Source organism: Zunongwangia sp. HRR-M8, from assembly GCF_027594405.1.
In the GTDB taxonomy this organism is placed as follows: Bacteria; Bacteroidota; Bacteroidia; order Flavobacteriales; family Flavobacteriaceae; genus Zunongwangia.
The window spans coordinates 3,795,432-3,853,102 of the sequence record NZ_CP115161.1 but is presented as its reverse complement, the minus strand read 5'-3'; the positions used below and the strand labels follow the sequence as shown (position 1 = coordinate 3,853,102).

At 35.8% G+C, this 57,671-nt stretch carries 42 protein-coding genes and 1 tRNA gene (2 of these 43 cut by a window edge); 31 read left to right on the top strand and 12 right to left on the bottom strand.

Translation table 11 applies throughout. The annotated features are described in order from the left end of the window. Positions 1-839, top strand: partial view of a TonB-dependent receptor gene (locus PBT89_RS16740; protein ID WP_270062837.1) — the end only. It extends 2,020 nt beyond the left edge of the window; the window shows 839 of its 2,859 coding nt (coding positions 2,021-2,859); the start codon falls outside the window, past its left edge; it ends in the stop codon at positions 837-839. 281 nt (positions 840-1,120) lie between these two features. Here the strand turns inward: PBT89_RS16740 and PBT89_RS16735 are convergent, their stop codons facing one another. Genes PBT89_RS16735 through PBT89_RS16725 form a run of 3 tightly spaced genes read right to left on the bottom strand, consistent with a single transcriptional unit; the run spans position 1,121 to position 5,313 of the window. Next, on the bottom strand, positions 1,121-2,065 hold the full coding sequence (locus tag PBT89_RS16735; RefSeq protein ID WP_270062836.1) for an N-acetylmuramoyl-L-alanine amidase: 945 nt from the start codon (positions 2,063-2,065) through the stop codon (positions 1,121-1,123). 45 nt (positions 2,066-2,110) lie between these two features. Beyond that, positions 2,111-4,030, bottom strand: a complete 1,920-nt coding sequence (gene nagB / locus PBT89_RS16730; protein WP_270062835.1) for a glucosamine-6-phosphate deaminase — start codon at positions 4,028-4,030, stop codon at positions 2,111-2,113. Positions 4,031-4,041: 11 nt separating this feature from the next. Beyond that, positions 4,042-5,313, bottom strand: coding sequence for an ROK family transcriptional regulator (locus tag PBT89_RS16725; protein ID WP_270059780.1), 1,272 nt, complete (start codon positions 5,311-5,313; stop codon positions 4,042-4,044). A 313-nt stretch (positions 5,314-5,626) separates the two neighbouring features. Here PBT89_RS16725 and PBT89_RS16720 point away from each other — a divergent pair, with 313 nt between their 5' ends. The 3 genes from PBT89_RS16720 (at position 5,627) to dusB (ending at position 12,308) form a co-directional block, all read left to right on the top strand. Next, positions 5,627-8,575 (top strand): glycoside hydrolase family 3 N-terminal domain-containing protein, encoded by a 2,949-nt coding sequence (locus PBT89_RS16720; protein WP_270062834.1) that lies wholly within the window; start codon positions 5,627-5,629, stop codon positions 8,573-8,575. An 87-nt stretch (positions 8,576-8,662) separates the two neighbouring features. Continuing rightward, positions 8,663-11,098, top strand: a complete 2,436-nt coding sequence (locus PBT89_RS16715; protein WP_270062833.1) for an outer membrane beta-barrel protein — start codon at positions 8,663-8,665, stop codon at positions 11,096-11,098. Between the two features lie 217 nt (positions 11,099-11,315). After that, a complete protein-coding gene (gene dusB / locus PBT89_RS16710) occupies positions 11,316-12,308 on the top strand; it encodes a tRNA dihydrouridine synthase DusB (protein ID WP_270062832.1) in 993 nt (330 codons plus the stop codon). A 158-nt stretch (positions 12,309-12,466) separates the two neighbouring features. Here the strand turns inward: dusB and PBT89_RS16705 are convergent, their stop codons facing one another. Next, positions 12,467-13,663 carry an ABC transporter permease gene (locus tag PBT89_RS16705; protein ID WP_270062831.1) on the bottom strand — a complete coding sequence of 399 codons (1,197 nt, stop codon included), beginning with the start codon at positions 13,661-13,663 and terminating at the stop codon, positions 12,467-12,469. Between the two features lie 2 nt (positions 13,664-13,665). Beyond that, positions 13,666-14,058: a 30S ribosome-binding factor RbfA gene (gene rbfA / locus PBT89_RS16700; RefSeq protein ID WP_270062830.1), complete on the bottom strand. Its 393-nt coding sequence runs from the start codon at positions 14,056-14,058 to the stop codon at positions 13,666-13,668. 200 nt (positions 14,059-14,258) lie between these two features. On the opposite strand from rbfA, the gene mce reads away from it, so the two are divergent. The 14 genes from mce (at position 14,259) to PBT89_RS16630 (ending at position 25,365) form a co-directional block, all read left to right on the top strand. Then, complete coding sequence (gene mce, locus PBT89_RS16695; protein ID WP_270062829.1) at positions 14,259-14,660, top strand: methylmalonyl-CoA epimerase; 402 nt, start codon at positions 14,259-14,261, stop codon at positions 14,658-14,660. A gap of 124 nt (positions 14,661-14,784) precedes the next feature. Then, a tRNA-Ile gene (locus tag PBT89_RS16690) sits at positions 14,785-14,861 on the top strand. A gap of 210 nt (positions 14,862-15,071) precedes the next feature. Beyond that, positions 15,072-16,430 carry an HAD family hydrolase gene (locus PBT89_RS16685; protein ID WP_270062828.1) on the top strand — a complete coding sequence of 453 codons (1,359 nt, stop codon included), beginning with the start codon at positions 15,072-15,074 and terminating at the stop codon, positions 16,428-16,430. Between the two features lie 713 nt (positions 16,431-17,143). After that, positions 17,144-17,824, top strand: a complete 681-nt coding sequence (locus PBT89_RS16680) for a hypothetical protein (RefSeq protein WP_270062827.1) — start codon at positions 17,144-17,146, stop codon at positions 17,822-17,824. 379 nt (positions 17,825-18,203) lie between these two features. Beyond that, the gene (locus PBT89_RS16675) at positions 18,204-18,494 is read left to right on the top strand and encodes a helix-turn-helix transcriptional regulator (RefSeq protein WP_270062826.1); all 291 of its coding nucleotides are present in this window, start codon (positions 18,204-18,206) and stop codon (positions 18,492-18,494) included. 30 nt (positions 18,495-18,524) lie between these two features. Next, entirely contained in the window at positions 18,525-19,730 is a 1,206-nt protein-coding gene (locus tag PBT89_RS16670; RefSeq protein ID WP_443089603.1) for a primase-helicase family protein, read from the top strand. Positions 19,731-20,003: 273 nt separating this feature from the next. Further along, positions 20,004-20,873, top strand: a complete 870-nt coding sequence (locus PBT89_RS16665) for a toprim domain-containing protein (protein WP_270062825.1) — start codon at positions 20,004-20,006, stop codon at positions 20,871-20,873. Beyond that, entirely contained in the window at positions 20,851-21,099 is a 249-nt protein-coding gene (locus PBT89_RS16660; RefSeq protein WP_270062824.1) for a hypothetical protein, read from the top strand. The genes PBT89_RS16665 and PBT89_RS16660 overlap by 23 nt, the downstream gene beginning before the upstream one ends. Continuing rightward, positions 21,096-21,392: a mobilization protein MbpA gene (mbpA, locus tag PBT89_RS16655; protein WP_270062823.1), complete on the top strand. Its 297-nt coding sequence runs from the start codon at positions 21,096-21,098 to the stop codon at positions 21,390-21,392. The genes PBT89_RS16660 and mbpA overlap by 4 nt, the downstream gene beginning before the upstream one ends. Further along, on the top strand, positions 21,389-22,261 hold the full coding sequence (locus PBT89_RS16650) for a relaxase/mobilization nuclease domain-containing protein (RefSeq protein ID WP_270062822.1): 873 nt from the start codon (positions 21,389-21,391) through the stop codon (positions 22,259-22,261). The genes mbpA and PBT89_RS16650 overlap by 4 nt, the downstream gene beginning before the upstream one ends. 15 nt (positions 22,262-22,276) lie before the next feature. After that, positions 22,277-22,741, top strand: coding sequence for a DUF6730 family protein (locus PBT89_RS16645; RefSeq protein WP_270062821.1), 465 nt, complete (start codon positions 22,277-22,279; stop codon positions 22,739-22,741). A gap of 719 nt (positions 22,742-23,460) precedes the next feature. Then, positions 23,461-23,829 carry a DUF7793 family protein gene (locus tag PBT89_RS16640; protein WP_270062820.1) on the top strand — a complete coding sequence of 123 codons (369 nt, stop codon included), beginning with the start codon at positions 23,461-23,463 and terminating at the stop codon, positions 23,827-23,829. A 22-nt stretch (positions 23,830-23,851) separates the two neighbouring features. Further along, positions 23,852-24,772 carry a helix-turn-helix domain-containing protein gene (locus PBT89_RS16635; protein ID WP_270062819.1) on the top strand — a complete coding sequence of 307 codons (921 nt, stop codon included), beginning with the start codon at positions 23,852-23,854 and terminating at the stop codon, positions 24,770-24,772. A 299-nt stretch (positions 24,773-25,071) separates the two neighbouring features. Continuing rightward, complete coding sequence (locus PBT89_RS16630) at positions 25,072-25,365, top strand: DUF6520 family protein (RefSeq protein WP_270062818.1); 294 nt, start codon at positions 25,072-25,074, stop codon at positions 25,363-25,365. 176 nt (positions 25,366-25,541) lie between these two features. On the opposite strand, the gene PBT89_RS16625 is transcribed toward PBT89_RS16630, so the two are convergent. The 3 genes from PBT89_RS16625 to PBT89_RS16615 are packed head-to-tail and all read right to left on the bottom strand — an operon-like array spanning position 25,542 to position 32,795. Next, positions 25,542-28,367 (bottom strand): M16 family metallopeptidase, encoded by a 2,826-nt coding sequence (locus PBT89_RS16625; RefSeq protein WP_270062817.1) that lies wholly within the window; start codon positions 28,365-28,367, stop codon positions 25,542-25,544. Between the two features lie 25 nt (positions 28,368-28,392). Further along, positions 28,393-29,796, bottom strand: a complete 1,404-nt coding sequence (locus PBT89_RS16620; RefSeq protein ID WP_270062816.1) for a RagB/SusD family nutrient uptake outer membrane protein — start codon at positions 29,794-29,796, stop codon at positions 28,393-28,395. 11 nt (positions 29,797-29,807) lie between these two features. After that, complete coding sequence (locus PBT89_RS16615; RefSeq protein WP_270062815.1) at positions 29,808-32,795, bottom strand: SusC/RagA family TonB-linked outer membrane protein; 2,988 nt, start codon at positions 32,793-32,795, stop codon at positions 29,808-29,810. A gap of 675 nt (positions 32,796-33,470) precedes the next feature. Here PBT89_RS16615 and PBT89_RS16610 point away from each other — a divergent pair. The 10 genes from PBT89_RS16610 to PBT89_RS16565 all read left to right on the top strand — a co-directional run bounded on the left by PBT89_RS16610 (position 33,471) and on the right by PBT89_RS16565 (position 45,825). Next, the gene (locus tag PBT89_RS16610) at positions 33,471-33,749 is read left to right on the top strand and encodes an XRE family transcriptional regulator (RefSeq protein WP_270062814.1); all 279 of its coding nucleotides are present in this window, start codon (positions 33,471-33,473) and stop codon (positions 33,747-33,749) included. 230 nt (positions 33,750-33,979) lie between these two features. Further along, positions 33,980-34,138, top strand: a complete 159-nt coding sequence (locus PBT89_RS16605; RefSeq protein WP_270062813.1) for a hypothetical protein — start codon at positions 33,980-33,982, stop codon at positions 34,136-34,138. Between the two features lie 1,144 nt (positions 34,139-35,282). Further along, complete coding sequence (locus tag PBT89_RS16600; protein WP_270062812.1) at positions 35,283-35,507, top strand: helix-turn-helix domain-containing protein; 225 nt, start codon at positions 35,283-35,285, stop codon at positions 35,505-35,507. Beyond that, positions 35,500-37,929: an ATP-binding protein gene (locus tag PBT89_RS16595; RefSeq protein WP_270062811.1), complete on the top strand. Its 2,430-nt coding sequence runs from the start codon at positions 35,500-35,502 to the stop codon at positions 37,927-37,929. Before PBT89_RS16600 ends, PBT89_RS16595 begins: the two co-directional genes overlap by 8 nt. A 6-nt stretch (positions 37,930-37,935) precedes the next feature. Further along, on the top strand, positions 37,936-38,604 hold the full coding sequence (locus PBT89_RS16590) for a hypothetical protein (RefSeq protein ID WP_270062810.1): 669 nt from the start codon (positions 37,936-37,938) through the stop codon (positions 38,602-38,604). Continuing rightward, complete coding sequence (locus PBT89_RS16585; RefSeq protein WP_270062809.1) at positions 38,585-39,238, top strand: HNH endonuclease; 654 nt, start codon at positions 38,585-38,587, stop codon at positions 39,236-39,238. The genes PBT89_RS16590 and PBT89_RS16585 overlap by 20 nt, the downstream gene beginning before the upstream one ends. Beyond that, the gene (locus tag PBT89_RS16580) at positions 39,231-40,814 is read left to right on the top strand and encodes an Eco57I restriction-modification methylase domain-containing protein (RefSeq protein WP_270062808.1); all 1,584 of its coding nucleotides are present in this window, start codon (positions 39,231-39,233) and stop codon (positions 40,812-40,814) included. Before PBT89_RS16585 ends, PBT89_RS16580 begins: the two co-directional genes overlap by 8 nt. 284 nt (positions 40,815-41,098) lie before the next feature. After that, entirely contained in the window at positions 41,099-42,112 is a 1,014-nt protein-coding gene (locus PBT89_RS16575) for a putative phage abortive infection protein (protein ID WP_270062807.1), read from the top strand. Positions 42,113-42,424: 312 nt separating this feature from the next. Further along, positions 42,425-44,644 (top strand): DNA cytosine methyltransferase, encoded by a 2,220-nt coding sequence (locus tag PBT89_RS16570; RefSeq protein ID WP_270062806.1) that lies wholly within the window; start codon positions 42,425-42,427, stop codon positions 44,642-44,644. After that, positions 44,641-45,825: an MvaI/BcnI family restriction endonuclease gene (locus PBT89_RS16565; protein ID WP_270062805.1), complete on the top strand. Its 1,185-nt coding sequence runs from the start codon at positions 44,641-44,643 to the stop codon at positions 45,823-45,825. Before PBT89_RS16570 ends, PBT89_RS16565 begins: the two co-directional genes overlap by 4 nt. A gap of 40 nt (positions 45,826-45,865) precedes the next feature. Here the strand turns inward: PBT89_RS16565 and PBT89_RS16560 are convergent, their stop codons facing one another. Continuing rightward, entirely contained in the window at positions 45,866-46,549 is a 684-nt protein-coding gene (locus PBT89_RS16560) for a hypothetical protein (protein ID WP_270062804.1), read from the bottom strand. A 288-nt stretch (positions 46,550-46,837) separates the two neighbouring features. Here PBT89_RS16560 and PBT89_RS16555 point away from each other — a divergent pair, with 288 nt between their 5' ends. From PBT89_RS16555 to PBT89_RS16545, 3 genes are all read left to right on the top strand, one after another. Beyond that, entirely contained in the window at positions 46,838-48,034 is a 1,197-nt protein-coding gene (locus PBT89_RS16555) for an MvaI/BcnI family restriction endonuclease (protein WP_270062803.1), read from the top strand. Between the two features lie 59 nt (positions 48,035-48,093). Beyond that, positions 48,094-48,435, top strand: a complete 342-nt coding sequence (locus PBT89_RS16550; protein WP_270062802.1) for a cyclic-phosphate processing receiver domain-containing protein — start codon at positions 48,094-48,096, stop codon at positions 48,433-48,435. Positions 48,436-48,990: 555 nt separating this feature from the next. Further along, positions 48,991-50,613 (top strand): reverse transcriptase domain-containing protein, encoded by a 1,623-nt coding sequence (locus PBT89_RS16545; protein ID WP_270062801.1) that lies wholly within the window; start codon positions 48,991-48,993, stop codon positions 50,611-50,613. Positions 50,614-50,779: 166 nt separating this feature from the next. Here the strand turns inward: PBT89_RS16545 and PBT89_RS16540 are convergent, their stop codons facing one another. From PBT89_RS16540 to PBT89_RS16530, 3 genes are all read right to left on the bottom strand, one after another. After that, the gene (locus tag PBT89_RS16540) at positions 50,780-51,976 is read right to left on the bottom strand and encodes an IS256 family transposase (RefSeq protein ID WP_270061650.1); all 1,197 of its coding nucleotides are present in this window, start codon (positions 51,974-51,976) and stop codon (positions 50,780-50,782) included. A 76-nt stretch (positions 51,977-52,052) separates the two neighbouring features. Then, a complete protein-coding gene (locus PBT89_RS16535) occupies positions 52,053-56,564 on the bottom strand; it encodes a sacsin N-terminal ATP-binding-like domain-containing protein (RefSeq protein ID WP_270062800.1) in 4,512 nt (1,503 codons plus the stop codon). A 1,095-nt stretch (positions 56,565-57,659) separates the two neighbouring features. Next, positions 57,660-57,671 carry the 3' portion of a LytR/AlgR family response regulator transcription factor gene (locus PBT89_RS16530; protein WP_270062799.1) on the bottom strand. It continues 705 nt past the right edge of the window, so 12 of the gene's 717 nt are visible here — the last part of the coding sequence; the start codon falls outside the window, past its right edge — the gene reads right to left on this strand; its stop codon occupies positions 57,660-57,662.

Sequence of the window (57,671 nt, the reverse complement as noted above, 5' to 3'; positions counted from 1 at the left end):
CTTCTACTGTTTTTGACGATTTTGGAGATCCGGTACAAGTAGGAACTTTTTCTAATGATAGTAGAGCGGCAAAATTGTTGGGGATTCCAGATTTAAAAGAAGAAACTTCTAAAAGTGCTAGCGTAGGGGTAACGGCTAAAATCCCAGAAGCGAATTTAACTATTACAGCTGACGCTTATTTTGTAGCGATAGACGATCGTGTGGTTTACACAGGCCGTTTTAGTGATGATGATCCAGATTCTGAAATTAGTCAGATTCTTAGAAGTGCAAATGCGGAATCTGCTGCATTTTTTGCCAATGCGATTGATACCGAATCCAAAGGATTGGATGTGGTAATCACACAAAATACATTTTTTAATAACGGTTGGAAACTGAAAAACGATTTGGCCGGTACTTTTACGCAAACCAATAGAGTTGGCGATATCCATGCTTCCCCTTTATTACAAGGAAAACTGGATACGTATTTTTCTGAAGACAATCGTATTTATTTGGAAGAAGCCGTGCCTAGAACCAAGATCAATCTTACTAATGTACTAACTGTAAACAATTTTAATTTCTTCCTTCGTAATGTATATTTTGGTGAGGTAACCCAACCTTCAAACACACCAGCGAATCAAGAAATTTATTCCGGAAAAGTAGTAACCGATCTTTCGGTAGGTTATAATTTTTCAGAATCGGTTAATTTAACAATCGGAGCTAATAATCTGTTTGATTTATATCCAGATAAAAATAGAGTAGAAGATAACAGAAGTAGCGGACGGTTCGACTGGCCAAGAAATGCCCAATTTGGCATTGGCGGGCGCTATTTGTTTGCCAGATTACATCTAAATTTAGATTAATAAACCCTATTATCTTTTTACGATAATTTAAAACAAAAACCTCACAGTTTTTAGAATTGTGAGGTTTTCGTTTTTTATAAAGTTGCCGAAAAGCGTTCAGTGATCAGCGCTCAGTCTTTATCAAAATTCAGATCAATTATAGGTTTAAAGTTGTAACCTTTCAGCTAAAAAATCATTCAAAATTCAACATTTTCTATACAAAATAATTTAATACTGATTCTTAGCTCTTAATTCTATTCTCTATATGCTAACAGCGAAGCGATCTAAATTCTCCAATCTACCTAAAGCGATTTTCGATATAAATTATAAAGAATTTTAATTTCTTCAGCATTTAAAATTCCGTCTAAATGGTCTTTTTCCTGAAGAAAATGAATCTGAAAGCTTTTAATTGCCGCATCAAGATCGTCAATATTATACCCAATAATTCTCAAAGCTTCAGCAATATCAAAATTAGCCGGAATCACATTTGGAAATATGTAGCGATCTAATAATGCGATGCGCTGTTTAAAAATAGGATCAATATTGTCTATTTTTAGCGGATTTTCTTTGAAAAATTCATTTTCAAATTGAATATTTTCGATAGCTTCTTCATCATACCATATTCCGTAGCCTTCTTCAGCTAAACGTTCCCAGGGAAAATCGGCGCTAGGATCCACTTTTCTTCCGGGAGCAATATCTAAATGACCAATAAAGTTTTCCGCAGGAATTTTATAATCTTCTTTTAATTGCTTTAACACGTCAAGCAAACTTGAAATTTGGGCTTCAGAAAATGGTTCTTTGCCATTATTATCGAGTTCGATGCCTATCGAAGAGGAATTAAGATCGGTAGTGTGTCCCCACTGGCCAATACCACCATGCCAGGCACGATAGTAATTGTTGAGCATATGGAAAACTTCTCCGTCATCACCAATTACATAATGAGAACTTACCTGAGTTTTTGGAATGGTAAACGTATTTAGTGTTTGAGTTGTAGAATCCTGCGCAGTATGATGGATCACTACAAAGTTTGGGCGTCGAAGATTAAAATTAGTAGTTCCCACTGGATACTCACCATAATTGAGTGCGGAGTCGTTCTGGGTTTCTTCAAGCGGGAACTTACTTAATTCTTTTGCATAGGCTTTCGCCTTTTTTGTATAAACTTTATTGGTAGTTCGGTAAGGGTTTGAAGAACATGAGATCATCAAACCCAAACCCACTAAAATCAAAAATTTTCTATAATAGTACATGGTCACAATTTCTAACCAAAATACATAATATTGGTTAGAAAAGAACTAGAATTTCCATCTAACAAAGGCTTCTATAGCTTCATAATTTGCTAAACCAAGATTATGATATTCGAGTGCAGTTTCGCTGTTACGTTCTTCGGCACGTACCCAGAATTCGCGCTCGTCATCCCCAGGGAATACCGGAGTATCTTTTTGTGACTGGTGTTTAAATATAGCTTCACGTTTTCTAGCCACTTCTTGTGGAGAAAGTGGTACAGCCATTTCGATATCGTGCATATCAAACTCCTGCCATGCACCACGATACATCCATAACCAGCAGTCTTTAGTCCATTCTTCAGTTTCTCTAAGTCTGTTCATAGCTTCAATGATAATATTGAAACAAACTACATGTGTACCGTGTGGATCGGCAAAATCACCGGCTGCAAAAATTTGATGCGGTTTTACTTTTTGAAGTAAATCCATCGTTATTTGCACATCTTCTTCAGTTACCGGACTTTTTACTTTCTTACCAGTTTCGTAAAACGGCAAAGCCATAAAATGGATCTTCTCGTCTTTTAAACCGGCATAACGAGCACCTGCTATTGCTTCTGTCTTGCGAATAAACCCTTTTACATCCATGATCTCACGGAGGTCAATGTCATTTGGACGCTTTTCAGCAATAAATTTATTGAAGTTATTATAAATCTCTTCTAGCTTGCTAGTATCTTCACCAATGCTTTTATTAAAATCGATGGCAAATTCTACATAACGTAATACATCGGTATCCCAAACAGCGGTATTTCCTGAAGTTTGATAAGCCACGTGCACATCGTGTCCCTGGTCTACCAATCTTATAAAAGTACCTCCCATAGAAATTACATCGTCATCTGGGTGTGGGCTAAATATTATCGAACGTTTTTTAGCAGGCTCGGCACGTTCTGGACGCTGAGTATCATCTGCGTTTGGTTTTCCACCAGGCCATCCGGTAATGGTATGTTGTAATTGGTTAAATACGTCGATATTTATGTTGTAAGCTGGCCCTTTTTCTGTAGCTAGCTGCGCCATACCGTGGCTGTTGTAATCCTCGTCGGTTAATTTTAAGATTGGCTTATTAACCGCATTAGATAACCAAATCACAGCTTTTTTAATTTGATCTTTATCCCAGCTGCAGTCTTTTACTAGCCAAGGGGTATCGAATCTTGTTAATTCTGAAGCAGCATCTTCATCTAAAATAAATTCAACATGATCATTTAATTGAAGGTAGGTTGCTGGTACGCTTCCAGAAATTTCACCTTCAACAGCCTTTTTAATAATTGAAGCTTTCTTTTTGCTCCACGCCATTAAAATAATTTCGCGAGCTTTAAAGATAGTACCAATTCCCATGGTTATGGCTTTGGTAGGCACGTTTTCTTTACCACCAAAGTCACGAGAGGCATCGCGTCTTGTTAGATCGTCCAGCGTTACTAAACGTGTACCGCTGTTAGGCGCAGATCCTGGCTCGTTAAAACCAATATGCCCTGTTCTACCAATACCTAAAATCTGAAGATCTAAACCACCAACTTCGGTAATCTTTTTTTCATATTGTAAACAAAATGCAGCGATATCTTCTTTATCTAGAGTCCCATCTGGAATATTGATATTTTCTCTTGGAATATCAATATGATTAAACAGATTCTCGTCCATAAACTTTACGTAGCTCTGGTTTTCATCTGGCTGCATAGGGTAATATTCGTCCAGATTAAAAGTGATAACGTTTTTGAAGCTAAGCCCATCTTCCTTGTGAAGGCGAATAAGCTCTTCATATACTTTTACAGGAGTAGCTCCAGTAGCAAGACCTAAAACAGCTTTTTTACCTTCTTCCTGTTTTTTCTTGATGATCTTAGCAATACGCTTTGCAACTTTTACAGATGCTGTTTCCTCGTCTTGATATACTTTAACGGGGAGCTTCTCAAAACGTGTTTCTTCTAAGAGATTTAATCTGGCCATGGGTATTTATTTTAACTTAAATGTGATTTTATAATTGAAATCTGATTTTTGAAAATACTATCCATTACAGCGATAGTGCCACCGTAAAGGCTAGAATTATTTCCCAGATTCGATAATTCTATATTTGTTTTTTCTTTCAGCTGCATCATGCAATAAATATTCATGGATTGCTGAATGGGTGTTGTTATAAATTGTTTTGCTTTGGCGATTTTTCCTTCAAGAACAATTAATTCAGGATTAAAAATTTGAATAAGAATAGCGATTCCTTTTCCTAAACTCATTCCTATTTCAGAAAGTGAATTTATAGCGAATTGATCCCCCTTATTAGCCGCTTCTACAATAGTATCGGGCTCTAATTTTTCTAAAGCTTGTGGAGAAAGACTATTTAAAACTGAAGTTTGCCCTTGCTGAAGTCCTTCTTTTACTTTTCTAACCAATGCTAAACCCGAGGCTTCTGTTTCTAAACATCCCCTTTTTCCGCAGTGGCATAACATACCGTCTTCGACCATTGGGATATGCCCAAATTCACCGGCAAAACCCGAAACTCCAGAATGGATTTTTCCGCCCATAATAATTCCTAGTCCAACACCCCAATCCATAGAAATTACGAGTACATTTTCTTTGTCTTTGGCTAAACCAAAATGAAATTCAGCTAAAGAAGCACTTTTTGCGTCGTTAAGAATCGCAACTGGTTTTTTAAATCTAGTTTCGAATTTATCGCGAAGGGATGCAGGATCTTGTTCGGTTAAATAATACGTGTAATTTTTTCCTTCTTCTGAAGAAACTAATCCTGGCATACTTATACCTACCCCCATTATTTTAGCATCATCTACCTCTGATACTTTTAAAAATTCTTCTGAGAAATCGTAAAGTAGATCTACAATATTAGAGTTTGGAGAGATTTGTGTTTCTAAAGTCTCCTCTTTAACAATACTGTGGTTATTATCGATAAGAGCCAATTTTATTTTAAATCGCTCGATATGAATACTCAATACAAAAAAGGAATGTTCTTTTAATCCGTAAAGATCGGGTTTACGACCACCTTCAGATTTTCCTCTCCCTTTTTTAATTACCATGCCATCTTCTAGCAGTTGGTTAACAAGGGCCATAGAAGTTGGGAGACTTATGCCAAATTTTGAGCAAATTTCTGCATTAGATGTATCACCGTTTAGAAACATATGTTTTATGATTCTGGTCTTTTGATGTACTTTTTTTCGCTCAACATTGCTCATATCTTTGATAAGAGCTTCTTCAATTAGAAAATCCTTTAAATGTAGACTCATATTCGTCAAAAAATGTCAGGTCTTTATGCCTTTCGTTAAAAATTTAATTCTTCTTGCAAGAAACTAAATTTCTGAAAAATAAAAGTATATAAAAAATCTAGTTTAGAAAAGACTTAATGTAAAATTTTAATTAAGATGTTTTGTTTTATTAAATTTTGTAGATTTAAATGAAATAATTCAGGTTATTTATTATAAATAATATCCTTTTACAATGCATCTTTTTTATATGCGTTGTTATTTTTCATACTAATGTGGCTTATTGCTTATATCTTAGACAAAAAGAAAATTTATATCAAAGTTTAAACCTAACCCTATGCGATTATTTTCTATAAAAAAGTTTCTACTCACCTCTATCATTTTCTGCGGAATTCAACTGAATTCTTATGCACAGCAACAACCTGAATTTTTAGAATATACCAATAGTAAATGGGTAGATTCTGTAATGCAGGAATTATCACCCAATGAAAGAATTGCGCAACTTATCATGGTAGCCGCCTATTCTAATCGAGATTCGAAACATAAAGAAGAAATTTTAAAACTGGTTAAAGAACAGAAGATCGGCGGACTCATTTTCTTCCAAGGTACAGCGAAAAAGCAAGTGCAGCTGATGAACGATTATCAATTAGTTTCTGAAGTTCCGCTTTTAGGAGCTATAGATGCTGAATGGGGATTGGGAATGCGTTTGGATAATACCATTAGTTTCCCGTATCAAATGGCTTTGGGTGCGATTCAGGATGATACGTTATTGTATAAAATGGGAGAAGAAGTAGCACGGCAGGTAAAACGTACAGGTTTACACATGAATTTAGCTCCGGTAGTCGATGTTAATAACAACCCGAATAATCCGGTGATCAATTACCGAAGCTTTGGTGAAAATAAAGAAAAAGTAGCTGAAAAAGGGATTGCGTACATGAAGGGTATGCAGAACCAAAAAATCTTAACCACTGCCAAGCATTTTCCGGGACATGGCGATACCGATACCGATTCGCATAAAGCTTTACCGCAAATAAATCATCCTTTTACAAGATTAGATACTTTAGAAATGTATCCTTTTAAAGAATTAATCGATGCAGGGATTGGTGGCGTAATGGTGGCACATTTAAACATTCCGGCGCTGGATAGTAGCGGAGTTCCTTCTACTTTATCTAAAAAGATTATTAGCGGAATTTTAAAAGAGAAACTCGGTTTCAAAGGTTTGATCGTAACCGATGCTATGAATATGAAAGGCGTTACTACCGGAAATGAGCCTGGTGTTGTCGATAAAAAAGCCATTATTGCCGGCAACGATTTATTAGAATTTACCGAAGATGTTCCCAAAGCTATTGCTGAAGTTCGAAAAGCGATACATCAGGGAATTATTTCTCAAAACGATATTGATGAAAAATGCCGAAAAGTGCTGGCGGTAAAACAATGGGTTGGTTTAAATAAATACGAGCCATTAAAAACGGCGAATATCGATAAAGAGTTGAATAACTCGTACGCCAACTATCTTCAGCAGAAATTGGTTGAAAAATCGCTAACGGTGTTGAAGAATGACAAGGAAATGATTCCACTTCGGCGTTTAGATACTTTAAAAATTGCGAGTATTTCAATAGGAGCAGCGAAGCAAACCACTTTTCAGGAAAATTTAGGCTGGTATACTAAAATCGATCATTTTCAATTAAAAAATAACGCGACCGCCGGTCAGATTTCCGCAGTAAAAAAGAAATTGAAAAAGTATAACGTGGTCATTGCAGGACTTCACGATCATAGTCGGTTTCCGCGAAATGTAATTCGATATTCCGATCAGGTTTTAAAATTTATTGCTGAAATTGCCCAAAAAGAACATACTATTTTTAGTGTTTTCAAAAATCCATATTCGTTAAATAAGATCAGTAAAATTGAAGAAGCTTCCGTCTTAATTGAAGCCTATCAAGATTCTGAATTAACACAACAAAAGGCAGCACAACTAATTTTTGGCGGATTTAAAGCTGATGGGCAACTACCGGTAAGTGTGGGTGAAAAATTTAAAGCCGGCGATGGTTTAGAAACTTCAGAAAAAATCAGATTTTCGTACACGACACCCGAAGATGCCGGTATGATTGCAGATTTTCTTCAGCATAAGATCGATTCTTTAATGCAACAGGCAATGGGTGCGAAGGCGATTCCCGGGGGTGTGGTTTTAGTGGCTAAGGATGAAAAAATTGTTTTTCAAAAAGCTTATGGATTACATAAATATAGCGATACGGTAAAAGTAAAATTATCAGATTTATATGATCTTGCTTCAGTAACTAAAATTTCTTCTGCTTTACCGGCATTAATGAAATTGCACGACCAAGGGAAATTTAGTTTAGAAAATGGGATCGATGATTATCTGCCGTACTTTAAAAATTCGAATAAAGAAGGTATCCCTTTTCGGCAAATCTTAGCTCATCAGGCAAGATTTAAACCCTGGATTGCCTATTGGCAAAATACGCTACGGAAGAATGGAAGCTATAAATGGAATACGTTTAAAAAGGATTCTTCAGCACGATTTCCGATAAAAGTTAGTGATGATATGTGGCTTCATCTTAATTACGAGAAGAAAATTTATAAAGCCATTAAAAAGTCACCGCTAGAGGAAAAAGCTGAATATAAATATTCTGGGCTTGCTTTTTATTTGCTTCCGCAGATCGTGGAAAATTTGAGTAATGAAGATTATAGAACGTATTTAAACAAAAATTTTTATTCGAAATTAGGAGCGACAACTTTAGGATATCGACCTTTAGAAGAATTTGAAATTTCAAGAATTGTTCCTACAGAAAATGATTTCAATTTTAGACATGAAGCTATCCAGGGGAGTGTTCACGATGAAGGTGCTATTATGATGGGAGGAGTTTCTGCCAACGCCGGATTATTTTCGAATGCTAATGATCTGGCAAAACTAATGCAAATGTATCTTAATATGGGAAAATATGGAGGAGAGCGTTATATTGAAGAATCTACTTTTAAAGAATGGACAAAAACGCAATTTCCAGAGAATAATAACCGTCGTGCGATCGCTTTTGATAAGCCAAATTTAGAATATACAGGGCCGGGAAATAATACTGCTAAAGATGCCAGTACAGCTAGTTTTGGGCATACCGGCTTCACCGGGACAATGGTTTGGATGGATCCTTCTGAAAATCTACTTTTTGTATTTCTATCAAACCGAGTTTTACCCAGCCGCGAAAACCGCAGATTATACACTTTAAATACGCGTACGCAAATACAACAAGTGCTATATGATGCTATAATTGATTAGGTTATTTTTAAAGAATTCTTTTAGTAATTAGATAATTAGGAGTAAAAATATATATTTGTTATTGATCTTCAATTTAAAAGAATTTGAATGAACAAACTACTACACTACCTATCTCTTACGCTTATCTTATTTATGTCTAACCGTTTATTGTCTCAGCACGAAGTTAGGGGGCATTTGATAGACGGCAATAAAGAACCTATAAGTTTTGCTAATGTTATTTTAATGAATGCTGAAGATTCTACCACTGTAGTTAAAGGGGTTGTTTCTGAAGATGATGGACGTTTTTCTATCAAAGAAATTTCTGATAACACCTATCTTCTTAAAGTTAGTTTTTTAGGTTATGCTGAATACTTAAAGCAGATCGAAGTTGCTGGCGATACCAATCTCGGTAAAATTATAATGCAAGAATCTAGTGACGATCTAGGTGAAGTTACCGTAACTGCCAGAAAGCCAAAAATTGAAAGGAAAATAGACCGAATTTCTTTTAATGTAGAAAATTCATCACTTTCCGGTTTAACCACTTATGATATTTTAAAACGAACGCCCGGAGTAATTGTTAGTCAGGGACAATTATTGGTGAAAAACAGGCCAGCTACCGTGTACATAAACGACAGGAAAGTTTACTTAACAACCTCAGAGTTAGAACAACTTTTATCGGGTTTAAGCGGTGAGAGTGTAAAATCTGTTGAGGTGATTACAACGCCACCAGCCAAATATGATGCCGAAGGTGGTGGTGCTATTTTGAATATTGTAATGTCTAAAAACCCTTCGATTGGTTATAAGGGAAGTTTAAATGCTTCTAATACCATTGCTGTTGTTCCCAAATATAACATTGGTACTAGCCAATATTACAAGAGTAATAATGTAAATGCGTTTGCCAGTTACAACTTCAACGCAAAAAATATATATAAAAACGACGAAAGTAATGTCACCTATTTTGAACCGAACGGTACTGAAAATTCTACCTGGCTTGGCGATTTTGAGCGTGATACTAAAAACTATGCGCATAGCTTAAATACGATCTTAGATTTTGCACTTTCAGAAAAAAGTAAATTGAGCTTAAGCGCCAATTTGTTATTTACCCCAAAAAACGATTCCGATTTAAACGGAAGAACAGATATTTATGATCCTTCAGATAATTTAAATTCTTTATTTACAACCGATAGCCGATTAGAAAATGAATCTAAAAATCTATTATTCAATGCAGATTATTCCACGAGTCTGGGCGACAACGGCGCAGCATTATCGGCACAGGCTAATTACATTCGGTATGACGATGATCAGGATCAGGATCTAAGCACAACTTATTTTGACGGTATAGGTAATGAAATTAGAAATAATATGATTTTCACTCAGGCCTTTCAAAATACAGATATTTATACCGGGCAGGTAGATATTACGGCGAACATGGGAAATCTGCCCATAGAAACCGGATTAAAATATTCTGGAATAACTTCTAATAGTGGATTAGATTTTTATGATGGTGCTGAAAATGTTTTTAATACAGAATTATCTGATGCTTTAGATTACGAAGAGAATATCTATGCCGCTTATTTTAGTACTTCTAAAGATTTGGAAAAATGGAGTTTTAAGGCTGGTTTACGCGGAGAACACACTGATATTGCAGGGATTTCTGAACAAAACGGACTTGTAAACGACCAGGATTATTTTCAGTTATTTCCAACTTTTTATGCAATGCGGAGTTTGGGAGAAGAAAATTCGATTAGCCTGGAATATAACCGCAGAATCGAGCGTCCAAGATTTCAAAGTTTAAATCCATTTCAATATTACATAAACGAAAATAATGTAAAAGAAGGAAATCCATCTTTAGTACCAGGAATTTCAAACAAAATCAATTTTAATTATTCTTATAAAAGCTTTTTATTCTTCGATTTATATTGGGATCGCGTAGATAATTCACCTTCAGTTTTGGCATTTCAGGATAACCAAAATCAAATTCTAAGGACTTTAAACGATAATTTAGATTATACTCAGCAATTCAGCTTAGATATCACTTATGCCAATTACATAACCAACTGGTACTATCTTTACGGATACGTTTCAGCATTTTATATGGAGAATCAGTTTTATGCACTAGAAAGCGCTGCTGAAACTTACAAGATCGACACTTTTAGTACGTTTTTAAACATAGCGAACTATTTCTATTTTGGTAGCGATGGTACTTTCAGCGGAAATATAAACACGTATTTTCTTCCTAATATTCTGGCTGGATCTTACAAATACGAAGATCCTCAGTTTGGTTTAGATATCGGTTTGCGAAAAAGTTTTATGAACAAGAAAATTTCAGTGGCTATAAACGCTGAAGATCTTTTTAGAACCATGAATATCCCATTACAAAGTCAGTATTTAAATCAAGATAACGGATTTTATGCAATTTCAGAAACAAGAAGAGTTACCTTCAGTGTACGTTACAACTTCGGAAATTTCAGATTAAATGATAATAGCCGCGCGATTAATGCAGATGAAGAAACCAGACTTAAGGAAAGAAATGTTTTAGATTAGTTTTTTTAGTGGAAGATCATTAAAAATTACTGCTGAAATTATCGATTTTTGACTATTGTTTTTTCTGAAGTAATCGCTGTAAGAATTACGATTTAGGTTGCTTAATAGAAAAAAAATCGGGGATAGTCTTTAAACGCTTGAAAAAAAGGTAGTTTAATTGAATTTTAAATACTTCAATCTTATTTACTAATTTTGCACTTTCTAAAAATAAAAGACTGTGGCGAAAATAGGAGATATAGATGTAGGAGAGTTTCCATTGTTGTTAGCACCAATGGAAGATGTGAGTGATCCACCTTTTAGAGCTTTGTGTAAAGAAGAGGGAGCTGATGTGGTGTATACCGAATTTATCTCTTCTGAAGGCTTAATACGTGATGCAGCCAAAAGCACCATGAAGCTAGATATTTACGAGAAAGAGCGGCCTGTTGGTATTCAGATTTTTGGTGCGAATCTAGAGAGTATGCTACAATCGGTTGAGATTGTAGAAAAATCGGGCCCAGATATTATAGATATTAATTTTGGATGCCCGGTAAAGAAAGTGGTGTCTAAGGGTGCCGGTGCCGGGATTTTAAAAGATGTAGATCTAATGGTTTCTCTAACCGAAGCTATGGTTAAGCACACCAATTTGCCTGTAACGGTTAAGACGCGTTTAGGTTGGGATCACGATTCGATTAAAATTCTAGAAGTAGCAGAACGTTTACAAGATGTTGGCTGCAAAGCAATTTCTATCCACGGTCGTACCAGAGCGCAAATGTATAAAGGTGAAGCCGATTGGAAACCGATTGCTGAGGTTAAGAATAATACACGTATGCATATTCCGGTTTTTGGAAATGGAGATGTTGATACCCCTGAAAGAGCTATGGAAATGCGTGATAAATATGGCTTAGATGGGGCGATGATTGGTAGGGCAAGCATTGGTTATCCATGGTTTTTTAGAGAAGTAAAGCATTATTTTAAAACCGGAGAACATTTAGCGCCACCAACATTGCAGGAGCGTGTAGAAGCTGCGAGAAGACACCTACAGATGTCTATAGATTGGAAAGGAGAGAAGCTTGGTGTTTTTGAAACGAGAAGGCATTATACTAACTATTTTAAGGGAATTCCTCATTTTAAGGAATATCGTATGAAAATGGTTACCAGCGATGACTCTGTTGATGTTTTTAAAGCTTTTGATGAAGTAGAGAGAGATTTTGCGGGCTATGAGTTTGGCTAGTATTAAAAATTTAGATCTCCGCTGATAGATTAGAATTTAGAGAATAGAAGATAGACCGGGGAAGATTAATATTGTATAATTTACTGGTCTTTTTTTGCTGAAAGCTAAAAGATTAAAGCGGTGGTTTTTCTTCTAAATGTTAAGCTTTATATTATTAACTATTCCTTTAGTGCTTTTTTGCTTCTACTCGCAGCCAAAAAAGAAGCAAATAATCCTAAAATTCCTATCGTAAGAATAACTGTCAAAATATTACTAATCTCGATACTCACAGGGTAAGGAAGGCTTGGAGTGATCATTACCAAATCAAATTGCATTTGCAGGTAGATAAGAATAAGAGAAAACAAAAGTCCGATTCCACCACCAATAGTGCACATCAACATGCCTTGCGTAAAGAAGATATTCTTTATTTGTTTAGGAGTTGCACCCAAACTTTGCAGTGTTTTTATATTATTTTTTTTATCTAAGATCACCATGATAATCGATCCCACAACGTTGAAAAGCGCGATAATTAGGACTAGGGTGAAAATTAAATAGACCGCCAAATTCTCGGTGTTCAGCATTTTATAAAGTACTTCATTTAATTGAGCACGAGTCTTAATTTCAACATTATCGCCAAAAAACTTCAGAATATTCTCTTTTAGAATTTCTTCATCAGCTTCCGCAGACATTTTAATTTCTATGGCACTATATGTATTTTCATCTAAGTTTAGGAGACTTTGGGCAAAACTAATATTAGAAAAAACGTATTTTCCGTTGAGGTCTGAATTGATATTGTAGATCCCACTTACGATAACATTTTTTTGGTTGAATGCATCAGTAGGGTTAGTAATTTGTCCTTTCCCCGGTTTGGGAACTATCAATCGCATTAAGTGATTATAATTAAATATTCCGGGATTTAATTTTCTGGAAATATCTGCGCCAATCACCACCTGAGGCTCGGAAGAAGTAAACCAAGTACCATCTACCGAACTATCGATTTGTGTGACCTGTTGGTAACGCTCATCCACACCTTTTATAAATGCCCAGGCTGTCTTTTCCTGATATTCTAAAATAACCCGCTCTTCAATTGTTTTTGTGTAATTGGCTATACCTTCAATCTTATCAAAATCTGCTTCTTTTGTTTTAGAAAAAGCAATCGTTTTTCCTTTTTTTGGAATAACTTTTAAGTCAGGATCAAATTCATTAGAGAAAGCAAGACTAAATTCCCGTAAGCCAGAAAATCCAGATAAAACAATAAATAGAGAAAAAGCACCAGCAAAAACACCAATAGCTGCAATAATGGTGATTATATTAATTGCATTATTGCTGCTTTTAGAAAACAGGTAACGCTTGGCGATGTATAAGGGGAATCTCAAGTTTACGACTTTTTCCTACGCTCCAAAAGATCTGGATTGTTAATTGGGTCTTCCTCGCCTTGTAGTGATTTGTCTATATTTTCAATATATTCTAAAGAGTCGTCTATAAAAAAGCTCAAATCTGGCATTTTGCGTAACTGATTTTTGGTACGCATCGCCATCTCGTGCTTTATCTTATACTTTACTTCGTTTAATTCTTTTAGAATCTCCTCGGCATGTTTTTGCGGAAAAACACTAAGGTATGCTTTGGCTATACTAAGATCTGTTGTTACTTTAACTTTAGAAACAGAAATTAAAATTCCATTAATTCCGGCATCTCTTAAAAAATTATTTACAATTTCGGCCAGATCCTTTTGCAGTACGCCTCCTATTTTTTTCTGTCTATTTGTTTCCATGTTGCAAAAATAGTACTTTAAACTTAGCTGTAGATTTATTGAAGATAAGAATAATTATTTTAGTTGAATCTTTGCTCGATAATTGAGATTGCATGTGCTTATGGATGTCTCAGTATAAAAAGTAATTTATTAATTAAATTCCTCATTGAGTTGCTCTTAGTAAGCTTACTGAAATTAGGATGGATTTTAAATAATTTATAATGAAAAAGATTGAACATATAGGTATTGCCGTTAGTGATCTAGAAGCGGCCAATAAAACTTATGAAGCTTTAATGGGAAGGCAAAATTATAAAACTGAAGCGGTTTTAGCTGAGGGCGTAAATACTTCGTTTTTTGAAATTGGAGAAAGTAAGATCGAATTACTAGCAGCAACTTCAGCCGATAGTGCGATTGCAAAATCTATTTTGAAAAGAGGGGAAGGCATGCATCATATTGCTTTTGCGGTAGATGATATCCAATCTGAGATACTTAGGCTAAAAAATAAAGGTTTTCGACTTTTAAATGAAGAACCGAAAAAGGGCGCGGATAATAAGTTGATAGCTTTTATGCATCCCAAAGATACCAACGGAGTTTTAATCGAGCTTTGCCAAGAAATACAGTAAATTTTTAAGGGAAGTGCTTTATCTTCAAAGGATTGAATGTTAGGTATCCACTAATTTTAAAAAATGTTTGGCACATAACAGAGATTTATCTAAATTTGCGCACCCATAAGTAAAATTATGGACTGGTCCTATAGCTCAGCTGGTTAGAGCACTTGACTCATAATCAAGGGGTCCCTGGTTCGAGCCCAGGTGGGACCACCAACAAAATCAGGCCTTACAGAGATGTAGGGCTTTTTTATTTCTTCTTGGGTACAACATATGTACAACATTTAAGAAGGCTTTTCTTTTTTAGAGGGGCCAACAACATTTTTTAAAAGGATTGGGTAAATATTTCCAAACTTTGGCATTTTCTTTTTACTAACATTACATTAATGTATATTGTTCGAGTTTTATTTTTAAACAATTCTTCATATGGCTAATAAAAGCAGGGTAAATTTTGTTGTTACTGATTTAGATGATACTATCTGGGATTGGTTAAAAATGTGGTATTCTTCTTTTGAGCCTTATCTAAAAAGAATTTCCTTGGAATATGGTATTGACATAGAAGAATTAACTGATGACTTTAAAAAAGTTCACCAAAGATATAGAACTTCGGAATCCTCTTTTATTTATAAGGATTTAGAGACACTTAGCAAGGAAAATAAAGCCACGTTTGAATTAGCCAAAGCTGGGGGTAAAAGTATTCTTCATGAATATTATTCATTAAAAAAAAATAATTTAGAATTATATACAAATGTTCTGGAGACCCTGCAGAAGATAAAACAAGAAGGAGCGATGGTTATTGGTTTTACCGAATCAAATGCATTTTTCACTAAATATAGGATAAAACATTTGCAGCTAGATGGTTTGTTCGATTGTATTTATGCTCCTATTGATATGGAGGTTCCGGAAACAGTTTATCGCCACTATTCTGAGGAGTCCTGGGAACCAAAGAAAACAGAGTTTCGATATTTAGCAAAAAACACTAGGAAACCAGCTCCTGAGATTCTGGAAATTATAATTAGGGATTTCAAAGCTTCCAAAGAGAACACTATATACATAGGTGATAAGCTAGACAAAGATATATCTATGGCGAAAGATGCAGGTATTACTTGTGTTTATGCAAAATACGGACATAAAATTGAATCAGAACAGTACGAACTTCTTAAGAAAGTTACCCATTGGACTAAAGAAGATGTGGAGCGGGAAATTGAATTTAAGGCGAGTCATCAAACAATGCCTATAGCGGATTATACTCTGGAAAAATCCTTTAAGGAATTAGAAGGATATTTTACTTTTTATCAGTTTCCTCAAACTAAATTTATAGAGCCAAGTTATGATAATATTATTCAAGTATGGGCAAAAACTATAGATGTTCAACAACATTTTAATGATATTGCCTTAAGAATACGTAATATTACTCTTACTGTTTTTACGTTCTTAATTGGAGCTATTGGTTTTACTACAAAAGATCACCTATATATTACTATTTCAGACAATGCTGTTTCTTACACAGCATTGATTGCTGCATTAGGAATAATAATTATTGCAGCTTTTTTTTATATGGACCGATACTGGTATCATAATTTGCTAGTAGGTGCTGTTAACCAAGGTTTAGAGATTGAAAAAAAATGGGGTAATATTTTTCCTGAAATGAGACTTACTAATTCTATTGGGAATTCCAGCCCTCACACTTTTGTACTATGGAAGATCCATTCTAAACATAAGTTTCTAATATTTTATGGGATATTAGCAGGTTCTATGTTTCTAATATTTTGTTTGACAATATAAAATGTTACAGAAACTAAACTTTATGTTATAATGATCTGTAAAATTTTTATTAAGAATGATTTTATCTCCCTTTTTGAGCCTTTATTTTTTTCATCTAATCTTGGATAGCGGTAAAGGTTTGATATAAGGATCTATTATTTTAATTTGAAGAAAGGGCTGATCAATGTTATTTTTAACCTAGAATTCTTTTATAACAGCATTTAAGCGGATGAAGTTGTCGGCAACTCTAATAGTATAAAAGTCGGTGTAGAGTTATGAAACACGCTTGGAGCAGTTCCAAGCCTGAGATTTAACTTAGCTTTATTCTTATTACACTTATTCACATAAGAAGCTATAGATCTGATGTTATTAGAATTTAATTGCTAATGAAGGTTTGTAATTTTTGATTTCGGGGATGTAATGCTATTTTTAACTATAAGTCTATCCAGTATTTCCATTTTTTTTGTTTTTTCAATATTTAGTGGGAAACAAATGGAAATGAACATTTTCTTTAAAAGTATCATTTTTTGTCTGCCGTCCAGCTATTCAAACATATTGTAAGTCTTCATTTCGTTTTTTGGCATTACCAATAAACTTTCTTCATATTCTAAGCGATAGGAGAATTTTTTTGTAAAATTAATCCCACATTTTTCTTCATTGCCACAAGTAATCTATTAATTTTTTCCACTTATTTTTCTTTTGGCTATATTTAATAGTCTGAAGCGTTGGTAACTATGGAAAAATTTATTCTTGAATCCGGGAAAGCACTGGCCAGGTTAAGAACCGGAATAAATGATTTCATCGAGGACAAAATAGAGGGAAATGTCACGAACGTGATTCTTTTTATCCTTGCTTTTTATATTTTTTTCGTTACCAGCTTCAGCTTAATTTTCGGAATCCAGACCATAATAGATGGTTATGGTTATTTTCTTGTCCTTTTTATAATTCTGGCGATAGTTTTGGTCTGGCTGGCCATATTCTATGAATCAGATAAACACCTGGAGACTGATCGGCATAATTTCAAGGTGCAACCCATTGATAAATACCGGATAAGGTTTGAATATATCAATCTTGATAAAGATTCTCAAGAGCAATTCTTAAGATTGCTTAAAGGAAGGCGGGTACAGCAGAAGATCAATTTCACGGTGGGAAATAAAAGCAAGGACTCTGCGAACCACCGGGTGCTTTTTGTCTTATTCGATGAGTTATTGGTTGGCGGCATCCAGGATCTTTCCGGTGACAGGAAACAGGATTTTTTCCAGTTGCTGATGACCTCCTTCCTGATGAACCTTGAACCCATGAAGGAGAACACCCTGAAAACCAGTTTTTCTGCATGGAAAAACGACCAGGAGAAAGACAACTCCAGGAATCAGCGAAAATTTATCCGGCAGATGCTGGGAGTGGAAAGAAATTAAAATTTATAATCTTTTTATTCTTCTAGTATTGTCTCGATCGCTTTTTCCAGCAGTTCGTCTTCATCGTTTACAGTTCCCTTGATAGTTAGTTGGAGTTACTTCAATATCTGGAACAATACTTGTTCTTTGGGTTTCCTCCCTCCAAGAATAGTTTACCCCGAGCCTGGAAATAAGCGTTCTAATCCTCCGTTAAGTAAGACCTCAGAAATATAAATTTACCCTTGATTCCGGAAACCTACCAGAATGCGTCCGGGTAGATGCTAAAATAAAGAATAATTAAAGCGTAATTCCCTCCTTATTTGAGTTATTGTATTGATTTATAGGTATTTGCTTTCATAGGTTTGTTCTGTACTAATCGTTAATCTTAATCGTAATTGTTATGACAGAACAGGAACAAGTAGTGGTTTTACTGGAGGATATCAAGGCTCTGCTATCCCACAACAAAAAAGTAATGAACGTGGATGACCTGGCGCAGTATACCGGGCTTTCCAAAAGCAAGATCTACAAGCTTACCCATTTGCGCCTTATCCCTATGGGGAACAACCCGAACATCCGCCAGAAGTTTTTCGACAAGGAAAAGATCGATGCCTGGCTCATGGGGGAACCGGACCTATCCGATGCCTTCCTGGAGGAACAGTTCAACAGGGACCTCTTAAAGAACCGTAAGTAGTTCTTCTTTATTCATCCTTTAAAAGACCTAATGATGAAAAAGCAAAACTATATCCGGGTGGGCACGAACTATTACAAGCTGGTTCGGCTGCCTACTATCTCGGGGGACTTTAATGAGATCCTGGTACCCTGGAGTATTGAGACGCTACGGAACGACCACGGCAAGGCATTTATCGGTAAGATCAAAAAATATGATGGTTTTACCTGTATTCCCAGCCACCTGGATTTTAAGCAGGAGATATTTGGGTTTTATAATACCTATGCTCCTTTGCCCCATATCCCAGCAAAGGGACCGATCGATCATTCGCTTCGTTTTGTGAAGCATATTTTCGGACAGCAGTGGGAATTGGGGCTGGATTACCTGCAGCTTTTATACTTAAAGCCGATCCAGGTACTTCCTATTTTGTGCCTGGTTTCAAAGGAGCGGGTAACCGGTAAAACCACCTTCCTGAAATGGCTGAAAGCTATTTTTGACAATAACCTTACCTACCTGACCAATGATAACTTCAGCAGCCAGTTCAACGCGGACTGGGCAAATAAGCTACTCATCTGTATTGATGAAGTATTGTTCAACAGGGAGGAGCTTACCGAACGGATCAAGTACCTGAGCACTACTGATTTCAATAAGCTGGAGGCCAAGGGCAAGGATAAGCGGGAAGTGGAATTCTTCGGGAAATTCATCCTCTGCAGTAACAACGAGGATAATTTTATCAAGATCGACAGCGCGGAAACCCGTTTCTGGGTATTGAAAGTACCCTCGTTAACAAAGGAGGAAACGAATTTTCTGGAACTGCTTCGAGATGAAATCCCCGCATTCCTGGAATTCTTAAAACACCGGAAACTTTCCACTTCCCATAAGACACGTATGTGGTTTTCCCCGGAACAGATCCGTACCACTGCCCTTGTAAACCTGGTACGGCATAACCGCAACCGGGTGGAGAAGGAACTGGCCAGTTTGCTTTGGAACGTCATGGATACCCTGGACCTGGAGGAGGTGGATGTGTGTCCCCTGGATGCCTTGCACGCCTTAAACCGGACCCGGGTTAAAACGGACCTGACCCAACTGCGCCAGATCTTAAAGAAGGACTGGGGGTTGAGTAACCAGGCCAATTCGTTGAGCTATAAGCGGATCATGGTGTGGCAGGAGGGCGGCCTGGGGCTAACGGATGCCAGGGGAAGGTACTATACGATCAAACGATCATTCCTGCTTAGCCATTTTGGGGAGGACCCGAAATGATGCAGTGATGAAAAATTGATGAGGGGCGCTAAGGCCAATGGGAATGGGCTTTTTAAAACATTTACCCATCGTTTTCGCCCTCAGGGAATTTAGTAAACAATTTTACCTGAAGTTTTTTACTCTTTTTTTGATGAATGATGAGCAATACTCTTTAAGGCCAGTGTTTATAAGGGTTTTCGGCCTCATCGTTTGCTCATCGTTTCTTCATCAAAATAAAAGTGATGAGCAGGAATAGGGGAGTTTAAAGGGATTTAATTTTTAAAAATCAAAAGTATGAGAACAACAGGAACACCTGGGATAAGCTGGGAAAGAGCCCGTAATGTTTGCATCGTAAAAACGCTTGCAAAATTAGGGCACTTTCCCAGCAAAACAACGGAAAAAGAAGCCTGGTTTCTGAGTCCCCTGCGGTCAGAAACACATGCCTCTTTCAGCGTTTCTTTAAGAAAGAACCTCTGGTATGATTTCGGAATGGGAAAAGGGGGTAATGTTATTGACCTTGTTATGCTGGTAAAGTCTTTTTCTAACAGGGAAGCTTTGGAATTTTTGGAAACCGGTACGATCGCTACTTTTTCACCACCTGTAAAGAAGCCGGTGGTGAAACAAGGGATTAAGGTGCTGAAGGTGGAAACTTTAAAGCACCGGGCGTTAATCAGTTATTTGGATTTCCGGAAGATTCCTGTTGAAGTTGCCAGGGTCTATTGCGCCCAGGTATGGTACCAATATAAAGACCGGCAGTTTTATGCCATAGGACTACGGAATAATAAGGGCGGCTGGGAACTTCGCAATAAGTACTTTAAAAATTCCAGTAGTCCCAAGACCTATTCCTTTATTCAAAATGGTTCAAGGCAGCTGGTTATCACGGAGGGGATGTTTGATTTTCTATCCCTGGCGACTATGGAGGAAGTTTTGGTGAATTCTTCAGATGCTATCGTTTTAAATTCCCTGGCTTTTGTGGATCGTATTAAAGGCTTACTTCCGAAATATGAGCGGGTATTACTGTACCTGGATAATGATACTGCCGGTAAAAAAGCGGCTGCTTCCCTTTTACAGCTTTATAATCATATCACCGATTGCAGTGATTCCTATAGCGGGTATATAGACCTCAATGAAAAACTGAAGGATGAAAAGGATCGGAGGGAGTAAGGAGGTTGCTGTACTTAAAGCGGGGAGTGCCGAGTGGGAAGTTATTTTTCTGGTAAGCCCTCGGTTGGATGAAAAGTATGGTATTAAAGATTCAAAAGTGGAGCGGGAACAAAAGCAGCTTCAGCAGGCAGTTCCAGTTTCGAAAAAGCAAAGCAAGATGTGTCATTGTAATGACAATCTTGCTTTGCGCCCGGTGGTTGCAAAGATTTTAAAAGGAAAAAGATGAAAAGGGAATACATCCAGGTGCGGTGTTCGATCTATGAGAAGAAGCTGCTCCAGAGAAGGGCGGCCAGGGCAGGAATTTCACTTTCAGAATATATCCGTGCTACTGCCTTTGATAAGAATATCGTGGAAAGGCTCACTCCTGAACAACTGGAGACCTACCAGATGCTGGTACAGTACAAGAACAACTTTAGCCGTATCGGGAATATGTTTAGAAAGCGGGATCCAAAACTGGCCAGGGAGGTGGAAGACCTGGCGAAAGAAATCAGGAAACATTTAAAAAACTTTAAAAAATGATAGGGAAAGGACATGCTATTTCCAGGACCAGGGCTTCCATAGCCTATGGCTGGAACCAGGAAAAGGAAGCTGAAATTGTGCTCAGGGAACATGTGGCCGGGGATACTCCCGGCGAGATCGCCGAAGAGTTCAGGATTATCCAGTCGCAGAATGAGCGCTGCACCAATAACACCTTAAGCTTTATCGTCAGCCCGAACATTGAGGACGGGAAGGACCTCAGTAAAATGGACCTGGAAGAGGTCGCTAAAAAGTTCTTAAAGGAGATGAAGCTTCAGGACCATCAGTCCATTGGTTTTGTTCACAGGGATAAGGCGCATACGCACATCCATATCTATACCAACAGGATCGGCTTTGATGGGAAGACTTACAATGACCGGTTTATCGGGAAACGAAGCCAGCTCGCGGCAGATAATGTTGCCAGGGAATTGGGCTTTATAAGGGTTCGGGAAGTACAGCAGGAAAAGCTTCAGGAGTTAAAGGGTTTGCGACAGGAGATCAGGAATATACATGACCGGGTACTCCAGTCGAGGCCAAAATCCCTGGATGAGTATATCAGCAAGATGAGGGCCCAGAAGGTGGAGGTGATTCCTACTATCAATAAAGCGAACCAACTGCAGGGTTTCCGGGTGGAATACAAGGGGGTGAACCTTAAGGCCAGTGAAGTTCACCGGTCGATGAGTGGTAACAGGTTGATCCCTGCTATCTCGCAAAACCAGGGTTTTAAAAGGCTAACGCAGGCGCCAAAGGAACTGCAGGTCTTAAACAAGACGGTGCAGCTAAGCGGTAACCTGTCTACCAAAATAACCAAGGAGCTTTTAAAAAGGGCCTTGAAAGTAGTAAGGGATACCGGGATAGGATATGGATATTAAATAAATAATTGAGTTATGAAAAAACTAGATGAAATTATGGAACTGATGGCCGATGAAATGGCTGATTTTAAAACTGCGGTGCTGGAACTTCAAAAGTTATCTAAGCAATTGGTATCTATGAGTATTCCCATTAGCACCGATGCTTTGGAAAATAATCTAGGCATATTCCTTAAAAAGCAGGAAGCAGAAAAGGAAATAACCGATGAAATCTTAAAAGAGATAGACAGGAAATTAAAACGTGCCAGGATCATACCCAATTACCTGCTTATCCTTTTCGGGATACTTGGAATTCTTGCTTTGGGCCTGGTGGGGTATTTTGGGTATACCGCCAATGAAAAACTGGAGGAAAGCTTTTCGGTTTACGGGGCGATGATGGAAATGAAATCTCAGAATACCCAGTACGAGGATTATTTTGCAGCATACCCGGAAGTCCAGGAGGAATACTGCAAGTGGCTAGAGGATGGATACCAGGGTTTGTAATGACAAATGGTCTGTATAAAGGTACTTTTGATTTTCGGAAAATGTTACGGAAACCCCCGGTAAACCCGATGGAATTTGTGGTAAAAACTTTCCTTGCCACTACTAATTTTTTTAGCAGTGGTGGATAGGACGTGGTTTCCAAGAGGATAGGAAGGTCCTGAAAATAGGATAAAAATTATTGTTATTAATAAAGGAATTTAATGCGATCCTATGCTGTTTTTACAGTACTTCCCGTACGCTAAAAAAACAACATGGGATCCGGCGTAGCTTATGGTTGATATTGGGGTAGGAGGTAATTGTAAGATTGTAAATTAAAATTTTAGATCAGGAATAGGTAGAATAATTCAATACAGGGGTTGTTCTAGGACTAATGGGACATATAAGACAAATCTTAAATCTTATTTGGCAAATGTTAACCTAACTATTTAGGCTTAAATTAGTAGAATGTAAATTTAAAGGGGATGGGTTTTTTAAAATCGTTCCTTAAAATAATACTTTAAAGCCAAGTTTTAATCCCTTATAGACAAGTATTTCTTTGTTATTTAGTTTGTGTGAAAGAGTAGTTTGGGAGAGATGATTTCAGCCAGCTTTTGAAAAAACTCCCGAATTGATAAGTTTTCTTCCATTTTTGATAAGTATTTTTTTGTTACTTATAAAAGATTGATTGAAAGGAACATCGAAGTGATCTTCTCTTCGTTTGTTCTAATAAAGCCTGGAAGATGTTTGAAGCCGAGTACATAAATATGGAGTTGACTGATGGTATTCTATTTTTAGAATACAGGGATGAACTTGACCTAAATTTGGAAAAAGCAAGGGAAATATTAAAATCGAGGTTAATTTTTCAACAAGACAGCGAATATCCAGTGTTTTGCGATACTTCAGGTATTCGAAGCGCAGAACCGGAAGCCCTGGAATTTCTTGCAGATGAAGGTGTGCTTCTTATCAGGGCTGTAGCTTTTTATACTAAACATCCCCTTGATAACCTGCTCACCGAATATTTTGTTAGAACTTATGGAAAAAAAGTTCCCGCCAAAGTATTTAATCATAATCACCAGGCTATTCTATTTTTAAAGCCCTACTGCGAATGAAGTAATCAAAAAATATTAAAATATGGAACGCGAATTTAATAGGTTAACCCTACAAGGTGTTTACCAGATGTTATATGAAATAGGGAAGGGAAATTTCGGTTTTCAAATTATAAGAACCGGGTTTCGTGATGAATTAGAGGCGCTCATTGCCGTTTTCAACGTCAATGCTAAAAGGCTCAATCGAAGTCGCCAACAGTTTCTTTGGGCTAATCGATATAATGAAGTAGTGGTTATAAGTACGCTGACCTTTTTAATAGATGAAAATCTTCAAATTCTGGATTATAAATGTGATGGGGATGTTTTTGGCGACATAAAACAACAGAACAGCTTAAAGGGAAAGTCTTTTGGAAATTTATTGACCCCTAGTTCCAATTTGGAGTTTAGAAAAAATATCCGGAATTTACTTAGTACAGGAGAAAACTTTATAAACCTTCAACTCGCTTATGAGTTTTATAAGGTTCTGGAGCTTAAACTGGATACAGTGGTTGCTAAAGTAACGCATGATGGCCATAGCAGGTTCACTATTCACTCATCACTCCTTGATTCCCAAAAGGATAAATTTTTTAACTTAAAGGAAAACGAGTCGATAAATAAGATTTCTATTTGGGATCAGCAGCTTTTCCTGAATATAGAGGAATATATCCTGGACCATATTAATGAGCCTTCTAAGAAAAATTACGAACTGGCACGGATGTTTAATACCAACGAGCATAAAATCAAGACTGGATTTAAAAAAGTAGTTGGGCTTACACCTAAGCAATACCATAAAAAACATCGTATCATTCAATGTAAAATCCTGGTCGAAAATACCGAATATTCTTTGCACCAGATAGCAATTAAAATGGGCTTCAAAAGCTATCCCAAATTTTCCAGGTATTTTAAAAAGGAGGTGAAGATGACCCCCAAATCGTACCGGGAACGGAGTAAAACCCATAATGTTTAATAAATTCTCTCCCAATTTGATAAGCTTACCTCCACTTCTGTCACTTTTTATTCTGCAATTTTACATCATTGATAATCAATAAAGAACGTGAGATGAGAAATTAATTGATTTTCCAAAAATAAGATCGAGAAACTGTTTAAAAAATAGAGCCTTTAGATCTGGAGTAGACAGATAGTTTGAATTTTTTGAAGAACAGAAATATAGAGAAAGAGATATTAAAAATATTATTGCGCGATAGTGCAGGTGAGGCCGAATACCTGTTTTATAACGGCATTTTATATTAACAATTAAATTTTTTAATGATGAGAAATGTAAAATTTTTATTACCGATGTTGGCATTCATTTGTGCCATTGGAATGGCTTTTGCCACCGTAGACCTTAAACCTGATCCAGAACCAGAAATGCAAGCCATGGATTATATCTTATTGGATGGTGAATGGGAAGCGATACCTGAGCAAAATTGTCAAGGTACTGATGATATTTGCCGAGTACAACTGGGAGCTAACGGACCTGTGTTCGAGGTATTTGATGAGCTTGGCGATAACAATGCAAAACCAAGTGGTGAAGGTACACCCCAGGTGATCAACTTGTAGTGTATTTTAATAAGTCCATCGAATGGCGATGGACTTAAACCCTTAACATTTAATTTCTAATTTTTCATAATATTAAGTTTTAAACAATATCCCTTCAGCCATTTATCTGAAGGGGTTTTTTAATTCCAATATAACTATTACCCGTTGTATCAAATATACCTGTCCGTTTTCACTTTCTATTTTAAGTCTTGATAGCCTTCAGGATAGGCTTGAAATAGTTGTAATTTTGCCACATTCATAAATTTCTTCGCGGCTTTATTGATATCTTCCAGACTAATAAAATGCTCCAAAAGAGTTCCGTATTCTAGTAACTCCTTCTCTAGGTTTTCTGAATTCTCTAATTTTTGTTGAAGATAATCTGGCCAAAAATTGAAATACCCAAATCTGTTGAACCGATTTTCGTAAATTCTTAATTCATTTACTATAGCCTTTTCAAGCCACTCCTTGTCAACCCCTTTATCTCTAAGTTTTTTAAATTCCTCTTTTGCATTGTTTAACATTCTTTGCTCATCTCCTAATTCACTATCGAAGGTAATTTCAAAGGCATAAATGCCATTAGCTCTATCCATCCAGATTCCTCGGGCGGAAGGTGCATAACAACCATCTCTCAATCGTGCAAAAATTCGTTGGTTTAGTGCTTTCGATAAAAGTTGAAGTTCAACTTGCGTTTTAGTGTCTTCAGGAATCTTAATCGGAAAGTAAAGCTTGGTATATACTTGATTAGTATTCTTAAAGTATAGTTTCTCAGTCATCCTTTTAAAAGGGTAATCCAATTTATTATCCGTATGGATAACTTTAGGCTGAGTAGGAAAAGCTCCAAGTGTGTTAGCTAAAACGGGTAATAATTCATCTTTGCTGAAATCACCGGTGATTACGAAAGTAAAACCAGATAAATCTGAAAAATATGAACTAGCTGCTTCGAATACTTCATCCATTCTAAGAACTTCCAGATCATTTATTCCAAGAACAGGAATTTCAGGGTAGCAGATAGCCTTTATTTTATCCATTATAAATTGCGAGGAACCTCTAATTGATCTACCCTCTAAATTTACTAATTGATCTTTTTTAAATGCTTTAAAAGCTTTTTCATCCTGTCGAGGTTTGTTTAGATAAAGGTATAGTAAATTTAGAAGTTCAGGAAGATCTTTAATTTTTGCTTTTCCAGATATAAGCTGATTTTTCATATTAGTACTCAACCGTAATTGAAGCCCATTATCTCTCATATATTCATCTATTTGAAATTTAGTATAAGGACCCGCTCCACTGTATTGCAAGACTTCAGGAACTGTAGCTACTGCCTGATATTTTTGCCTATTATTTTGAGGTGCAGGATTAGGGCGAAATGCTTTCAATTCCACAGTATTCTCAAAATAATTATCCTGAGGATTAGTAGGTTTTAGGACTAACTTAATGTTATTGGGAAGTAAGACAGTGGAAACTTCTATTGAATTTTCCTTTACAGAAAGCTTTTCCGTTATATCAATACTTGGAATTTTTGCAACTTCTGATAGACTGGTTATAGCTGACTTAGGAGGCTTCAAGGGCTCGATATTCATTGAGTCTACCTCTTCGATCCATTCTTTGAAAAGTTGAAGTTCCGGGATTGTCTCTTTCTCTCCTTTGAGGAAAATAAAGTTTGTATTTTCCTTTAAAGTAGCATATTCCTGAGAATAATTTTTCATATCGTTCAGGCTTATTTGACTCAAAATTTTTGAGACCAGGGTGTACTCTACTTGTGGATTTGGTGCGGCTTTATCACGAATAAAATGATGTGCATATTTATTAGCCAATGAATGAGAGGTGATAAATCTATCTTTCTGATATTTTTCTTTCAATTGTAATTTGGCTTCTTCCAATGCTTCAATCCGAAAATTAAGATGCAATTGTTTCCAAGAAATTATTCCCCTTTGAAAGCGGTCTTTTAAATTTTCAGCACTGCCGCCTTTCAGATCTAATCGCATTAAGGTAGCATTAACCTGATTCCCCGGGAGCAAATTTGACCGGTAATTCGGCTCGAACTTTTCAAATGGAGGTTCGTATTGGTTCTGAAGCGGTTTGAGTTTTTCGGAAAGAAGAATATCATAGATTTGTTGCAAGAGCATCATCCGGTAATCTTCTATTGTCTTTGCACTAAATCCAAAATTTGGTCTTGAACGAATGATCTCTATTTTTAACCCCGGATGAAGGCTGTCAATGACAGTACTAAATTTATTTTTTCCATCAAAACTCACGGTAAATTTATCCAGGTACACCTGTTCATTTTTAGGTTTTTTTGGCATCTTAAGATCAGAAAATCGATGTTTGACAAGGTTTTCCATACTATCCAAATTTATATCACCTACTATTATAGCAGCTTGCAAGTCGGGTCTATACCAGTCCTTATAATAGCGTTTCAGGGCTTTAGGCTTGAAGTCTTCAATATTTTCTCTAAATTTTGTCCGTGGAATAATTTTATATCCATAACCTCCCAAAACTTCCCGTTCTATTATGTAGCTTCTCCATCTTCGATAAGGATCACTATTTCTCATTTCCCCTAAAACCGCTGCCCGTTCAACGGATATTGATTCTTGTGACCAACTCTGGCCCTGGCTCCATTCCCGTAAAACCTTTACGCCATCTTTAAGATTCTGACTGGTGCTGGATGGAATACTAAGATCATATGAGGTAAAAGGATGTCCCGTTTCTGCCCCACTAATGCCTCCCAGGTCTCTAAAATGCTTCCTAATATTTTTAAAACTTTGAGTTTCTTTAGCTAATAAATGTTCCAAAAGATGCGCATATTCTAACTGGTCTTCGTCTCGATGAATACGTCCTGCTTTAACAATCAATTGGAGTTCTATAGTTTTTTCAGGAAAATTATTCTTCCTCAAATAATAAGTGAACCCATTATCCAGTCTTCCGTATCGAACCGTACTATCCAGGGGAATTAATTCTTGTGCGATATGCTCATTAGTCTGGGCCGGAGAACTCCGAAATGCTATTAAACAAATGAATAAAAACATTCGAAGTTTTTGATAATTGTATGTTTTAATAACCATCGTTTTGCGTTAGATTGGGGTTTCTCATTCTTTCTTCCGCTGGAATTGGATACCAGATATCGGTATATTCCCATTGTGGGTTCTCATGACCAATAACCGATTCTACCTTCCCTGTGCGTTTTAGATCCAGCCAACGATGGCCCCATTCGGTAAATAATTCTTTTCGTCTTTCTCCCATGATTTCTTCTAATAATGAGGTTTCACCAATTTCCGTATTGGTTTCAGTTAATGAATCTAGTCCTGCTCGCTGGCGAATTGTATCCAAATCCTCCAGAGCACCGGTTAGGTCTCCCCGGTGGATTCTTGCCTCTGCTCGGATGAGATATTGTTCTGCTAAGCGCAAGACCATAGAATATTCCTCGATAGGAAAATCTGTACTATTCCGAACCTTATATTTGTGAGAGAAATAAACTTCCAAGTTGTTATGGTATTCAATCCAATCTGTTAATCGTTTATCTTCTTCCTGAAATACCTGAACGAAATCTTCTTCCAGTTGAAAGCTAGCCAGAAAAGTAAACACTGGATCAATGATAAAAACACTGCCTTCATTGGTATGTGTTGAAAAACCACTGCCAATTGGTGATATTTGCCATATGGCTTCCCTGCTGTTAGCTAAAAAAACCTCATTAAGATTTTCAAGAATTTCATAATGAGATTTGGCCTGTATTACAGCAGTACTGTGGTCTTCTGCCTTTTCCCAGTCTTCTAGAAAGAGGTACACCCTGGCCAACAGTGCACGAGCAGCATAACTGTTTACCTGGGTTCGCTCCTCATCCCTATATTCAATATTTAAAAATTCTTGTGCCAGTTGTAAATCATTAATAATTTGCTCGTATACCTCCGAAATAGGCGCACGGGTGCTTAACTGATTTTCCCGGTAATCTGTAGATAGTATTAATGGGACATCATTGTATAGGTTTACCAGGTAGAAGTAGGTGAAAGCCCGAATAAAACGAGCTTCTCCCTCTAGTTGCACGTTGAGGTCAGTACTAATTTTATCAGAACTTCCCAGACCTTCTAGCAATGAATTTGTCATGTAGATAACAGCGTATGCACTGGACCACAGATCCAGGTTGTTGGTATTTTCAGGTAATAGTTCATTTGCTTCAAACTGCATCCGGGTTATGTTTGTGGTATTTATATTTCTAATATTATCTCCAGATAAACCAGCAAGCACAGTAACGCTACTTCTTTGACCGTTTGAAAAAGCAGATAAAAAAAGTTGATTATAAATACCTGTCATAGCACTCCTTGCTGTGGCATCATCATTAAATACAATTTCTTTTACCATTTTGTTTTCTGGCGCTGGCACATCTACAAAATCTTCACAAGAAGGGAAAAGACTTATTGCCATTATTATTATGCAGGTCCTTATTATATATTTTCGTTTCATAATATTTTCATTTAAAAATTAATTTCTAAGCCACCGGTGATTGTTCTTAATTCTCCAATGCCTGTACCGTAAGGTCGGTCCGGATTTCCCTCATAGGAGGATGCCGTAAGTAAATTTTGACCGTGTACGAATAACCTGCAGTTTCCGATGCCTATTTGCTGTAGTAGATTTTTTGATAAATTATAAGAAAGGGAAACGGTTTTTAGACGGAGATAGGAGGCGTCTACAATTGGAAAAATGGTATTTTGAAGCTGTACATAGGAATTAATGGAGGCCGGAGATTGAGAAATAAGCTGGTAAGGGCTGTCTTCTTCCAGGCCGGCCAAAACAGCTTTCGTGGAGTTGGCAATATTGCCTCCGGTGAAGGAAATAAGTCTCCCTTCTTGCTTTACAAATTCCAATAAAAACTGCAAAGAGAAATTCTTATAGGAGATATTGTTGCTTAGACCTCCAAAAAAAGTTCTGTTTCTATTTTCTATAATCAATCGGTCCTGGTAATCATAACTGCCATCATTGTTAATGTCTCTTATAGTGTATAAACCGGTTTCAGGGTCTAATCCTGTGTATTCATATAAAAGGGAAATATTTAATGGATAACCAACCCGGTAGGTATTTGAATAGGAAGATTGTTCAATATCTGGATAACTAAGCAGTTCATTTTTTGGAAAGCTGATATTAAAGGAACTCTGCCATCTGAAATTTTCAGAATCAACATTCAAACTGGTGAGTTCAGCTTCCCAACCTGTATTTTCTACAGTAGCTGGTAAATTGGCCTGGACCGATGTAAAACCTGCCATTGCGGGAAGAGGGTAGCCCACCAATTGATTTGAAGAGCGATTTCTATAATAACTTAAACCTAGACGAATGCGGTCATCTATAAACCCAAGTTCAATCCCTCCTTCTAGTTTTTTATTAATTTCCCAGGAATAATTTGGATTGGCCAGCCCTGTAGGATAGAGACCACCAGGGCCTCTGGTAGCTTCATAAGCATCTAAGTAACCATAATCTCCAATTTGATCATTTCCCGTAGTACCATGACTTCCCCTAAGCTTCCCAAAACTTAAAAATGGTACAGCTTTTTCCATAAACTTTTCATCACTAAAGATCCAGCCAGCACCTATTGCACCAAAGTTGGCAAAGCGATTATCCGGTCCAAAACGGGAGGATCCATCGCGTCTGCCAGTAAAATTTAAATAATACTTTCGATCCCAGTTAAGTCCAATCCTTGAGAATATAGCTGCATACCGGTAAGTAGTATTTCCCCGTCTTGCATTAGTAATACTTTCTGCGGCACCTATATTTCCTATTAGTGCTTCAGAGGCATAACCATCTGCTTGGAAGCTTTCTAATATATCTTTATTTTCCTGAAGGGTAGCACCAACAATAGCGTTCAGGTTTAATTTACTCCAACTTGCAGTATAATTTAATTGAGGTTCGATTATCCAGGAGTTTCGCCTGGAGCTTAAATGAAAAGATTTATGTGTTATGGAACTCGAAGGGTTATATGATCTAATGGGTTGTTTTCGAAGTTCCCTTACATCGTAATTGGTGTAACCCAAACTGGTTTTAAATTGTAATCCATTCAGCAGCTCATAAGACAAACCAAGGTTTGAAATAAAGTTATTGGTTTGCGTATTAGTGGAATTATAGTAACCTGCAAAGGGATTATCCAAACCAGCTGCTCCCCATTCTTCCCAATTTAAGCTTTTGTCCTGGTTAAAAACTGCCGGAGCATTGGGAGGTAATAAGGCAGTTGAAGAATTAAAATTTATGCCCCCCACAAGATCATTGACATCCACACCATAATTAACCAATAAGTCTAACTGAAACTTGTTATCATCCGATCGATGGTTTAAATTTAAGCTACCGGTTAATTTCTGATAGTCGTAATCTCCGGGGTATACAGTACCCTGTGAAAAATAAGAACCTCCTAATCTGAAGGAGGTGTTTTTATTTCCTCCGGAAAAAGTAAGGTTGGCCTTTGTAGTTTCAGAGGTGCCACCAAAGAGAAAATCCTGCCAATCGGTATACCTTTCCTGGTCCCAGATTAGTAAGTCGTAAGCATTGCGTTCTGTAAGCTCTACCCCATCATTTTCAAATGCCCTTCTTCTTACACTTAGGTATTCTTCGGTATTCATTAGATCCAGGCGATTGGGAACTGTGGCTACCCCGGTATAAAACCTGGCATCCAAACTTGTACCCATTTCTGAACCTTGCTTTGTGGTTATTAAAACCACTCCATTTGCACCCCGAGAACCATAAATTGCTGTGGCATCTGCATCTTTTAGAATCTCTATGCTTTTAATATTTGAAACATCCAGGTTATTTAGAGGATCTATCCCTGCTTGTGATATTAGGGAGTTGCTTTCTACGGGTGTGGAATTAATAGGAACTCCATCTATGATATATAGAGGAAAATTTCCTTCTTCCCGTAAACTGTTAGTACCCCGAATTCTAATGGTAGGGGCAGCGCCCGGGTGATTTCCTCCCGCAGGGGTTATCTCAACCCCAGCCATTCTTCCCTGAAGAGCTTCTATAGGGTTTACCACCGGCTGCAACTCTATTTCTTCGGCAGTAACTCGTGAAATATTACCCGTGCTTTCCCGCTTCGTAGTATTATAATATCCCGCATTTATTTGTATTTCTCCCAGGGCGGCGATGTCTTCTTCGAGTTGTACGTTAATTACTTCCCGGCCATCTACTGCTATTTCCTGTTTTTTATAGCCTATATATCTAAATACCAGCGTGGCATTCGCCGCTGTGGTAATGCTGTATTCGCCATCTAAATTAGTCACCGAGCCGCGTGTGGTATTTTTTACTATTATACTCACCCCCGGAATAGGTAGGCCGTTTGTATCGGTTACTATACCCGAAACTTCTTGCTGCTGCAAGGGTAGGGTAGTAGTGGTTGCTGCAGTTGCAGACTTTGAAAGGAAGAAGAGTATCCCGCCAATAATAATTAGCGCCACCCATTTAAGGCGCGAGTAATTATTTTTCATAATTTTGCGTGTGATTTAAGTGAAACATTGTTTTACTTAAGCTTAGGCCTTCCCCGCTCAGACGTCAATCTCAGGGGAGGGCCTTTTGAGCTTAATTCAAATAGCCCCCAATACATTTATTAAAAATGAAGGGGAATCCCGGCTCCCTATAGCCGAAATTGTAAACCTATTACTAATGTTCCCAAAGCCCTTGTAGGGGCTTTTCCCAACCCACGCTGTAAAAAAACATAGGGTATTACAGCACCCACGGGATTGTAAAAATTTTGCTTATCCCGCAATAAGCTTACGATTAGACATAAGATTAGACAACCAAAACAGTTTATTTTGGGATTGCGGAACTTAAAAAATTGTAGAAAATCACTTTGAAAATTATGAAGAGAAATGGCCTATTTCGCGAAAACAAAAAAGGGCGTGGCTCAACTTAACGGATTGAGGTACTGGTATACCTTGGAAACGATAAGTGAGATGTCACGCCCCGGGCCGTGAGCATCCTTGCTTATCCTCTCGTTTCCTAAAAATTACCAGTTTTCAATCCGAGATTCAAAGCGAATGCTTCTAATGTTTTACTTTAAGAAGTTTCGCAAATATATTATATATGAGATAAATATATAAAAATAAAAATAGTAAACCAAGTGGCTTACTGTTTTTATTTTTTCTTTTTCGAAATTGGCGTATATGGCCGAGCTTACCCAAGAGAATATAATCCTTGCTAATAAAATAGCGACAAGAATTAAACAACTACGTGAAGAAAAAACAGGTCCTGTGCAAATGGATTTTGTTCGAAAATATAATGTTGAAAAACAAATTATTAGTCGTTGGGAAAGTCATATAAAAATTAATACGAAAACGGGTGCTAAATCTGGTAGAGGAATTACTATTTATTCTGTTGAAGAATTCTGCAAAATCATAGGAATAAAGCTTGTAGATTTCTTTGATGATGATTTATTCCAATAGGTTTTAATCTTTTGAATATTTATTGAGGAAGATTCTTTGATACTATTTTATTCACTTTCTCAATTACGGTTTTCCAGAACCTTCTTTTAATTTAATCTTTTATATTTAGCGGAACTGTGTTTATTTAGACATATTTCTATAGTGAGTTTGCATTTGAAGAAAAAAATGGATGGAAGTAACATCTATAGCTGAAAAATTACTATTTGTAATTGTAAGAATTGACACGATAAATGCGAAAGGGGAAAAACGGTTCTGAAACTGGTTTTATTTCTTCGCATAAGTATAAAGAAAATGAAGCCTTATGTATTGTAACGAATAAGTATGTTGTTAAAAATGCAGTAAAAGGTGGTATTACTTTTATGAAGAAAAAAATAAAAAACCAACTCTAGGAACCTCATTTAGACTTGAACTTGATGATTTTTAAAAATTATGGAAAGGAAACGATGATCCAAATGTGGATATTACAGTAACACCATTAATTCCATTGTTAGAACAAATTAAGAAAAGTCATAACGTAGATATATATTTTCAACCATATTTCATCTGATAATATACCGACAGAATCTCAAATCAAAGAAATTGATGCCATTGAAAATATAACTTTTGTTGGATACCCAAATGGAATTTGGGATAGGAAAAACTAATACCCCAATTTTGATACGAGGTACTACTGCGACACATTACTCTGTCGATTGTGAAAACGAAAAGAAGTTTTTAATTGACGCATCTGTTTCCGAGGTTCAAGCGGTAGTCCTGTATTTTATATAACTCAGGCTCTTTTACGAAGAAGGTTGGAGGAATAATTGCAGGGTAGTAGACTTTATTTTTTAGGAATAGTAGCAGCTGTTTTTTAGAACTTCAGTTAACGAAATTGTAAGCATTCCAATTCCTACTTCAAAAAAAAAATGTCTCAGTTGGTCAAGAAATAATTGACTTAGGTTTTGTGTTTAAAGGAAATATCGTTAGCTAAACTATTTAAGACGAGATTTATAAGGAAATTGTTGGATGAATAAAAACTAATGACAATAACTAAGTAATTGGTTGTTCTTGCATACTTCTGAAAGTCCTCGCAGATTTTCAGCTTTGTTTATAATTACAAAGTTAAGTGCTAACCTACTACTCATAAGCGAAGACGTTATGAGCAAGTTAAAGGAACAATATTAATTATTACAAAATTCATTTATGATAAGGAAAATTGAACTTTGGAATTGCAATAAATCCAGATTATCAAAACAACACTCAACAAGTAGAATAGCAAATAACGGGTTTTAACGAAAAAGTGTAATTTCAAAAACGAATAAAGAAAACAAGCCAAAAGATTTCTGAATTACATTGAACAAAAAGGTGGAGCCAAAACCAGAGTACTGTCCACGAGCATTGAGAAGCTAACTGCAAATTAAGCATTTTTCGTTTTGCTCGTACCTCACAAATTAAAAAGAGTATGATTTTTCTAACGCATACGACCGAATTGAATATCCTGAAAATCTAAATAATCATCCTATTTTTATATATTTGTATCAAACATTTCTAAAGATGACCGAAATAGGGAAACTCTTGGACAAAAAATCCGTTAATAAAGCTGAAATATCCAGAAGAACAGGAATAAGTGCTTCTCGACTAAGTGAATTAAGTTTGAAAAGTTCTACTCGTTTAACAGCAGAAGAACTTTATTTAATTGCACTTGCAATTGATATCGATCCTGCTGAGGTTTTAGAAGAAGTTTGCAAACATTTGAAACTAGAGATTAATAATGTCTAAAATCGCTTTTAAAGTTTCAGCAAGAGCTGGTAAACTATTGGGTAGAGAAAATTTCTCTAATCCCGAAGGTGCTATTATTGAATTAGTAAAAAACTCATATGACGCTGACTCAAATAATTGTCTTGTGCTTTTTGATATTCCGAGGAAAAAGATAAAGGATAGTGATGGAAAAGAAATTGAAATACCTCTAAGAGAAAAAAGTATCTTATATATTATTGATAATGGTGAAGGAATGACTGAAAAAGTTATTAAAGACCATTGGATGCATATTGGAACAGGAAATAAAGAGAAAGACTATATATCTGATGCGAAAAGAACGAAAACTGGTGCTAAGGGAATTGGCCGTTTTGCGTTAGACAGACTTGGGTTTGAAACAGAAATGTGGACACTATCTAAAATAGCAAAAGATAGTATTGGTTCTTTTTGGAAAATGGACTGGAATCAATTTGATGAGTCAGACAAAGCTATTTCACAGATTGAAGCCGAGTTAGAGCCTGCTAAAATTGATTTAAAAGATAAAATTAGAAGCCTCACTAATAATAATCCGCTTATAGTAAATGCTATAAAAAAATTAAACTTTGATAGAGGAACAATAATAAAAATTTCAAACCTAAAAGATGATTGGTTTGATGAGGAAACATCGTCCGTCTTTAAAAGTTTAGAAGCTTTAATTCCCCCAAAAGAACTTAATATACCTTTTGAGGTTTTCTTTAAACATTTTCAACAACCTAAAGAGTTTGGTAAAGTCGAAACAGCATTTTTTAACGATTTTGATTACAAACTAAAAGCTAATTATAATGCTGAAACTCTTAATATAGATTTCGAAATAACGAGAAATGAAATAGATATCAAATTATTAAAAAAGAAATACTTAAGTGTTTTTAAATCTAAAAATTATCCTTACGATTTGCAAACTATTGAAAATAAAACATTCACATATTCTAAGTCTATAGATAAAGTTTTAGATTGGAAGCTTAATGATTCTAATAAAAAAAACTTAAAGGAGGTTGGGAGTTTTGATTTTACATTTTTTTATTTGAAACTAACAAATTCATTAAAGGAAGGTTATCCTTATAAAACTATCTCAGCAAGTGAAAGAAAATCTATTTTGAAAAGATTTGGAGGAGTTAAAATATATAGAGACTCTTTCAGAGTTAGACCCTATGGAGATCCAAACAATGATTGGCTTCGGTTAGGTTATCGTGCAGCACAAAGTCCTGCTGGTCCAGGTCAAAGAATTGGTGATTGGAGAGTACGACCAGAATCAACGGCTGGCATCATCACTATTTCTAGAAATACAAATCCATTATTAGTAGACAAAGCTGATAGAGGTGCATTACAGGAAAATGAAACATTTGAAATTTTCAAGCTTATTCTCACTGGCATCATAAGTGAGTTTGAATATGATAGAACAAAAATCCTTAATCCTATCTATTTAGAGCAAAAGAAAAGTGCAAAAGAGCAAAAGGAAAGTGAAATTCAAAAAAGAGCGGAAGCACTTGCAGATAAAATAATAGAACAAAGAAAAAAGGTAGAAGAATCTATCTATGGAAAAATAGGTAAAGTAGATTTATTTCAAGAAAAAAAAGAGGAGGAAGAAAAAAAGAGCTATGAAGAGGCTTTCAAAGATACATTTAAAGCTATTGATGATGAAAATGCAGAACAAGAAAACCAAGAAATTGTTCAAGTAAGATCACTAGCTAGCTTAGGACTTATAGTGTCGTCTTTTGCGCACGAATTGAAGGAAATTAAGGATAACGCAGTCGAAGTAAAAATACTTGAAGGAATATTTAAGTCAATTGTTCCAAAAGAAAAGAAAAAATCTGATGAATTTAAAGATGGGATCGATATTATTGAATTGTTAGATGAAAATTCTGATAAAATAGTTCATTGGGTAGACTATGCTTTAACGGCAATTAAAAAAGACAAAAGAACTAGAGGGAAATTTGAATTTTCTGGCTTTCTTAAATCTTTAGAAAAATCTTGGAGTAGAATCTTTAAGAAAAAAGATATTTTATTAAATATAATTGATAAAACTAAAGATAAATCATATGATTTCAGGGCATTTGAAATGGATATATCTACCATTTTCACGAATCTCATTAACAATTCAATTGATTCATTTAACAACCTAATTGAAGTACAGAAAAGAATTATAGAGATTTCAGCTAACATTAAAGATGACCATATTGAAATATTATATTCAGATAATGGAGTTGGTTTAGATGGAGTTTTTGATGACAAAGAAGAAATATTCTTACCATTTAAAACTGCAAAAAGAGATAGGAAAGGAAAAGAAATAGGTACGGGTTTAGGCATGTATCTCGTGAAATCTGTAATTGATGATAACAATGGGACAATAGATATTTTAGAACCAACCAAAGGTTTTTCGGTTTATATATCATTTCCCTTAAGAAAATAAAAATATATGGAAACAAAATATAGAGTTGGGTATATCGATGAAGATGTTAAACAAGTAAAAAAATATCAAAGACGGTTTAGAAAATATGACATTGAAATCATCGGTTATGAATTCGTTCAAGGAATGACTTTAGATGAACTAATGCTTCAAGTTTATGAGTCTGATATAGATTTATTGATGATAGATTACAAATTAAACGAAACTAACCAAGTTACCTTTAATGGTGAGGCAGTTGAAAGTGATTTTTATGACAAAAAACCCTTGTTTCCACATATTATTTTCACTAACAAGGTTGAGCAAGCAGAACCGCATGTAGAAGACTGGAAAATTATTTTTGATAAAGATGATATTTTTAGTGAAAACGATGAGGATGATAAGAAAGTAGAGCACTTCATAACGACATTGGTTAAGAGTATTGAACAGTATAGAAATCACATTAATAAAAAGAAAACCATTGTATCGAACCTTTTAGAAAAAGGGGAAAGAGAAGGTTTAACTGCCTCTGAAAAAGATTTACTGATTACTAAGCAAGATGAATTAATAGCCTTGGATAAAACCGAAAAAAATGAAATCCCTAAACATCTGCTAACAGAGAAAAAAATGGATGATTTATCTAAGACTAAAAAAGAGGCTGAAGAATTTCTACAATCATTATTTGACAAAAGAAAAAAGTAATTGGTATATGACGGTAAGAGAGACATTACCAATAAGAAGAACAGTTACGACCATGCAGCCAACTGGTAAAAATTGGAGTGAGCATAAACTAGACTTGCAAAAAGATTTTAATAATTGCTGTGGATACTGTGATTCTTTCGATGGCTTTAGGCATACATATTTTGAAGTAGACCATTTCATCCCTAAAAGTCTATTTGAAAAGAATGGAAATATTGAATATTGTCAGTATGACAATCTCACATATTGCTGTAAATTCTGCAATAACAAAAAAGGTAGTTTATGGCCCTCAAAGGATGAAACCCTTCCAAATATTAATGACGAAGGATTTGTTGATGCTTGTTTAGCGGAATATGAAAATCATTTATACAGAACTTCTTCGGGCAATATAATGTGGAAAACTGATTTAGGAAAATGGATGGCCACGAAGGCTTTCAGATTTGACGAAAGAGAGCGATCAATAATTGTTTTATGGAATTTAAATGAACTGAGAAAAATTATAAATGCTTTAATTGTTGAGTTGGAAAACTTTCAAATTGGAGATGGTACTTATGAGGTAATAAAAGAGAAATTAGGAGATTATTCCCTAAAATATTTTATTTACCATCAAGAATTGATGGAATATTATAATGAATAAAAAAAGTACAGGCTCATATTACACACCAGCCTATTTGGCTAGTTTTATTTCTAAAAGAGTCTTATCCCATTTTAGAAATAGGTCTCGTCTATCAATATTGGAGCCAAGTGTTGGTGATGGAGCTTTTATTTCGGAATTAGAGTTAGAAAAAGAAATAAATATCAATTTGACAGCATTGGATATTAATGAAGTTGAATTGAAAACAGCTTCTATAAAATGGAGTAGAAAAACAGGTTCATTTGTCCAAACAGACTTCTTAGAGTATTTATCTTCAAAGCAATATTCAGCTGTTATTGGAAATCCACCGTATGTCAAAAAAAATATACTTACACCAAAACAAATCGAATTAAGTAAAAAAATACATACAAACGAAAACCTAACAGAAGCATCTGTCAAAAATATTTGGACTACATTTTTGGTGAAAGCAAATACATTGTTGGCTAATAATGGAGTTTTGGCATTTGTTTTACCCTCAGAATTATTACAGGTTAAATTTGCTGAAGAAATTAGAGAATATTTAAAAAATCAGTTTGAAAGAATTGAAGTATTTACTTTCAACGATTTGATGTTTGATTGTAAAGGGCAAGATACAATCGTACTTTTTGCTTATAAAAAATCTGATAACAAAGGCGAGTTTTTTGCTAATATTACTTCAAAAGAAGCATTAGAAAAAAACAGGTTCGTTTTAAGAAATAACGAATTACTTGTTTCCTCAAAAGTAAAATGGACACATCATTTTTTGACTTCTGAAGAATTAACATTTATAGAGAACCTAAAACAAGGACTTAGAACGGTAAATGATTACACGAATTCAAAACCTGGTATTGTAACTGCCGCAAATAAATTTTTCATTATTGACACAGAAACTGAAAAAAAATACAATTTATCAAAATACACGAAGCCAATTATTCAAAAAGGACAATTTGTAAATGGAAGGGTCGTATTTAGCAATGAAGACATTCAGCAACTCGAAGATAATAAACGTCCTACTAAACTTCTACAACTAAATGATAATGACAAGATTTCAAAAAAATTAAGGGAGTATTTAAGTTTAGGAGAATTAGAGGAAATCCCTCAAAGGTACAAATGTAAAATCAGAAATAATTGGTATGTTATTCCAAATATATCTGAAATACCAGAGGCCTTTTTCTTTAAGAGAAGTCATTTATATCCTAAGCTTTTAAAAAATAATTCAAATGCGTTTGTTACAGATTCTGCTTATAAAGTTGGAATGAGGAATGGTTTTGACTTAAATAGCTTTATCTACTCATTTTACAATACTTTGACATTACTTCTTTCTGAATTAGATGGTAGATATTATGGTGGTGGAGTGTTAGAGCTTATTCCAAGTGAATTTAAAAAGTTGCCTGTTCCGTATGTAGAAATTAATGAAAATCAATTTAACCAGTTTAAAACAAAATTCGAAAGTAAATCCAACATTGAGCAAATATTAAATAGAAATGATTTTAATATTCTTAATTCAACTCTGGGAATTAATAAGGAAGGTATTCAACGATTAACACAAATTAGAAATAAATTGAAAATGAAAAGATTACGTGATTATGCCAACGCTTAAAGCAATACTTATTTGTATTTCGCTATAGCCAAGGGTTAATAAAAAAGCCTTCGTGGGACAGGAAGGGCCTAATGGTTAGAGATTATAGCTGGCGACGGGACCCAGACCGATGCGTTGTTCGATAGGATCGTGAATTCCTCACATCGAATCGATCTCAAAGGAAATTTAAGAAAAGGAACTTTAAAGGAAATATAAACTTAAACTTTTTTATAATTGTAGGATCCTTCAAAGTGGCGCAATTGACCGAAACAGTTGACGTCATCACTCCGAAATAGCCAATCATCATGAAACAAGAAAAAGATTTTAAAATTAAGGATTTTTTCAAGCTAATTGCGTTAGTAGTTTCTCTGTGGGTAATTAGTTGGATTACGATAGATATATTATATTCCTCTGTCACTGACAGAGGAGCTTTTGGAGATAAGTTTGGGTTTATTAATTCGCTTTTTTCTGGTTTGGCTTTAGCTGGAATTATTTATTCAATTTTTCTACAACAAAGAGAACTCTCACTGCAACGAACCGAACTAGCAGAAACAAAAGAAGAATTCAAAGACCAAAATTTCCAAACTACTTTTTTTAACCTATTAAAAACTCAGAATCAAATTGCTAACGATATATCAGCGCGCGTTTACTATATAAAGAATTACAATAATAAAACCTTTAGAAATTTAGAAGGTAGAGATTTTTTCATACAATCCAGGTTTGAGCTCCAAAGAATTGACAAGGCTTTATCCAATTCAAATTATCTAAATTATCGGAAATGGGACGCGCAAGATGGAGCAGATGAACCACAAAGTTATGAGGAAGCTGAAAGATTAACCAAAATGATGAGATTATCTTATACTTTCGAATATTATAAAATAGATAAGGAAACGTGGGGAGATTTATTGGAATTAAATTCAATTCAGAAAGCAGAAAAGTTATATGCTATATTTTTCAATAAATTTCATTTCGCAATTGGTCATTATTTCAGACATATATATCACATTTTGCTTTTCCTTGAAAAAATGGAGAAAGAAAAAATATCTAAAACAAATTCAATTACAGATTTTAAGGATAAGAATATCGAGATAGAAAGAATAAATGCAGAATTCAAACAATATGCAGACTTTTTACAAGCTCAGATGTCCACACCAGAGCTTTTTCTGTTGTTTTATAATTCGCTATCATTTCCAAAATTAAAGAGATTACTCATTAAATATAATACTCTGGAAAACCTACCTAAGGAAGACTTACTGAATGATAGCCACGATGCTATTGAAGGAATTAATTTAAAGAGTAGAAAGGAAATTCTTAAATAATAAAGATGCTCAATAAAATTCTTTAGTGTAATTTCCGGGTTTTTCCTAAAAAGTATAATTTAGAAACCTATTGACCTAAAAAAATATAGCTAGAATTTAGATTAATAGCGGTATGTAGTCGTCTATGATTTATGGATCTAACTCTAAGTAGGCAGAGATTAGAAATATAGATTAATTAAAGATTTTCCTGAAATTTACTTTTTAAATTTTTTCTTCTTGTCTTTCAATTTTTGTTGATAACATTTCTGATTAATTCTTTTTCTAATTTACAACTGTCCGTAATTTTGTCCGTGTCCGTAAATTCGTCCGCACATGGCTACAGTAAACTTTTATTTAGATAAGGCAGATAAGAAGAACTTATCCCCAATTTACCTTAGAATCAATTGTAATAACAGGCAAATCAAGGTGTCCGTGGGGCAAAAAGTCTCCAAGGAAGATTTTGACAAGGATAAGCAATTGGTAAAGAAGTGTAATAAGAATTTTGAGAAAATTAATTATTACTTGGGGTACTTGAGGTTAAGGGTAAACGACTTGTTTGATAATTCCCAAAAGAAAAAATACACCGATACTGAAATCAAGAAATTCTTGCAGGATATAATAAAAAATTACAAGGATGATAAGAACCTAAGCATAGTTGAACCGAGTTTTAAACAAGGTGTTGAGACCCCGGTGACTTTCGTTGATTTATTCGCCGGCGCGGGTGGTTTTAGCGAGGGTTTTTTGCAAGCAGGTTATAAAAGTAAGTTTTTTGATTTTGTACTAGCTAACGATATTAATTCAAATTGCGAATTGACGCACGTGGTAAGGTACAACCACCAGCTAGGTCTTCCCACGGGGTTTCTTTGCCAAGATGTAACCGAGCCAGACTTTATTGATAATTTACTTGGTAAAATTGGGGATAAAAAAATCGACGTGGTGTGTGGGGGGCCACCTTGCCAAAGTTTTAGCCTGGCAGGGAAAAGAAAAAAATTCGACAAGAAAGATGATTTATTCTCAAGGTACCTTGATGTTATAAAGATCTTGCAACCCAAGTACTTCGTCATGGAAAACGTGAAAGGGATCCTTACCAAGGAAAATGGGAAAATCAAGGAACTGGTTTTGAAGGAAATTAATTCTATTGTTGATATCACCGAGATTCCTAGGCTGGTAAATTTTGTGAGCAAGATTGAGAAAGAAAACGTGGACAACAAGTTTCTTGTTAGTTGCGTAGCGAGGAAAATCGACCTAGAGCAGTACACCGAGGATAAGGAGGAGGAAGCAAAAACGGAGTATATCAAAACAATCGAGGCAAGGTTTAGGAAGATCACCCCGAAAATTGTTGATTACAAGACTAGCAAAACCGACACGAAAATTAACACCATTCGTCATGGCTTTAACATGCTGGTAAGGAAGAAGGAATGGGAGAAGCTTCAAAGGGATATTATCAAGGAGAAGGATTTTTGTAACATAAGTAATGATTATTTCGAGGAAACCTACGTTAATTTTCTCACTGAAATCTCTTCCAGTTCAGTAATTGATAAGATTGAGGAGGCTTTTAAAGAATTAAAAATACCTAGGTCATATAGGAAAGACTGTGATGATATAGTCCAGGCCTTGAGAATCTATAATTACAGCCTTGATGAATCATTAAGTTTCCTTTCCACCTTGTGTAACAAGGAACAAAAAGCAGGGCTTAGGGAAAGAATCAAGGAAATAAGGTTGTACCGTATAGAGAAACCATTCGTGGCGAACGCGTCGGATTACGGGGTTCCCCAAAACCGGGAAAGAGTACTCTTCATTGGTTGCCGGAAAGACCAGCAGTTCATCGAAACCATCCCCCCAACGGTTGAAGAGGATCAAAAGGTTAGTGTATTCGAAGCCTTGTACGACCTGGATTTCGTTTCGAACAACCAGGAAGCCCATAGTTATTCCCCTGTAAATTTAAAGGCCATGTATAACGGTGAATCAGCAAAGATGAAAAAGTTGCTAAGGAAACGTGCTGTTGATGGGAGACCTGTAAAAAAGGCTGGAAAAACTTACGCGGACTGGAGCAAAGAAGGTAGGCTAAATAAGAAATACTCAAGTGTTATCAATACCCCTTTTTATGTTCGTAACGAGGAAGACTTGGACCTTGGGAAAAAGAACTTTGACTTGTTACATAACCATAAAACAAGTAACCAGGGTAAGGACGTGGTGGACAGGCTCCGGGTAATAATAGAGGAAGGTAATTACAAGAAAGCACAGGATAAATTAAACAAGCGTGGCTTGGCTTCTAACAAAAGAAATTATAACTTGCTGGTACCGGGTAGTCAAAGCCCTACCATCTTGACTATTCCCGATGATTACGTGCATTATAAAGAACCCCGATCTCTAACCGTTCGCGAAATGGCCAGGTTACAATCTTTTGATGATTCTTTTGTTTTCCAAGGCAAAAGATCAACCGGTGGGAATAACAGGAAAACTGAAGTTCCCCAGTACACCTTGGTAGGGAACTCAGTGCCACCCTTGATGGCCAGGGCAATAGGTGTCGAGATCTTAAAGCATATTGAATGAGAAAACTCACCCCTGCCGAGGAGAGAAGGTTGAAAGTTTTTACCGAGAATTCTATACCTGTCACGTTAATTGAACCTACCACGACAGGGCTGAAAAAATCCATCATGGACGCAACCGGTCCTGTTAGGAATTATTTGAAAGAAAGAGGGTGTCATGACTTTACTTGTCAAGGGCAGGGGACCCAGAACAAGGTCTTGGTAAAAAGTATCTTATACTCGGGGTTTAGCACCAAGAATACCAGGACTTCACTATACAGGCCAAGTACCAAGAAGGGTGATCCCAGGATCTGGGTCTACGGGCTAACCGCTTATGCTGATCCAAACGATATATTGGCGTTGGTTTACTTCGAGGGTACTATGCATGCTATCAACATTTCAAGGCTTCCACTTGAAAAACTGGTGAATTCCCCAGTTACGAACCCTTTGAAGGAACTAGTTTCTGAAATTAGTAGCAAGGAAAACAGGGTTCCTAATGAACTCTTGGGGTTAATAAGGAATATTTCTGGAAGGGGGTTTATTCCCTCCAATTTAAACGCCGATACCGCCGTGGGAAGGTTACTTGAGACCTTGCTGGGTATTGATATTAACTCGTCGAAACAACCAGATTACAAGGGAATCGAACTAAAGTCTTTCAGGAGTAACAAGGGGAACCGGAAAAACCTGTTCGCACAAGTTCCCAACTGGGAGTTAAGCAAGTTTAAAAGCTCCGGCGAAATTCTTGATGCTTTTGGTTACTGGAGAGATGAAGATTTCAAGCTTTATTGTACCGTGTCCACTTTAGTTGAAAATTCCCAGGGGCTGTTCTTAAAAACGGACCTAGAGAAGGAAAAATTAATTGAAAGTTCTTCGAACCACCTTGTAAATGATTTTGCAGTTTGGGAGCTTAGCAAGCTTCATGAAAGACTGCTGGAAAAACACAGGGAAACCTTCTGGGTTTCCGCCGAGAGCAAGGTAATAAACGGTGTAGAGCATTTCCAGTATTCGGCGGTTGAACACACTAGGAAGCCTATCGTGTCACAATTTGATATCCTACTTGACCAAGGTAAGATCACGTTAGACCACCTAATAAAGAGGGACCGGCGGGGTAAAACTAGGGAAAAAGGCCCGCTATTTAAGATAAAGCCTAATGCCTTGAACCTTCTTTTCCCGCCAAGTAAAAAATATGATCTTTTACAGGAATAACAAGGGGTTTAGTCGTAGAAATCTACTAAGAATGGTTAAGTTAAGTTCGCTTCCTTGATTCGAAGTAATTGCAACTCCCAGTTAAGGGACAATCTTGGCACCTCGGGTTTTTAATAGTACACACGACGGACCCAAGATCTAAGATTGCCCAGTTTAACTTTCTTGATTTAGAATACGGGATATTAACCAGGCGTGCCGCCAGGTTGTTTAGGTAGGGGTCATACCTAATATCAACAAGCTCACGTTCGCCGAAAACTCTTTCTAGAACCCTAGCCATGTTAACATCGAGAAGGGGGGCAGGCTTTTTTATAATAAACAGGATACATGCACTTAGAAGGTAGTGACCAATCATTGGCAAAGTTTTAATCTTTTCAATGGATTGTGGAAATTCCCCGTTAAACTGGGTAAGGCTTTCTGCAAGTTTTTTTACCCTACTGGCTTTTTGCCTATATAAACCCACGGGCCTCAAATCTTCTTGTAATTTTTGCAAGGGTGCTTTTCTGAGGCTATCCCACCCCGGGTACTTGGAAATAAAGCCCGGGAAGAATTTCTTAACGGTTTCAGCCTTGGTTCTTTGCAATAAAACCTCGGAAATAATTAACTCGTAACTCGAGGCAGATTTTTCTCTCCACGGAAAAGTCCTACCTTTTTTTGAATACCAATTCAATAGTTTATCCTGAACTAGGTGAATTTTTTCTATTGGAATATATTTTATTTCCTTCATATCATGAACAGGTTGGTATGATCAAAGATAAGGAACAGCCAATCTTGAAAAAAAAGCTCTTCTGCGATTATCTTAATTATTCTATTACGTAATTAGTATTTTTATAAACACCCAGTTTACCCTATTTTTAAACTTTTTGGAATTGTTTTTCTAAGGAAACATAGCTCTTGGTTTTATCTGGATAAAATGCCATACTCTTCAACTAATTCCAAGGTGAGTTATTTTTCAGTTTGTGGAACCACAAGTAGAAGAAGTTAATAACCAATTCAACACTTAAAAGTGAAAAGAATGAGAAAACTTACGAAAACTGAAGAAATAAATATTAAGATACTGACGGAAAACTCAGTTTCGTTAACTCTTATTGAACCCACTAAAACAGCCTTAGTGAAATCAATAATGGACGCTACTGCACCTGTAAGAAGTTACTTGCGATCCACCGGGATTCATGATTTTAACTTGCAGAAACAAGGAGCGAAACATAATAAAGTTTTATTGGAAACTTTGCTCTATACGGGGTATAAGGTTCATAAATCATCAACCTCCTTGTATAGACCAAAATCAAAGAAGGGTGATCCAAGAATCTGGGTATATAAATTAAGGAAATTTGCTAACCCTAATGATATTCTTGGAATAATTGCATACGAGGAAAAGTTACACGTGTTTAATCTCACCCAGCTTCATGTTCAACAATTAATTAATTCCCGGGTATTGAACCCCTTAAAAGAACTTGTTGAAGAGATAAGCTCTCAAGAAAATTCTGTTTCCCGGGAATTGCTCCAGGTGCTATGCCGTTTAGCCAAGAAAGGTCCAATTCCATCAGGGGTTAATGCAGATACCGCTGTAGGTAGAACCTTAGAAACGGCACTGGGGATCCCGATGAATTCATCTAAACTACCAGACTATAAAGGGATAGAGTTAAAATCTTACCGGGGAAAGAAAGAAAACAAAAGTGAAACCAGGAAAACCTTGTTTGGACAGGTGCCAAATTGGAAGCTTAGTAGTTTAAAGAGTTCAGCTGAAATATTAGAAGCATTTGGTTACCAGAGGGGCGCTAATTTTCAACTCAATTGCACTGTTAGTACAACTAAAGCAAATTCCCAAGGGTTAATACTCAAGCTTAACCAAGAATTGGAACAATTGATAGAGTACTCTAAACGTGAAGGAATAGATAATTTTGCAGTGTGGGAGCTAGAAAAGCTACATCGACGTTTGGCTACTAAGCATAAAGAAACCTTTTGGGTGAAGGCTCAAAGTTCATGGGTGGAGGGTGTAGAACATTTTTTATACGAATCAGTTATCCATACCAGGAAACCAATTATTTCACAATTTGATATCCTACTAGAGCGGGGAGTAATTACTTTGGATCACATGATAAAAAGGATACCACCTGGGAGGGCAGATGAAAAAGGACCCTTTTTTAAAATTGAGCCGGATGCCCTTAAGTTATTATTTCCGCCGAGTAAAACATATAATTTATTAGAGTAGGCGTAGTTATATTGTAATCTTCGATCCATTTATAAAGAAGAATAATAAATTAAAATAGAATGAAGGTGAAGAGAATTTTCTTAGATGATATCAGGTTTCCGGAAATGATTTACAGCCCCGAAGAAGCTGATGGTTTTTTAGTGGTAAGAACTTATGATGAATTTGTAAACTACATACAGAAAAATGGCCTTCCAGATTTTATAAGCTTTGATAACGACCTTGGCTTGGATAAAAATGAAAATTTAGCTCCAGATGGTTACGCAGCAGCGAAATGGTTGGTGTATGAATCAGGTTTAGATCTTCGTGATTTAGAATTTGGAGTACATTCCGCGAACCCAGTAGCAGCAGATCAGATAAGAGGCCTATTGAATAATTATATTAAATTCCAAAAAAAAGATTAATCAATCTATGCTGTAATATGCCCAAAAACCTGAATATTAAAACGTTGTAAATACTAATAGCGGCCTGGTGCAACTGGCTCGGGAGATCATCTTGGGTAAAAGTGATTATGGGTATTCTACAGAAGTATTTAATGAGAAATTTTAAAATACCACTTGGTTTACCCACCATTCTTACGGGTTCCCGTAAGATTAAACCATAAATTTACTGTATGTTTGCGTGAGCTGGCTAGTCGGTGGGTATAACGTTTATTCAAGACGCTTCAAAATTTTTTATAATTTTGAAGGTATCCCCTACGGAATGTCCGTAGGCTGATTAAGCATTCCAAAGTGAACCTTTGGCAGCTTGCCCTTTACAAGGTAAGTGAGCAAAGTGTTTACGACGGTCTGTATGATGCTTCTGATAAGAATTTCTGTCATAGATGGATTAATTATTAAGTTAGCAATTATCATTCTATTAAAGAGGGACGCTATCTAGATACTCTGTATTGAAGTAGCAAGCCGATGTACCACCAAGATTTTAATATCACGACGTAGTCCCGGCCAGCTCATTTTTTTATGACTAGTAAAGATTGGTTTAAGCTAAAGAAGTATCCACATATAGGTCTGCCTTTTGAGAGAAAGGATAGGAACTGGCTTATTGCCTACGTGACTAATCCCGATAAAATTTCAAAACATCGATTTGTACCTCTTATCAAGCGGGAAATAATTCAAAGAAAATATAGGCCAGAAGGATTTGCCAAAAATGATTTTGGCAAGCGAATTCGAAAAAAACAAGAGCCTAAAAAAAGACATATTTATTACGCAAGCCATCTCGAATCTCTGATTTATAGTTATTATAGTAATCTACTAACAGATCACTACGAAAAATTTCTTGAAGATAAACCTTATCGTTATTGTCCTGTTGCTTATCGGAGAATACCCAAAGTGTTAGGGGAAAAAGGTAATAAATCCAATATTGAATTTGCAAAAGAAGCATTTGAATTTATTAAAGAGAATAATAATAAAAGTGTTTCTGTTATAGTTGCCGATGTAACCTCCTTCTTTGATAATCTTGATCATAAAATTTTACATGCCCAGTGGAAAAGGGTATTGAATAAACGTGATGCATCTGGAAATTTGAAAATGCCTAATGACCACTATAATGTATATAAATCTTTAGTGAACAAAAGATATGTAAAACAAAATGAATTACATAATACTTTCTTCAACAAGGTTTGGGTGGAAAGGGGTACTTTAAATGATCCTCAAAAAAAGATACTGAAACAAAAACGTGTAAATAAAACCCGGAATTTAAAAAGGGAAAAAGTTGTAGCTTATTGTACCAAGAGAGAATTTTTTAATAATCATGTCGCTTTAATTAGGCCGGGCAAAAAATGTTCTCAGCAACATAAAAAATGCAGGAACAATTGCGAACCAGGGGTGATGAGTGGTATTCCCCAAGGGACCCCAATGAGTGCAACGCTAGCTAATATTTATATGCTAGATTTTGATGAACTGATGAGTGATGCCGTTAGCGAAATAGGTGGTTTTTATCAAAGGTATAGCGATGACCTAATAATAATTTGCAACCAAGCAGATGAGAACAAAATTAAGCATGTAATGATTAATGGGATTACGAAGCTTTGCAAGCTTGGAATACAGGAAAAGAAAACTCAAACATATCGATATTCAAATAATAAGGGAGTATTCACAGGTGGTATTGTTAGTGCAGAGGGGGACTTGAACAAAAATAAGCAACTAGAATATTTAGGTTTTGAATATACAGGGGGAAAGGTTTACATTAAGACTAATGGTTTTTCAAAGTTTTATAGAGGGATGGTACGAAGTATAAAGCGAGGGAAATTTTATGCTTCCAAAAAACATAATAAATCCAAGGGTGTTTTTAAAAACCGGTTATACAAGCGCTTTACTATAATTGGGGGTAAACGTAGGTTAAGAAGAATACCGGATCCTGAAAGGCCTAATATGTTCATTAAGGATCCAGTAAAAACTTATGACTGGGGTAATTATTTCAGCTATGTTTTAAAAGCTAACGATGTATTCAGAACTTTAAATGGTGGAAAAGACATAATTAAGAGGCAAAGCAGAAAAATAGAAATCAATTTTCACAGGGCATTGAAACACCCCAGGACTGAGCTCAAACCTCGTAAAATTAAGAAAAAGGATAAACAGGACTAGGTTTCAACAGAATACCCAAGAAAAATAAGACAAGTCTTTTCAACAGATTCTACGTAAGGCCTGTTATTAGCATAAACTACAGACTCAAACACTATAATTAAAATCCGAAAAAGACACTATCCCGTAAAGTGTGTAAGTTTTAAATAAGGGGGTTTGGCTTTATTACTTAAAGTCGAACCCTTTCTTCATATATAGTTAAGAACTGATTGAGGATAATTCCCCAGTTTCTAACCGGCATAGTCCACTTTTTTGTGGCTTCCCTTAATGCCAAATATACTGATTTCATAACAGCATCATCTGTTGGGAAGGATAATTTATTCTTGGTGTACTTCCTGATCTTACCGTTTAAATTTTCAATCAGGTTGGTGGTGTAAATGATACGCCTGATCTCGAGTGGGAATTCATAGAAAACTGTAAGATCTTCCCAGTTGTCTCTCCAGCTTTTAATAGCATAGGAATACTTGTCATTCCAATTGCGTGCAAAATCCTCTAGGGCAGCTTCTGCGGCCTGTTTGGTCGGAGCATCATAGATGAGCTTCATATCCTTTGTAAAGGCTTTTTTATCTTTCCAGACCACATACCTGCAAGCATTCCTGATCTGGTGGACTACACATATTTGCGTTCTGGATTCCGGGAATACGTTTCTAATGGTATCGGTAAATCCATTCAGGTTATCTGTAGCGGTGATCAGAATATCCTCCACACCACGGGCTTTCATATCAGTAAGTACGCTCATCCAAAAAGCCGCAGATTCATTCTTACCCAGCCATAGGCCAAGAACCTCTTTCTTTCCATCCCTCCTAAGACCTACTGCGATATAAATCGTTTTGTTGACTACCTTGGAGTTCTCTCGTACCTTAAACACAATCCCATCCATCCAGACAATAAGATAAACCGGCTCTAAAGGGCGGTTCTGCCAGGCGACAATATCATTGCTAATCCGGTCAGTTATTCGGGATATGGTGGAAGTAGAAACATCAAAACCATAGACTTCAGAGATCTGTTCTTCGATATCACTATTGCTCATTCCTTTGGCATAAAGAGAGACAATTACATTCTCGATTCCATCAACCATATTCTGCCGCTTTGGAACAATCATGGGATTAAAGGATCCGTCCCTGTCTCTTGGAACCTTTATAGAATCTTCTCCATAGGAACTGCGAACCTTCTTCTGGGAATAGCCGTTGCGGGTATTACCTTCTTTAGATCGCTGGTTTTTCTCGTAATCAAGGTGACCATCAAGCTCACCTTCCAGCATTTTTTCCAGACCACGCTTTTGGAGTTGTTTTAGGAAATTACTGAGTTCTTCTCCGGATTTGAACTGCTTTAAAAAATCATCGTCAAATAAATCTTCTTTTTTCATTACTGTGTAAATATTAGAGGCCTGAAATTACAGGCAAGATTAAAAAAATATCGGGGTTTGCAAACCCCGATATTTTCTACTTACACAGTTTTTGAGATAGTCCCTCCGAAAAAATAACATAGTAATCCTTGACGGATAAATCCTCTTCTTCTAAAATATGGTCAAAAAGGATAACATCTTTTCCTTTTACTAGCCAAACTTCATATGAATCTTTTCTGGCCCATCCGAACGCTATTTCTTCTCTCGAAATAATGAAGGAATTACCAGAAAATGTTTTTACTTCAACATATTTATAATTTTCTCCTTGATCCGGGCTATATCGAATATCGTAGTGTAGACCTTCATCATCTTTGGATTTCCAGTGGACGAATTCTTTACCGTATTGTTTACAGAACTTATCAAACACTTTCTTTTCAGAATTTTTTCCAACCTGTGCATTCTTCTTACCCTGATCTTGTCCAGGATTAAAGAGGTGTTTTCTGTTTTTATATCCAGATAATTGCTTGGTCTTGAATTTTTTGGTTCTTGCTAGAACAACGGGTTCCGATTCTTCGCTATCCCCTCGTTCATCATTTTTAGATTCGTTTTGTCGCCCACTCTCATGACTCTCTTCCAAAACCTTTATTCGTCTTTTTAAGGTTTCGATTTCAATTGGAAAATGAAGTAAACTATTAATATGTGAATCTGATAATGCCCATTCTCTTTCCTTTTCGTTCAAGGTTTCTCTGTTTTTAGTGAAGCACCCATCTATATGCTGGTTTAAACCTGAGTTTAGAGTTATTTCACCAAAGTTTTTTCGAATAAAAATTTTAAAGATTACTTCTTTTTTAATAGAAAAACTATATTTATAATTTGCTGAAATCTCATCAATAAATTCATCCTTTAAAATTTCAAATTCATGTAACTTTTGAAGAAAATTTTCTCGTTGATTAGAATTCTCACACCATTTATGAAGCGACTTCCGGAACAATTCGTAATTATTAAGGAAATAGGAGGTAAGTTTATTGGTATGGTATTTATATAGGTCGATTGGCACTAAAGAGAAACTGTTGAAATCTTCAATGCTTATTTCTAATTCTGAAAACAATTTTGTAAGAAAGTTAATATTGCTTTTGGAATTTACATTATCATAATCCGGAAGATCTGAATTCATTGTTAGGGATAAATGATTCAAAGTAGTTTCTAGTGAGAAATCAGCTTCATTTTTGATCTCAAACTCCTTTCCTAAGGTTTTGTAAACAGAAGACCAAAAAATTGTTTTAGAATTGGAAAAACCCAGTACTTGTAACGTTTCATCAATTAGATCATTTGTGAAATTAACTCTCGTTAGATGTTTCACATCTGAAAGATCAGTTGAAAAAATAGCTCGAAATTCTGATTTGTGACTAGCAACATCAAAAAGGTGTGAAAGAATCTCAGACAGGGAATCCTTGAACTGTGAATCTCTTTTAATTGTTGAGAAAGCCTTCCCGTTAGGTATCTTCATATAATATCCATCATCCCTAAGGTAAATAAACTCGAACTCATCAAGCTCATAATGCTTAGAGTTCATTTCAGCACTAAGACTGTTACATAGGGTAATCTTCAATTTTTTGAATGCTGTTGCCTCCTGCCTTTTTGCAGTTTCATTGTCCAGAGCATTCACTCTATGAATGAAAATATACGGCATTAACTCAGTAACGTATTCAGTAAGTTGCCTAGTTTCTTCAGGATTATTTACATATTTACCAAGGTCGATTTCAATCTTTGAAAGATCATTAATGCCAAAAAATTCGATAGCTTTTTTTCCGCCGGATCTTCGAGGGTAATTGAAAATAGGAAAATTCTCTCTTAATTTGTTCGGTAATTTAACTCTTTCACTAAAATAAATATCCCCTGGCTCGAACAATTTAAGGCTCTCGTGGTCCTTGGCAAATAGCTTAAAATTAGACTCAAAATTTTCCTCATTTTCTTCATAATGCAAATAGGCTCTCCTGTAATAAGAAGCAGAGTTTCTTCCGTTGGGATATAAGCCATGAACCTTATTCAAAATTTGGCTTACCCGATGTATAGATAGATCATTAAAGTCAGACGCCCCACCAATTAAGTTGATTAGCTGGTCAATTTCGCGCCTTTTTAAAGAATGTTCTTTAAATAAAAAATCAGAATAATCGATGTTTTTCTCATTCACGTGTCTATAATTGGATTCAAGCAAATGATCTTTGAAATTATAGTATTCTTTCTGAATTAGTCTAGATAAATAGCTTTCGTTTGAAGACCTTGAATTATAAGAATTATATTTATAACTTACTCTTTCATCGTGAAGTTTTTCCCTTACATTAAGATTATTTCTTAATTTGGCATCTTTAGATACCCATAAAAGGAATTGTTCAATACGTAAATTTTCAAAAATCTTGTATCGTTGATCAAAATAAGTGACTTGTACCGAAGCAGACGTAGGAGGGAAACCAACAACATCTACAATAAATGGGTCATTGGTGTTTGTTAAAGTTTTTGTTTCATATTTTACGAATGAATTCACGCCCAACCAACTTAGTAAATCTCTCAATCTTGATTTATCGAAATCAGTAAAGCCCAAGTCCGACGGTGATGCTATATGAGTTTGAGATGAGTGCCAATTGCCAAAAATTTGTTCACTAAGAATACCCTGTTCATACCTTGTAGAAAAAAACATTTCTGAGGCCCATTCAACCTCACCAGTATTATCCAACATTGGAACTTCAGATAATCCTATTGATTCTGTGGTAATGGAAGAGATGGAATAATTATAATACAGGGATGCGAGCATTTGCTGTATTATTTCTCTTTCTTGGTATTTATTATTTCTAATGGCTACACGTGCATTGTCAATAATCTTCCTTGATAAAGGTAGAAAATCATAATCATGAATCTTACTTATGTTTTTAATTTGGTTCTGTAACGCTCTAGATCTATCCTGCTTTGTTTTTTCGTTAATTTCAAAAATTTTAATTAACTCATCGAATAGGTCACTATTCAGGATACTAATCGAACTAAAAGAAGGAATATCAAGTTCTTTACTGAGGTATGTAAAAACATCATCATCACTAGAAATAAAATTTCCTTCAAGATCAATTAAGATACTGTAATAAAAAGTCCTATTGTATTCCGCATTTCGATTGGTTAAGTATTTAATAAGTTGAGCCCTTAATTTTGTATCTTCAATCTGTCTGGACCATTGGTTAATCAGCTCTATAAAATTTTCATAGTCATCATACTTAGTTTTTATACATTCGATTTTTTCCGGCAAGGGTGAAATGTGGTCGTTAAAAAATTGTCCACCATTTCCCTCGTTAATTAAAGAGGCAAATTCCCCGTCAAGGAATACTGCTTCTTCTAAAGAAGAGTATGAATCATTCGCACACGGAATAATCTTCTCCTTATTCAAAATTTTATTGAGTTGCTTATAGAAATTCAATTCTTCTAAATTTTCGTTTTTACCCCGGTAATTTAAAAAGCAATATGGCTGCCAATCGATCTTTTCCTCAGTCTTTATTAGGGCAATGACTTTCATTAAATCTACCAGTCGGCGGACTACGTATTTGTTTTTTTTGCTGTACTCTAATTGTTTCCTATTTTGATCCAGATCGAAACTTGCATGAATAATGTAGGGAAACTCCAGTGAAATATTAGTAGGAAAAAATGAGAACAATTTATACTTCTCCTTCACTTTCCCTCTTGGTATAGCTATCTTGACTTGGTAATTTTCTTCTATACCATCTTGGTCCTGATACTTCGCAGGTAAAACATCAGTCTTTTCATATAGATCCCAGGTCTCTGCTTTACTTGTAACATTTTGGAAACTTCCTTTTAAAAGAGGATGTGTATTTCTTGAAATTTTAATATCCTCTTTTTCTGTAAACCCTTTAAAGTTGATCTCTTTAATATGTTTTAGGAATAATATCGTCTCGGCATTTATTGATTGTGCCTGCTGAATTATATCATTTAAAAATTGATCTTTATACTTTATTTTAATTATTGCACTGAACTCGGAATGACTACTATCTTTAACAATATCAGGAACGGTAAGAATTGGCATAGGATAAATTTCCTTTGGTATTTTAAATTGTTCACGGATTTCAATTTGTTCCAGTTCCTCAAAAAGTTCGTTGAATGCAGTATTCCGGATCTTTTCGGAATAAGTAACCCGTAAAGAATTGCTATAAATATCTACTTGATGAGCCCAGTTTAAAATAGATCGGAAGCCTAAACCTTTATTTCCAATATACTGTTTCTTATCTACTTTGGAGGAAAGATCGCTTGTGAAAAGTGACCTATAACCTTCCCTTGAAAAAGGAACGCCCAGATTGGCAATAGATAAAATATTTTCCTTTTCGTTTAATTCAATAATTACTTTATCTGAGGCTTGATCATCGCAATTTTGAAGCAATTCTAATAATTGGCGACCATTATACCCCTTTGTAGTAGATAGTTCTCGATTGTAAGCGGAAACCATTTCATCATAATCTTTTTTAAACAGGGAAAGTTTTGAGTGTTTTCTACCTACTATAAATTTATCCAAGTGTGTATTAATCCTCTCTACAATCATTATTTTTTTATTACTTCCCATCGTGTACTTTCAATTTATAGCATTACACTTTAGTGCTACACCCACTCCTGAATTATCTTCAATGGCTACTTCCTCTTGTGTCTCAAAAAGACGTCAATCATCAAAATAAATTGTATTCGAATAGGAGTTGATATAACATTCAAAATGAGGCACTCCGTATCTTTTGGTATTCGACAAATTTCTTCTTTTGGATAACAAGCCGGGGGAACCCAAAATTGGAATAATCACATTTTAGTTATTATCACTGGAATATATTTATCTATATACGGGATTACTTCCTTTAATATAAATTCATTTATAACTAAGCTAATTTCATATCAGCATCAAATTTAATGATTTATAGAGAAGTTTTTGAATGGAATATCTGCTAGTAACCAGATTTGATAAACAATTTTTCCAATATAGACTGTGTCAAGCTCTTTGAGATATGCCTTGGTAGTTTTTACATCCTGGTGGACTTGGATTCACTTATACTATCAGTGTCCGCACCATTTTGTTTTAAGCAGTTGGCAAAGCTATGCATAGCGACAGTGAGGGTGGCTTCAGGCAATATTTTGATTTTTGAGAATTTTTCAAAAATCAAATTTCCATAGGCAAATAGAATGGAACAGTTTTAAATAGCATTTGCCACCCATTAAATAGAGCAGAGCAAATCTTATAGGCTACTGCAGCAAATGTTTGTGTAAAAGTAAAATGATGTAACACAGATGTAACTAATCTTAAATTTACAACTGTTAACCCGGGAAAACAGGAGCTTTTAGATGTAACTATTAAGTAACTGATTGAGTAAAGGAAAAAAAGAGTATTAGCCGGCCTTTGCATTCGTAAGGCATCAAATTGGAATACCCCTACTGATACTAGACCAACAAAAATTAGCTTTATACTTTTTATTTACTGCAGCAACCATTTTTCTAAAACGGAAGATTTATAGCTCCTGCTTATGGGAATAGCCTTCGTTAACTTCTAAGCACTCGTTGGTATAAGAATCTAATGCCACCAACGACACGATAAAGGAATTAATTTTGTGAAAAGGTACCTCTCTGGGAGGGTTCCGGGGTTTTTTGGATTTAAAAAGCTTGACCGTTTTCTATTATTTTATTTACTTCT

Excerpts from the sequence above, each read along its gene's own strand:
- PBT89_RS16685 (WP_270062828.1), top strand. The coding sequence starts at position 15,072 with ATGGCTAATAAAAGCAGGGTAAATTTTGTTGTTACTGATTTAGATGAT.
- PBT89_RS16645 (WP_270062821.1), top strand. The coding sequence starts at position 22,277 with ATGAAAAAACTAGATGAAATTATGGAACTGATGGCCGATGAAATGGCT.
- PBT89_RS16565 (WP_270062805.1), top strand. The coding sequence starts at position 44,641 with ATGAGAAAACTCACCCCTGCCGAGGAGAGAAGGTTGAAAGTTTTTACC.
- PBT89_RS16535 (WP_270062800.1), bottom strand. The coding sequence starts at position 56,564 with ATGGGAAGTAATAAAAAAATAATGATTGTAGAGAGGATTAATACACAC.
- PBT89_RS16560 (WP_270062804.1), bottom strand. The coding sequence starts at position 46,549 with ATGAAGGAAATAAAATATATTCCAATAGAAAAAATTCACCTAGTTCAG.
- PBT89_RS16680 (WP_270062827.1), top strand. The coding sequence starts at position 17,144 with ATGGAAAAATTTATTCTTGAATCCGGGAAAGCACTGGCCAGGTTAAGA.
- mbpA (WP_270062823.1), top strand. The coding sequence starts at position 21,096 with ATGAAAAGGGAATACATCCAGGTGCGGTGTTCGATCTATGAGAAGAAG.
- PBT89_RS16545 (WP_270062801.1), top strand. The coding sequence starts at position 48,991 with ATGACTAGTAAAGATTGGTTTAAGCTAAAGAAGTATCCACATATAGGT.
- PBT89_RS16630 (WP_270062818.1), top strand. The coding sequence starts at position 25,072 with ATGATGAGAAATGTAAAATTTTTATTACCGATGTTGGCATTCATTTGT.
- PBT89_RS16570 (WP_270062806.1), top strand. The coding sequence starts at position 42,425 with ATGGCTACAGTAAACTTTTATTTAGATAAGGCAGATAAGAAGAACTTA.
- PBT89_RS16665 (WP_270062825.1), top strand. The coding sequence starts at position 20,004 with ATGAGAACAACAGGAACACCTGGGATAAGCTGGGAAAGAGCCCGTAAT.
- PBT89_RS16575 (WP_270062807.1), top strand. The coding sequence starts at position 41,099 with ATGAAACAAGAAAAAGATTTTAAAATTAAGGATTTTTTCAAGCTAATT.
- PBT89_RS16725 (WP_270059780.1), bottom strand. The coding sequence starts at position 5,313 with ATGAGTCTACATTTAAAGGATTTTCTAATTGAAGAAGCTCTTATCAAA.
- PBT89_RS16715 (WP_270062833.1), top strand. The coding sequence starts at position 8,663 with ATGAACAAACTACTACACTACCTATCTCTTACGCTTATCTTATTTATG.
- PBT89_RS16620 (WP_270062816.1), bottom strand. The coding sequence starts at position 29,796 with ATGAAACGAAAATATATAATAAGGACCTGCATAATAATAATGGCAATA.
- PBT89_RS16595 (WP_270062811.1), top strand. The coding sequence starts at position 35,500 with ATGTCTAAAATCGCTTTTAAAGTTTCAGCAAGAGCTGGTAAACTATTG.
- PBT89_RS16550 (WP_270062802.1), top strand. The coding sequence starts at position 48,094 with ATGAAGGTGAAGAGAATTTTCTTAGATGATATCAGGTTTCCGGAAATG.
- PBT89_RS16650 (WP_270062822.1), top strand. The coding sequence starts at position 21,389 with ATGATAGGGAAAGGACATGCTATTTCCAGGACCAGGGCTTCCATAGCC.
- PBT89_RS16660 (WP_270062824.1), top strand. The coding sequence starts at position 20,851 with ATGAAAAGGATCGGAGGGAGTAAGGAGGTTGCTGTACTTAAAGCGGGG.
- PBT89_RS16640 (WP_270062820.1), top strand. The coding sequence starts at position 23,461 with ATGTTTGAAGCCGAGTACATAAATATGGAGTTGACTGATGGTATTCTA.
- rbfA (WP_270062830.1), bottom strand. The coding sequence starts at position 14,058 with ATGGAAACAAATAGACAGAAAAAAATAGGAGGCGTACTGCAAAAGGAT.
- PBT89_RS16675 (WP_270062826.1), top strand. The coding sequence starts at position 18,204 with ATGACAGAACAGGAACAAGTAGTGGTTTTACTGGAGGATATCAAGGCT.
- PBT89_RS16735 (WP_270062836.1), bottom strand. The coding sequence starts at position 2,065 with ATGTACTATTATAGAAAATTTTTGATTTTAGTGGGTTTGGGTTTGATG.
- PBT89_RS16635 (WP_270062819.1), top strand. The coding sequence starts at position 23,852 with ATGGAACGCGAATTTAATAGGTTAACCCTACAAGGTGTTTACCAGATG.
- PBT89_RS16540 (WP_270061650.1), bottom strand. The coding sequence starts at position 51,976 with ATGAAAAAAGAAGATTTATTTGACGATGATTTTTTAAAGCAGTTCAAA.
- PBT89_RS16670 (WP_443089603.1), top strand. The coding sequence starts at position 18,525 with ATGATGAAAAAGCAAAACTATATCCGGGTGGGCACGAACTATTACAAG.
- PBT89_RS16555 (WP_270062803.1), top strand. The coding sequence starts at position 46,838 with ATGAGAAAACTTACGAAAACTGAAGAAATAAATATTAAGATACTGACG.
- PBT89_RS16610 (WP_270062814.1), top strand. The coding sequence starts at position 33,471 with ATGGCCGAGCTTACCCAAGAGAATATAATCCTTGCTAATAAAATAGCG.
- mce (WP_270062829.1), top strand. The coding sequence starts at position 14,259 with ATGAAAAAGATTGAACATATAGGTATTGCCGTTAGTGATCTAGAAGCG.
- PBT89_RS16720 (WP_270062834.1), top strand. The coding sequence starts at position 5,627 with ATGCGATTATTTTCTATAAAAAAGTTTCTACTCACCTCTATCATTTTC.
- PBT89_RS16600 (WP_270062812.1), top strand. The coding sequence starts at position 35,283 with ATGACCGAAATAGGGAAACTCTTGGACAAAAAATCCGTTAATAAAGCT.
- nagB (WP_270062835.1), bottom strand. The coding sequence starts at position 4,030 with ATGGCCAGATTAAATCTCTTAGAAGAAACACGTTTTGAGAAGCTCCCC.
- PBT89_RS16615 (WP_270062815.1), bottom strand. The coding sequence starts at position 32,795 with ATGAAAAATAATTACTCGCGCCTTAAATGGGTGGCGCTAATTATTATT.
- PBT89_RS16605 (WP_270062813.1), top strand. The coding sequence starts at position 33,980 with ATGCGAAAGGGGAAAAACGGTTCTGAAACTGGTTTTATTTCTTCGCAT.
- PBT89_RS16580 (WP_270062808.1), top strand. The coding sequence starts at position 39,231 with ATGAATAAAAAAAGTACAGGCTCATATTACACACCAGCCTATTTGGCT.
- PBT89_RS16590 (WP_270062810.1), top strand. The coding sequence starts at position 37,936 with ATGGAAACAAAATATAGAGTTGGGTATATCGATGAAGATGTTAAACAA.
- PBT89_RS16625 (WP_270062817.1), bottom strand. The coding sequence starts at position 28,367 with ATGTTTTTATTCATTTGTTTAATAGCATTTCGGAGTTCTCCGGCCCAG.